This is a genomic window from Kitasatospora sp. NPDC059795, from assembly GCF_042732175.1.
Taxonomy (GTDB): Bacteria; Actinomycetota; Actinomycetes; order Streptomycetales; family Streptomycetaceae; genus Kitasatospora.
Genome location: NZ_JBHWID010000013.1, coordinates 161,215 through 216,075, shown reverse-complemented (window position 1 = coordinate 216,075; position 54,861 = coordinate 161,215). Strand labels below are relative to the sequence as shown.

Here is a 54,861-nt window from a genome sequence, read left to right as displayed (position 1 = left end):
CGTGATCACCGGCGGCCGCAGCCGGGCCAGCCGCAACGTGCTGGAGTTCGAGAGCCTGGTGCGGACCCTGCCGGGGGCCGCGGTCGACCGTACGGCCTTGAACCGTGAGCAGCAGTCGATCCTGGCGCTGTGCCGGGAACTGCTGTCGATAGCCGAGGTGGCCGCCCACCTCGGCCTGCCGATCAGTGTGGTGAAGGTGCTGCTCGGCGATCTCTTGGACCTCGGGGCCGTACAGGTCCTGCCGCCGGTGCGGCAGGCCGAGCAGGTCTCGCTCTCGCTGCTCGAGGAGGTGCTGGTTGGCCTCCGACAGCTCCGTTGAGCCGACCTATCTGCCGTCCACCGTCCAGGGGGCGGTCAAGATCCTGGTCACCGGCCCGTTCGGGGTCGGCAAGACCACGCTGGTCGGTGCGCTGAGCGAGATCACTCCGCTGCGCACCGAGGAGACGATGACCACGGCCGGCGCCGACGTGGACGACCTGACGGGCCGTCCGCAGAAGACCACCACCACGGTGGCGCTGGACTTCGGCCGGATCACCCTGAACCAGCACCTGGCGCTGTACCTGTTCGGCACGCCCGGTCAGCAGCGGTTCTGGCCGCTGTGGGAGGACCTGTCGCACGGCGCGCTGGGCGCGATCGCACTGGTGGACTCCCGCCGGATCGAGGAGTCCTTCGACATCCTCGGCCTGTTGGAGGAACACCGCATCCCGTTCGCGGTGGCCGTCAACGTCTTCCCCGACACCCCCGACTACCCGGACGAGGAACTGCGGGCCGCCCTCGACCTGCTGCCCGAGGTGCCGATCCTGGCCTGCGACGTCCGCGACGAGGACGCCGCGCGCCGGCTGCTGATCGACTTCGTGGACCACCTGCGGTCCGCCGCCCTGGAGCTGCCATGACCGTCCCCGACCACCGGGCGGCCGCTGCCGGCTGCCCGTACACCAGCGACCGGGGCAACCCGCTGTACGGGGCGGCGGTCGCCGAGAACCCGCACAGCCTGTACGCCCGGCTGCGCGCCCAGCACGGCCCGGTCGCGCCGATCGAGCTGGAGCCGGGGGTCGAGGCCTGGCTGGTGCTCGGCTACCAGGAGATGCTCGAACTGACCCGCAACGAGGCGCTGTTCTCCAAGGACTCGCGGCGCTGGCGGGTGCAGCAGGAGGGCCGGCTGCGGGCCGACTCGCACCTGATCCCGATGACCATGTGGCGCCCCACCCTGCAGAGCATGGACGGCGCCGCGCACCACCGGCTGTCCAGCGCGGTCGCCGACACGCTGGGGATGGTCGACCATCACCAGCTGCGGGAGACCACCGAGGAGGCCGCGCTCGCGCTGATCGAGAGCTGGGGCCCGGACGGCACCGCCGACCTGGTCGCCCAGTTCACCCGACGGCTGCCGCTGCTGGTGTTCACCCGGCAGCTCGGCCTGCCCCCGGAGGACGGCCCGCGCCTGGTCGGGCTGATCACCGACCTGGTCGACAGCAGCAAGGACTCGCAGCGCGCCGCCGCCGAGTTCTTCGGCCTGCTGATGGACCTGGTGGTCAGCCGGCGCGCGCAGCCCGGCGCCGACCTGGTGTCCTGGCTGCTGGCCCACCCGGCCGGGCTCAGCGACGAGGAGATGGTGCACAACCTGATGGTGATGCTGGTGGCCGGCAACGAGTCGTCCATCAACTGGATCGGCAACACCGTCCGGCTGCTGCTCACCGACCGCCGCTTCCGCACCACCCTGACCGGCGGCCGGGCGACCGTCTCGGACGCCCTCGACGAGGTGCTGTGGCGCGACCCGCCGGTGCAGAACTTCCCCGGCCGGTGGGCGGTCTCCGACACCGTGCTGGGCGGCCAGTACATCAGCGCCGGCGACATGCTGGTGCTCGGCCTGGCCGGCGCCAACGACGACCCCGCCGCGCACGGCCCGGACGGCATCTCCGGCAACCGGGCCCACCTCGCCTGGGGCGCCGGCCGGCACGTCTGCCCCGCGCAGGACCCGGCCCGGCTCATCGTCGAGACCGCGATCGAGACCCTGCTTCACTGCCTTCCGGACCTCCAACTCGCCATCCCGGCCCACGAGTTGAAGTGGCGCCCGTCGCCCTGGTCGCGCGCCCTGGTCAGCCTGCCGGTGCTGTACAGCGCCTTCGTCCCGCCCCGCCCCGCCCCACCCGAGAGGACCGAATGGACACCGCAGAGCAGCTCCAGCCCGTCAGACTCGACCCCGTCGGGGCCGACCAGCACGCCGAGAACGAGCGCCTCCGCGCCAACGGACCGGCCACGCTGGTGGAGCTACCTGGTGGAGTGGTGGTCTGGGCGATAACCCACCACGACACCCTCCAGGAGCTGCTCGCGGACCCGCGGGTCGGCAAGAACGCCAAGCACTGGAACCTGTACCGGGAAGGCCGGCTCCCCGAGGGCTGGCCGCTGATGACCTTCATCACCGTGCCCGGCATGACCACCTCCGACGGCACCGACCACCGCCGCCTGCGCGGCCTGGTCACCCAGGCGCTCACCCCGCGCCGGATCGCCGCCCTGGCCCCCGCCATCGAACAGCGCGTCGCCCGCCTGCTGGACGGCGTCGCCGCCCTCGACGGCGACTTCGACCTGCGCACCCACTTCGCCTACCCGCTGCCCATGCAGGTCATCGGCGAACTCCTCGGCCTCGCCGAGGACCAGCAGGACCGGCTGCACGAGTTCTCCAACACCCTGGTCAGCTCCTCCGCCGAACCCGGCTCCGGCGCGGCCGCCGCGATGGCCCTCGGCGGGCTGCTGGCCCAGGTCGCCGCCGCGAAGCGGGCCGAGCCCGCGGACGACCTCACCACCGCGCTGATCGCCGCCCGCGAGGAGCAGGACCGGCTCAGCGAGGACGAGCTCATCGGCATCCTGATGCAGCTCGTCGTGGCCGGCCACGAGACCACCCTCAACCTGATCTGCAACGCGGTGCGCGCCCTGCTCGCCCACCCCGACCAGCTGGCGCTGGTCCTGGACGGCACCGTCACCTGGTCCGCGGTCGTCGAGGAGACGCTGCGCTACGACGGCCCGGTCGGCCAGTTCCCGATGCGCTACGCCATCGAGGACATCCAGGTCGGCGACGTCCTGATCCGGCAGGGCGAGGCCATGCTCGCCTCGTACGCCGCGGTCGGCCGCGACTCCGGCCACTACCAGGACGCCGACCGCTTCGACCTGACCCGCACCAACAACCGCCACCTGGCGCTCGGGCACGGGCCGCACTTCTGCATCGGCTCCGCGCTGGCCCGACTGGAGGCCGAGACGGCGCTGCGCGAGCTCTTCGCCCGCTTCCCCGGCCTCCGCATGGCCGACGGCGCGGACCCGCGACCGATCGCCTCCTTCGTCAGCAACAGCGTCAGCACCCTGCTGGTCCGCACCTCCTGACCCTCCCCGTCGCCGCCCCCGCCGGGTCACCACACGTGACCGGGCGGGGGCGGCTCTCGTTGCACCGGCATGAAGAAGCTCACCGCGCTCGCCGCCCTCACCCTCTCCGGCCTCGCCCTCGGCGCGACGCCGGCTGCCGCCGCCGCCCCGATCCTCCAGGTCAGCGGCCTCGACGAGATCCACGGGATGGAGAACGGCTACCTCGACGGCATGCCCCCCGCGTCCGAACTCTGCCACCGCGACCTCGCCAACTACCCGATCGTCGGCGAGACGGTCGACCGCACGACGGGGGTGTGCGAGGCGCTGGGCGCGAGCCTCGACCGGCACTGACCACCCGGGGCGCGAAACCAGGTGGTGGTGCTCTCCCTGAATTCGCGCCCCGCCATGTCCTGCTTCGACCGTTATCGTCGGCTTCGTCCGAAAGTTCCCGTGGCGTGAAGGTGGTCCCCGTGGGCAGCGTGGCCGAGCAGATGGTGGAAGTGCTTCAGCAGGCGGGGGTGGAGCGGGTCTACGGGGTGGTGGGGGACAGCCTGAATCCGGTGGTGGATGCGATTCGGCGGGCGGAGGGGATTGCCTGGGTGCACGTCAGGAACGAGGAGGCGGGGGCGTTCGCGGCTGCGGCGGAGGCCGAGCTGACGGGGCGGCTGGCGGTGTGCGCGGGCAGTTGCGGGCCGGGGAACACGCATCTGATCCAGGGGCTGTACGACGCGCATCGCAGCGGGGTGCCGGTGCTGGCGTTGGCGTCGCACATTCCGTCGGCGCAGATCGGGACGGGGTTCTTCCAGGAGACCCATCCGGAGCGGGTGTTCACCGACTGCAGTGCCTGGTGCGAGCTGCTGTCGAACCCGGCGCAGCTGCCGCGGCTGCTGCGGGTGGGTGTCCAGCACGCGCTGGGCGCCCGCGGCGTCTCGGTGCTGGCGTTCCCGGGCGACATCGCGGCGTTGCCCGCCCCGTCCCCGACCGGCCGTTCGACGTTCCTGACCGAGCAGGCGGTGGCCGCGCCGCCGTGGTCGCAGGTGCAGGCGCTCGCGGAGGCGCTGAACGCGGCGGCGACGGTGGCGGTGTTCGCGGGGGCGGGGGTGCGGGGCGCGCACGAGGAGGTGATGAAGCTCGCGGGCGTGCTGCAGGCACCGGTGGGGCATTCGTTGCGCGGCAAGGAGTGGGTGCAGTTCGACAGTCCGTACGACGTCGGGATGAGCGGGCTGCTCGGCTACGGCGCATGCCACGAGGCGTTGCACGAGGCCGAGTTGGTGCTGCTGCTGGGCACCGACTTCCCGTACGACTCGTTCCTGCCGCAGGCCCGCACCGTGCAGGTGGACCACGACGCGACCCGGCTGGGCCGGCGGACGGCGTTGGAGCTGGCGGTGCACGGGGATGTCGCGGCGACGCTGCGGGCGGTGCTGCCGCTGCTGGAGCAGAAGGCCGACCGGTCCTTCCTGGACGGCATGTTGACGCGGCACTGCCGGGCGCTGGAGACGGTGGTCGGGGCGTACACCAAGGGCATCGAGAAGCACCGGCCGATCCACCCGGAGTTCGTGGCGTCGGTGCTGGACGAGGTGGCGGCGGACGACGCGGTGTTCACCGTGGACACCGGCATGTGCAACGTCTGGGCGGCCCGCTACCTGACGCCGAACGGGCGGCGGCGGGTGATCGGTTCGTTCCTGCACGGCTCGATGGCGAACGCGCTGCCGCACGCGATCGGGGCCCAACTGGCGTTCCCGGGGCGGCAGGTGGTGTCGATGTCGGGCGACGGCGGGCTCGGCATGCTGCTGGGCGAGCTGCTGACGGTGGCCAAGCACCGGCTGCCGGTGAAGACCGTGGTGTTCAACAACGGGGCGCTCGGGATGATCAAGCTGGAGATGCTGGTCTCCGGCTACCCGGAGTGGGAGATCGACAACGGCGACGTGGACTACGCGGCGATCGCCCGGGCCTGCGGCATCCCGGCGAAGCGGGTGACCGACCCGGCGAAGGTCCGCGAGGTGCTGGTCGACGCGCTGGAGCGGCCCGGCCCCGCGCTGGTGGACGTGGTCACCGACCCGAACGCGCTGTCCATCCCGCCGCGGATCACGGCCGCCCAGGTCAAGGGCTTCGCGCTGGCCGCCGGACGGACGGTGCTGAGCGGCGGCGTCGGCAAGATGGTCGACCTGGCCCGGTCCAACCTGCGCAATGTGCCGCGCCCCTGACCTGCGGCTGCGGGCCGGATAAGGGCCGAGGAGACTGGGGAACGAAGGGGGAAGTCACCCGGTTTGCCTGTGGGGCAAGTTTGTTGCCTGTGAGGCACGGAGGGTGTGGACTGGAGTCATGACAGACAGTCCACCGGTCGACGAGCACGAGGTCGCGGGCCTCGGCGCGCGACTCCGGGAGCAGCGGGTCTCCAGCCGGCTCACGCTGGAGGCGGCGGCGGCCCGGGTCGGCCTCTCGCCAGCCTACTTGTCGCGCCTGGAGACCGGGAGGCGTCAGCCGTCGCTGCCGGTGCTGCTCGGCCTCGCCCGGGCGTACGGGACCAGCGTGTCCGGGCTGCTCGGCGAGCAGGTGGCCGAGCCCGATCCGGTGATCCGCGGCGGCGTCGTCGAGCCCGGCCGGGCCGGCGGCTGGGGGTACCGGCGCGCCGGCGCCCCGGGCCGGGCCATGCAGGCGCTGCGGGTGCACGTCCCGCCGAGCTCGCAGGACGCCGTGGTGCGGGTGCACCCCGGCGAGGAGTGGCTGTACGTCACCAAGGGCCGGATGAAGCTCACCCTGGGCGACCGGGTGCACCTGCTCGGCGAGGGCGACTCGGCGCACTTCGACTCGCTCACCCCGCACTGCATCGCGGCCGACTCCGACACCGGACTCGACCTGATCTTCGTCCACACCCTGCTGCAGAGCCCCGCCGGCGACCTGTGCCTCGGCGACGCACCGCGCCTGTAGCCCCCGAACCCGTCCGCCACACCGTCAGGAGACCGCCATGGCCGACACCAAGCCCGCCGTTCCGCAGTACAAGGAGACCGTCGACGCGGGCTACCGCGCCTCCAACCGGGTGTGGATCCGGGTGTGGATCTACATCGTGTCGGGCCACGGCTTCGTGGGCTTCCTGTTCCTGCTGTTCTACGTCGGCCGCCACGGCAAGTGATCGCTCAGGGGCCGAGCACCGCGCACAGCGCGTCCAGCGCGGCCTCGAAGGCGTGGTCGGGCGGCGTGCCGTAGCCGATCACCAGCGCCGGGGGCCGCTCCGGCGGCCGGTTCGCGCCCTCGGCCCGGCTCCACCCCAGGGTGTGCACCCGCAGGCCGGCCCGGAACGCGCGGGCCTGGAGCTCGTCCTCGCCCGGGGAGTCCTCGGGCAGTTCCAGGACGGCGTGCAGGCCCGCACTGATCCCCGTCACCCGCACCCGCGGGGCGCGCCCGGCGAGCACCTCGACCAGCCGGTCGCGGCGCCGGCGCAGCAGGTGGCGGCTGCGCCGGATGTGCCGGTCGTAGCCGCCGGAGTCGATCAGCTCCGCGAGCGTCAGCTGCTCCAGGGTGCCGCTCTGCCCGTCCGCCAGCCGCTTGTGCCGCATCACCGGTTCCACCAGCGCGGCCGGCAGCGCCAGCCAGGCCAGCCGGACGCCCGGCGCCAGCGACTTGGACGCGGTGCCCGCGTACACCACCCGTTCCGGGTCCAGGGCCTGCATCGCCCCGATCGCGTGCCGGTCGTAGCGGAACTCGCCGTCGTAGTCGTCCTCCAGCAGGTACCCGCCGACCTGCCGCGCCCAGTCCACCGCCCCGGCCCGCCGGCCCGCCCGCAGCGGCATCCCGAGCGGGAACTGGTGGGCGGGCGTCAGCAGCGCCAACCCGGCGTCCGTACGGGCGAGTTCGCCGGTGACCGCGCCGCCGTCGTCCAGCCGCAGCGGGCGCATCGGGAGCCCCTGCGCGGCGATCACCGCGTGCTGCGGCGGCAGCCCGTACGCCTCCACCGCGACGGCCCGCAGGCCCTGCTCGCGCAGCGCCGCGCACACCAGGGCCAGCCCCTGCTGCACGCCCGAGCAGATCAGCAGCCGCTCCGGGTCGGTGCGCACCCCGCGGGCCCGGGCCAGGTACCCGGCGAGCGCCCGGCGCAGCTCGATCAGCCCGCGCGGGTCGCCGTACCCGAACACGTCGTGCGGGGCCTTGGCCATCGCCCGCCGCGCGGCGGCCAGCCACGCCCCGCGCGGGAACCGGCTCAGGTCCGGCGAGCCCGGCTTCAGGTCGTACCGGACGGCCGGCGGCGGCCGGAGCCCCGGCGGCGGGACCGCCGGCGTGGACTGCGGGCCGCGCTCGGCGACCACCGTGCCCGACCCCTGACGGGACATCAGCCAGCCCTCGGCGACGAGTTGGGCGTACGCCTCGGCGACGGTGTTGCGGGCGATCCCGAGGTCGGTCGCCAGCGCCCGGGAGGACGGCAGCCGGGTCGCCGGGGCGAGGCGCCCGTCGCGCACGGCCGTCCGCAGCGCGTCCTCCAGGGCGGCGCGCAGACCGAGACCGCGGGCGCGGCCGGCGGTCAGGTCGAGGTGCAGGTCGCCACCGAAAGTGGCCCAGGAACTCATCCTTCAAATGAACCACACCACCGGGACACGTCCCGCCTAGCGTGGGGGCCATGACCGACCACGAGACCGTTCCCGCCCCTGCCCAGCGCATCGCCTTCGCCCGCGTCGTCCCCGAGTTCCACCGCAACCTGATCGCTCTCGACCGCCTCGCCCAGGCCGGCCTCGGCGACCCGGTCATCGCCGACCTGGTCAACCTGCGCGCCTCCCAGCTCAACGGCTGCGCGTTCTGCCTCGACATCCACTCCCGCGACGCCCTCAAGCACGGCGAGGGCGAGCACCGCCTCCACACGCTGGCCGCGTGGCGGGAGACGCCGTTCTTCACCGCCCGCGAGCGCGCTGCGCTGGCCCTCACCGAGGCCGTCACGCTGGTCGCCTCCACGCATGTGCCGGACGACGTGTACGACGAGGCCGCGAAGCACTTCTCCGAGACGGAGCTGGCGAACCTGCTCGGCATGATCATCACCATCAACGCCCTCAACCGCGTCGGCGTCGGCACCCGGATGTCGCCCGCACCGAGGTAGCTCGCAGCGCGAAACCCGCGAGGGCGCGAACCCAGGGGCGCGGGGAACTGCGCGACAAGCGCACACCACGTCCGCAAGGTCGCGACCAACGGCAAGTCATGGCCCACATCGCGATCTTGCCGTCGGATGCGTTCCCCTTCGCGCAGTTCCCCGCGCCCCTGGTTGTTCTGTCCCTGGTGGTGGTTGCCCCCGGCTGGGGTGATTGTGGGGGTGAGGTGAGTGCGATGGCCGAGATCGCTCTGCAGGTCGATGTGGCGGCGTCGCGGGAGCGGTTGCTGGCGGCGTTGGACACCCGGGAGGGGTTGACGTCGTGGTGGAGCACCGCGGTGGAGCGGGAGGGCGAGGATCTGCTGGTGACGGTGCCGGATGCGCCGGAGGCGTTGCGGTTGCGGCGTGAGCGGGCGGACCTGGACCGGGTGGGGTGGCGGAGTGTGGGGATGTATCCGCCGAGTTGGCAGGGGACCACGGTGACGTGGGACCTGTTCGATCATCCGGACGGCTCGCGGCGGACGCTGTTGCTGCTGCGCCATCTCGGGTGGGCGCCGGAGGCCACGGCGTCGGTGCCGGCCGCGGCGGGCGGCTGGGCGGAGGCGATCGTCCGGTTGAAGGACTATGCGCAGAGCGGGCGTCCGCAGCCGTTGTTCGTGCCGACGGGGCACCTGCGGGCGGAGGCGGAGTGAGCGCGACGCGCCGTTTCGGGCGATGACCGGCATGGAGTGGCGGCTGCGGGTGAGACTGGCCTCATGTTGGGACTTCCGGACGGCATCAAGGCTTTCCTGTTCGACCTCGACGGGGTGCTGACCCAGACCGCGAAGGTGCACGCGGCCGCGTGGAAGGACATGTTCGACGCGTTCCTGCGGTCGGAGTCGGAGCGCACCGGCGCGCCGTTCGTCGCGTTCGATCCGGTCGGCGAGTACGACCGGTACGTCGACGGCCGGCCGCGGTTGGACGGCACCCGGCAGTTCCTGGCCTCGCGCGGCATCGAGTTGCCGGAGGGCACGCCGGAGGATCCGCCGGGGTCGCGGACGGTGAACGGGCTGTCGGCGGCGAAGAACGACACGGTGCTGCGGATGATCCGTGAGCAGGGCGTGCAGCCGTACCGGGGGTCGGTGGCGTACCTGGAGCGGTTGCGGGAGCTGGGGTTGCCGCGTGCGGTGGTCTCGTCCAGTGCGAACTGCCGGGACGTGCTGAAGGCGGCCGGGATCGACGGGATGTTCGACGTGGTGGTCGACGGGATCACCGCGGCCCGCGACCACCTGGCGGGCAAGCCCGCGCCGGACACCTTCCTGGCGGCGGCGAAGCAGTTGGACACGGCCCCGGAGCACGCGGCGGTGTTCGAGGACGCGTTGGCGGGCGTCGCGGCGGGCCGGGCCGGCGGGTTCGGCACGGTGGTGGGGGTGAACCGGACCGGGCAGGCGGAGGCGTTGCGGGAGCACGGCGCGGACGTGGTGGTGGACGACCTGGCAGAGCTGCTCGGGGAGCGCGGATGAGTCCGTCGGAGTCGTTCACGGTCGATCCGTGGGGGATCAACGAACACGGTCTCGACCTGCCGGGGCAGGCCCGCGCGGAGTCGGTGTTCGCGCTGTCCAACGGGCACATCGGCCTGCGCGGCAACCTCGACGAGGGCGAGCCGCACGGCCTGCCCGGCACGTACCTGAACGGCGTGTTCGAGCTGCGTCCGCTGCCGTACGCGGAGAGCGGCTACGGGTTCCCGGAGTCCGGGCAGAGCGTCATCAACGTCACCAACGGCAAGCTGATCCGGCTGCTGGTCGACGACGAGCCGTTCGACCTGCGGTACGGCGAACTGCGCAGCCACCGGCGCAGTTTGGACTTCCGGGACGGCATCCTGCACCGGGAGGCCGAGTGGACCTCGCCGGCCGGGCGGACGGTGCGGGTCTCCTCGCGGCGGATGGTGTCGCTGACCCAGCGGGCGGTGTGCGCGATCGACTACACAGTCGAGGCGGTGGACGGCCCGGTGCGGATCGTGCTGCAGTCCGAGCTGGTGGCCAACGAGCAGCTGCCCGGCGGCGGGGACGGCGATCCGCGGGCGGCGGCGGTGCTGGAGGCCCCGCTGGCGGCGGAGTCGCGGCACGCGGACGGGACGAAGGGCGTGCTGGTGCACCGCACCCGGTTCTCCGGGCTGCGGGTCGCCGCCGGGATCGACCACATGATCGACGGCCCGGAGCGGATCGACACCGCCGCCGAGGCCTCGGAGGACCAGGCGCGGATCACCGTCACCACGGTGCTGAACACCGGGCAGAAGCTGCGGCTGGTGAAGTTCGTGGCGTACGGCTGGTCGGCGACCCGTTCGCTGCCCGCCGTCCGCGACCAGGTGGAGGCGGCGCTGACCGCGGCCCGGTACACCGGCTGGGACGGCCTGGTGGCCGAGCAGAAGGAGTTCCTGGGCAAGTTCTGGAGCGACAACGACGTCGAGATCGAGGGCGACGTCGAACTCCAGCAGGCCGTCCGGTTCGCGCTGTTCCACGTGTTGCAGGCGGGTGCCCGCAGTGAGGAACGGGCCATCCCGGCAAAGGGGTTGACCGGTCCGGGCTACGACGGGCACTCGTTCTGGGACACCGAGACCTTCGTGCTGCCGGTGCTGACGTACTGCCTGCCGGAGGCCGTCAAGCAGGCGCTGCGCTGGCGGCACACCACGCTGCCGATGGCGCGCGAGCGGGCGGCCCAACTGGGCCTGGCCGGTGCGGTGTTCCCGTGGCGGACGATCCGCGGCGAGGAGTGCTCCGGGTACTGGCCGGCCGGCACCGCCGCGTTCCACATCGGCGCGGACATCGCGGCCGCCGTGGTGCGGTACGTGCGGGCCAGTGGCGACACCGAGTTCGAGCGGACGCACGGTCTGGAGCTGCTGGTGGAGACCGCCCGGATGTGGCGCTCGCTGGGCCACCACGACGCCAAGGGGAACTTCCGGATCGAGGGCGTCACCGGCCCCGACGAGTACAGCGCGGTCGCCGACAACAACGTGTTCACCAACCTGATGGCGCAGTCCAACCTGTGGAACGCCGCCGACACCGCGCTGAAGCACCTGCGCGAGGCCACGGCGCTCGGCGTGGACACCGAGGAGGCCGCCGCCTGGCGCGACGCCGCCGACAAGATGTTCATCCCGTACGACGAGCAGCTCGGCGTCCACCCGCAGGCGGACGGCTTCACCGACCACCAGCTGTGGGACTTCGACACCACCCCGCCCGAGAAGTACCCGCTGCTGCTGCACTACCCGTACTTCGACCTGTACCGGAAGCAGGTCGTCAAGCAGGCCGACCTGGTGCTCGCCATGCAGGTCCGCGGCGACGCCTTCACGCCCGAGCAGAAGGCCCGCAACTTCGCCTACTACGAGAGCCTGACGGTCCGCGACTCCTCGCTGTCCGCCTGCACCCAGGCCGTCATCGCCGCCGAGGTGGGCCAGCTCGACCTGGCCTACGACTACACCGCCGAAGCCGCCCTGATGGACCTGCACGACCTCGGCGGCAACACCCGCGACGGCCTGCACATGGCCTCGCTGGCCGGCGCCTTCATCGCCCTGGTGGCCGGCTTCGGCGGCCTGCGCGACCGCGACGAACAGCTCTCCTTCCGGCCCCGGCTGCCCGCCGGACTGCAACGCCTGTGCTTCGCCATGAACGTGCGCGAGCACCTGCTGCGGGTCGACATCACCCACGCCACCACCACCTACACCCTGTGCCGCGGCAGCGTGCTGACCGTCCTGCACGACGACGAGCCGGTGCGGATCGACACCGGGAAGCCCGTCAGCCGCCCCACCGCGAAGGTCGGCGCGCCCGGCGAACGGCCCACCCAGCCTCCCGGGCGCGAACCGGCCCGGCGGCACAGCCAGGCCGGCGTCCAGATCGGCGGCGTCGACCATCTACCGGCCGAGTGACACACGCATAAAACACTGACGGAGCGTCAACACTCCCTGCACGAACCGTGACCGGCCGTGCAGGGATGTCCAGGCGCGCCACCGGTCCGCAGCCCCGACCGGAGGCCCGTCCGTGCACACCCTCGCCCTCACCGCCGCCGCCCTGCTCACCACCCTCGCCGCCGCCACCCCCGCCGACGCCGACCCCCACCACGCCGGCGCCACCCGTTGGACGCACACCTGCACCCGACCCGCCCACCCCGACATCGCCACCTGCCACGCCCTGCGCGTCCTCGGCACCGCCGCCACCGCCGACCAGCAGGGCTACGGCCCCGCCGACCTGCTCGCCGCCTACGGACTGCCCGCGGACGGCGGCGCCGGCACCACCGTCGCCATCGTCGACGCCTACGACGACCCCAACGCCGAGGCCGACCTCGGCGTCTACCGCAGCCACTACGGCCTGCCGGCCTGCACCACCGCCGCCGGCTGCTTCCACAGGACCGACCAGCGCGGCGGCACCCGCATCCCGCGCGCGGACAGCGCGTGGGCCGGCGAGACGGCGCTCGACCTCGCCATGGTCTCCGCGATCGCCCCGCGCGCCCACATCCTCCTCGTCGAGGCCGACAGCGCGAGCGTCTCCGACCTCGGGACGGCCGTGAACACCGCGGTCTCGCTCGGCGCGAAGTACGTCTCGATCAGCTGGGGTGCGGCGGAGAGCGTCAACTCGGCGACGTACGACAGCCGTTACTTCGACCACCCGGGCGTGGCCATCGCCGTGGCCTCCGGCGACGGCGGCTACGGCGTGATCTTCCCGGCCTCCTCGCCGCACGTCACCGCCGTCGGCGGGACGTCCCTCCGGCAGGACCCCTCGGCGCGGGGCTGGACCGAAAGCGTCTGGTCCACCAGCACCACGGAGGGCGCCGGCAGCGGGTGCTCCACGAGGCTCCCCAAGCCCACCTGGCAGACCGACACCGGCTGCACCCGCCGCACCGTCGCCGACGTCGCCGCGGTCGCCGACCCGCAGACCGGCGTCGCCGTCTACCAGACCTACGGCGGCTCCGGCTGGTACACCTACGGCGGAACGTCGGCGGCCGCGCCGATCATCGCCGCGACGTACGCGCTGGCCGGCGCGCCGACGGCGGGGAGCCGGCCGGCGAGCTTCCCGTACGCGCACCCGGCGGCGCTCAACGACGTGGTCACCGGCGCGACGGCCACGTGCCGGCCGGCGTACCTGTGCACGGCGGGCAAGGGGTACGACGGGCCGACGGGCCTGGGGACGCCGCAGGGGGTCGGGGCGTTCCAGGGCTGAGCGACCGGGGGCGCGGGGTACCTCCTCGCGCCCCTCCTCGTGCGCTCCCTTACAGCTGGTCGCGCCATTCGGTGCTGAGGACGCCCATCTGGACCTGGTCGTGCCGGCTGCCTGCCCGGAAGACCGCTTCGCGGCGGCGGCCCTCCTCGGTGAAGCCGGCACGGCGGTAGGCGGCGAGGGCGCGGGTGTTGTAGCTGTTGACGGTGAGTTCTATGCGGTGGAGGCCGAGCTCCTCGAAGCCGTAGCGGATGGTGGTGCGCAGGACGTCGGTGCCGAGGCCGCGGTCCTGGTGGGGCGGGCCGATGATGATGGCGAGGGTGGCGCAGCGGTCCTTGGGGGTGGCGCCGTAGAGGGTGACGTGGCCGGCCAGGTCCTCGGTGTCGAGGGTTTCGACGGAGAGGCCGAGGTCGGTGCCGTTGTTCTGGCTCCAGGAGCGGAACATGTCGGCGAGGCGGCCGTCGGGCTGGGGGTGGACGGGGCCGGTGAGCTGCTGGATGGCGAGGCCGGGTTCGCGCCACCAGGCGGTGAGCCGGGGGAGGTCGCTGTCGCGGAGTTCTCTGAGCCGGACGAGTCTGCCGGTGAGTGGATCGTGATCGGGGGTCATGGCGAACTCCTGTGCGGGGGACGAACGGTGGGGCTGTTCCATCCTTCCAGCGGGCGGGGCCTCCGGGGTGGCCGCTACCGGACAGGACCGGCGGTCGGGAAAATTCTTCCGGCCGGGGATGAAACATCGTGGCCGGGCCGGATCGTCATAGGGCGGATTCGGCGAGGGGAGAGGAAACGTGGCCACAGCTCGACGGCGGGCGGCCCTGGAGGAGGAGTTCGTCGCGTTCGCGGCGGCCCGGTCCGGGCAGCTCTACCGCTCGGCGTACTTCCTCACCGGCGGGGACGCCCATCTGTCCGAGGACCTGGTGCAGGAGACCCTCGGGCAGATGTACGTCCAGTGGCACCGGCTGCACCGGCCGAGCTGGGCGGGGCGGATCGACAATCCGGCCGGGTACGCACAGACCGTGCTGGTGCGGGCCTACCTGACGCATCAGCGGCGGCGCAGCAGCAGTGAGCGGCCGAGCGAGGCGTTGCCGGAGGTGGTGACGCAGGAGCCGGACTCGGACCTGCGGTTGGCGCTGGTCGACGCGTTGAGCCAACTGCCGCCGCGGGACCGGGCGGTGGTGGTGCTGCGGTACTGGGAGGACCGCAGCGTGGAGGAGACCGCGGCGATGGTGAAGGACAGTTCGGCCGCGGTGCGCACCCGCTGTTCGCGGGCGTTGGCGAAATTGCGGGCGTTGTTGGGCGCGGAGCTGGCGGAGCTGGTGACGCGGTGAGCGGGTACCTGGGGCGAGGGAGAGCCGAAGTGACGGGCGGGGAAGAGGAGTTCGAGGTGCGGTTGGGGGAGGCCTTCGGGCAGTCGGGCGGTGGTCCGGGGCCGGAGGTGACGGCGCGGTTGGTGGACGGCGGGCTGGAGGTCGGGCGGCGGCGCAAGCGGGCCCGGCGGCGGGTGGCGCTGCTGGCGAGTGCGCTGGCGGCGGTCGCGGTGGTCACGGCGGGGGCGTTGACGGTGCCGCACGGGATTCCGGGGCAGCGGACGGACGCGCTGCTGGTGGCCGATTCGCCGCCCCCGTCCCCGCCGCCGTTGACGAGCGACGTGACGATCCTGCTGGTGGGGCTGGACTCCACCGTGGACGGGCAGGGCCGGCCGGCGCCCGCGGAGCTGGTGCACGGCGATCTGCACGCCGGGCTGCCGGACCGGGACACCGCCGACACGGTGATGCTGGTACGGATCCCGGCGGGGGGTGGGGAGGTGCGGCAGTTGTCGTTGCCGCGCGACCTGCTGGCAACGGACCCGCAGAACCAGAAGGTGCTGCTCAACTCGGTGTTCTCGACGGCGGTGGCGGCCGAACGGAAGCGGCTGAGCGGCCAGGGCCTGTCCGCGGAGGAGCTGAACCGGCGCGCCCGGGAGGCCGGTCGGGGCGCGCTGTACCGGGCCGTGGAGCACCTCACGGGGGTGCGGGTCGACCACTACATGGAGCTCTCGATGATCGGCTTCTACCGGGCGGCGCAGGCGCTCGGCGGAGTGCCGGTCTGTCTGAACCACGCCGTGGAGGACAGCTGGAGCGGCATCGATCTGCCCGCCGGCCGGCAGGAGTTGAACCCGGCGCAGGCGTTGGCGTTCGTCCGGCAGCGGCACGGCGTCGGCGACGGCTCGGACCTGGGGCGGACGGTGCGGGCGCAGGCGTTCCTGGCCGGGGTGGTGGCGAAGCTGCGCGACGGCGGGGCGCTGGCGGATCCGGCGAAGCTCAAGGCGCTGTACGACGCGTTGGCGGACGAGCTGGTGACGGATCAGGGGTGGAGTCCGGCCGACTTCGCCCGGCAGGTGCCGGCGTTGGCGAGCGGGCGCGGCACCGCTTCGACGCTGCCGACCACGTCCGAGGGGAACAGGCTGCGGGCGGTGCCGGATGCGGCGCGGCAGATCCTGGACGGGACGGGGCCGTCGTCCTCGCCCGCCGTGAGCAGTGCTCCGCGGTCGTCGGCGCCGGTGCGGCTGGGCGGGGTGCCCTGCGTGGACTGACCGTCAGTCGACGGCGGTCCACTGCCAGGGCCGGGGGCCGTGCTCGCCGCGCAGGCAGGCGAGGCGGTGGCGGGCCTGGGCACGGTGGCGGGGGTCGGCGGTGGCCTGCTGCAGGGCGTAGCAGGTGAGCCGGAGTTCGCGGACGGCGCGGAACACGGGGTAGCCGGGCCACTCGGTGACGTCGGCGCCGTACGCGGTGCAGAAGGCCGCGTAGCCGGGGGCGGCGAGGCTGCCGAAGGAGTCGTGGGCGACGGCGGTGGAAGTCAGGTCCCAGGCGGGTGGGCCGAGGGCGGTGCGTTCGAAGTCGAGCAGGTGGGCGGCGGTGGCGGTGACCGCGAGGTTGCCGCCCCAGGCGTCGCCGTGCACGACGGTCGTCGGCCGGGCGGCGGGGTTGAGTTCGGCCCAGGCGGTGCGCAGGTCGGCGAGTCGGCCGTGCAGCCAGTCGCGTTCCGGGGCGTCGAGGGTGGCGGCGTCGTCGATCCGGGTGGCGAGGCGGACGAACGGGTCGAGGGTGCCCAGGTCGGTGTCGGGCGGGGGCAGTCGGTGGAGCCGGCGGAGGGCGGTGGCCAGTTCGGGGGCGGTGGCGTGCCGGTGCGGGGGGAGTTCGTGCCAGAAGGTGACGGGGCGGCCGCGGACCACGACCGGACCGGCCGGCCGGTCGAGCGGGCGGACGGCCGGGACGCGGTGGCCGCGCAGCCATCGGGCGACCGTCAACTCGCGGGCAGCGACGGCCGTTTGGCCGGTGCGGGCGATCCGGACGACGACCTTGCCGGGCAGTCGCCACAGGGTGTTCTCGCCGGCCCGGATCAGCTCCGCGCCGGCGCTCGGGCGACCGGCGGCGGCGCAGGCCTCGGCCAGCAGTCCGGCGGGGTTTCGGCAGTCCACGTCCAGGCCCTCTCTTCCGAATGGTGCCGGGTGCGCGACGCCGGAAGGGCGCACCCGGCCAGTGTCCACCCTGCTTACGGCGCAGGGGAATTCGGGGCCGCTCGCCCCCGCCGACCGGCTCTCCCTCGCCGATGGTCCAGACCACCCTTGCCTTTGGTCCAGACCTATTGACGGGCTCTGCCAGCGCTTTTACGATCCGGTCGGCACAGCCCCACATGTACCCACCTCACCCAGAGCCGGGCGTCACGCCCCCACGCACATGCTCGGCGGGAAGGGAGCACCAGATGTTCCGTCGGAGCTCGCGCACGTCACGCCCGCAAGGGGCGGGCGTGGAACGCGCAGTGCAGGTGATGCGGCCCGAACCCGGGCCGACCGTTCTCAAGCGTTCCCTCGCCGGGGTGTGCGCCGCCGCCGTGGTCGGCGCCGGCCTCGCGGTGGCCGGCTCGGTCACGGCCGCCGCCGACACCACCAACCTGGTGGCCAACTCCGGCTTCGAGAACGGGCTTTCCGGCTGGACGTGTTCCGGCGCCGCGGTCGTCGGCAGCCCCGTCCACTCCGGCAGCTCCGCGCTCCAGGCCACCCCCGGCGGCCAGGACACCGCCCAGTGCAGCCAGACCATCAGCGTGCAGCCCAACTCGCAGTACACGCTGAGCGCGTTCGTCCAGGGCAGCTACGTCTACCTGGGCGCCACCGGCAACGGCCTGACCACCTCGCCGACCACCTGGACCGCCAACAACGCCACGTACGGGCAGCTCAGCGTCGGCTTCACCACCGGCGCGAGCACCACCTCGGTGACGGTCTTCGTGCACGGCTGGTACGGGCAGCCCGCGTACTACGCGGACGACATCTCGCTGACCGGCCCCGGCGGCAGCAGCCCGTCGCCGAGCGGAAGCCCGAGCGGGAGCCCTTCGAGCAGCCCTTCGAGCAGCCCGTCGTCGAGCCCTTCCAGCAGCCCGTCGAGCAGCCCGTCGTCGAGCCCTTCCAGCAGCCCGTCCAGCAGCCCGTCGTCCAGCCCGAGTTCGGGTGACGCCACCTGCCCGACCAAGCCGAAGCCGGCCGGGAAGGTGTTGCAGGGGTACTGGGAGAACTGGGACGGCGCGTCCAACGGCGTGCACCCCGGGATGGGGTGGACGCCGATCACGGACAGCCGGATGGCGCAGCACGGCTACAACGTCATCAACGCCGCGTTCCCGGTGATCCTCTCGGACGGCACCGTGCTGTGGCAGGACGGCATGGACAGTGGCGTGAAGGTCTCCACGCCGGCCGAGATGTGCCAGGCCAAGGCGGCCGGCGCGACCATCCTGATGTCGATCGGCGGCGCGGCCGCGGGCATCGACCTGAGCTCCAGCGCCGTCGCGGACCGGTTCGTGGCGACCGTGGTGCCGATCCTGAAGAAGTACAACTTCGACGGCATCGACATCGACATCGAGACCGGCCTGTCCGGCAGCGGCAGCATCGGCACGCTGTCCCCCTCGCAGTCCAACCTGATCCGCATCATCGACGGCGTGCTCTCCCAGATGCCGGCCGGCTTCGGCCTGACCATGGCCCCGGAGACCGCGTACGTCACCGGCGGCAGCGTCACCTACGGCTCGATCTGGGGCTCGTACCTGCCGATCATCAAGAAGTACGTGGACAACGGCCGGCTGTGGTGGCTGAACATGCAGTACTACAACGGCTCCATGTACGGCTGCTCCGGCGACTCGTACTCGGCCGGTACCGTCCAGGGCTTCACCGCGCAGACCACCTGCCTGAACAACGGCCTGACCATCCAGGGCACCACCATCAAGGTCCCGTACGACAAGCAGGTCCCCGGCCTGCCGGCCCAGCCGGGTGCGGGCGGCGGCTACATGGCTCCCGGCCTGGTCAGCCAGTCGTGGAGCGCCTTCAACGGGCAGCTGAAGGGCCTGATGGACTGGTCGATCAACTGGGACGGCTCGAAGGGCTGGACCTTCGGCGACAACGTCAAGGCGCTCCAGGGCCGCTGACGTCCGAGCCGTAGCGGCTGTCCACAGGCCTGTGGACACGTGACACCGGGCAGGGCCCCGGGAGCGGAGGATCGCTCCCGGGGCCCTGCCGCCGTTTCCGCCCGATATCGCCGGATACCCCGCCTGGTCGTTTTATGCCATGTCATAAATCGACCAGGACGATGTCGTTCGGGCACCTAGTGGCGGAGCCGAAGATGGGAGTATGCATCTGGTTCACGCACGACTTCGCGCGCCGGTCGGTCGAGGCACTCCTCCCGACCTGGCGAAATTAATCCGTTCCCATGCCGAGGACCTGGACGCACTGGAGCACGTGAGCGTGCACCGCACCGTGTCCGCCGAGGTCACGGTGGGTGTGTTCACGCTGGCGCCGTCCCTGCTGGAGGCCGAGCGCCGGACCGGCGCGCTGGTGCGGCGGGCCGTCGAAGGGGAGCCCGCGCTGGCCGGTTTCGCCGTGCTGTCGGTGGGCGCGGCCCTCGTTCCGGGACCCTGGTGGGGCTTCGAGTAGCGGTGGGCGTGGACGGCTTAGGACAGTGCATGTTCCGTCCAGTCGACTCCTGTTCCCTCCGGGGCACGGAGGCAGCAGAGTAGTGGTGTCGGCGGGAGCAGCCGCCGACAAAAACTCCGGAGAAATCACCCGGAGAAACTCACCACACTTTCCGAGGAGAATTCCCGTGCTGGTCACCCGTGTCTCCAAGCTGGTCGCTTTCTCGGTCGCCGCAATTGCCGCCGTGGCCATTTCGGCGACGTCGGTCGAATACTCCGGGAATGTCGCCGGCGACGTCACCTGGGGCCAGGTCGGCAGCAACACCGACCTCCCGCCGCTGACCCCGACGGACGGCCCGACCGCGGTCGTCGGCCCGAACGGCGACGTCACCTGGGGCGGCTGAGCACCACCGAGCACACCGACGAGCACATCCGACCGATCGCACTCACGGGGGTGAAGACGATGGAATTCCTGGTCCTGGGCGCGCTGGAGACGCGCCAGGGCGGCGTCCTGGTGGACGTCCGAGGCATGCGGCAGCAGAGACTCCTGGCGCTGCTGCTCCTGAACGCCGGCCGGGTGGTGCCGATGGACTTCCTGGTGGACGAGCTGTGGGAGGACCCGCCGCCGTCGGCCAGACCGCAGGTGCACAACGCGATCCGCGACCTGAGACGGGTGCTGGCCGCCGGCGAGCACCGGCTGGTGACGGTGGACGTCGGGTACCGGCTGGTGGCGCCCGAGGACGCGGTGGACTCGCACCGCTTCACCCGCCAGGTGCGGGAGGCCCGGGCCGCCGAACGCGACGGGCGGTTCCCGGAGGCGATCCGGCTGCTGCAGTCCGCGGTCGACCTGTGGCGCGGCGAGGCCTTCGCGGGCATCCACTGCCCGGCGGTGACCAGTGCGGCGGTCAAGCTGCACGAGCAGCGGCTGACCGCGATCGAGGACCTGATGGCGCTGCGCCTGAAGGTCGGTGAGACCTCCTCGTTGGTGGGCGAGTTGACGGCGCTGCTGGCGGAGTACCCGCTGCGCGACTCGCTGCGGCGGAGCCTGATGACGGCGCTGTGCCGCAGCGGACGGCAGGCGCACGCGCTGGCGGTGTACGACGAGGGCCGCCGCTTCCTGGCGGACGAACTCGGCCTGGAGCCGAGCCCCCAACTGCGGGCCCTGCAGGCGGAGATCCTCGCCGACGCGCCCGGCGTGCACGATACGCCCGAGCCGGTCGCCGAGCCGGCGGCGCGGCCGTCCGCCGGGACGGCCCCGGCGCCCGGGCAGCGGCCGAACTGCCTGCCGCACGACCTCGCGGACTTCGTCGGCCGCACCGGCGAACTGGCGCTGCTCCAGGAGGCGGTGGCCCGGCGGGCGGCGGGCGCGCCGTTGATGCTGGCGATCGACGGCATGGGCGGCGTCGGCAAGACCACCCTGGCGGTGCGCCTCGCGCACCGGGTGACCGCCGACTTCCCGGACGGCCAGTTCTTCGCCGCGCTGGACGGCTTCGACGAGACCCGGCCGCCGGTGCCGCCGGCCCAGGCGCTGGCCGCGCTGCTGCACGCGGACGGGGTGCCGCCGGACCGGATTCCCGCGTCGCTGGAGGAGCGGTCCGCGCTGTGGCGCTCCCGGCTGGCGGGCCGGCGCTGCCTGCTGGTGCTGGACGACGCGTCCACCAGTGCGCAGGTGCGCCCGCTGCTGCCGGGCGCCGGCGAGACCCTGGTGCTGGTGACCAGCCGCCGGAAGCTGAGCGCGCTGGACGGGTCGGTGGCGCTGCCGTTGGACGTGCTGCCGCCGGGTGACGCGGTGGAACTGCTCGCCCGGGTGGCCGGGGAGCGCCGGGTGGCGCGGGAGCCGGTCCGGGCGGCGGAGGCGGCGGCGCTGTGCGGCTACCTGCCGCTGGCGGTGCGGATCGCCGCGACCCGGCTGCGGGACCGTCCGGCGTGGTCGGTCGCGGACCTGGTGGAGCGGCTGGCCGACCCGGCGCGGCGGGCGCGCTGCCTGCGCACCTCGGACCGCGACCTGATGGCGCTGCTGCGCGCGTCCTACCAGTACCTGGACCGGGTGCAGCAGCGGTTCAGCTGCCTGATGAGTCGTCAGCCGGTCGACGCGTTCGACGTGGACCGGGCGGCGGCGGTGACCGGGTTGAGCGCGGACGAGGTGGAGTGCTGCCTCGACGCGCTGTTCGAGAACAACCTGATCCGGCAGGAGGGTTCTGCGCTGTTCTCGTTCCACAGCCTGGTGCGGGACTGCTCGCGGCTGCTGCCCGATCCGCCCGACGCGGCCGGGTCCGCAACGGTTCTGACGGTCGGTCGGCCGGTGGTCGCCGCGGCGCTCTGAGCGGATTCGGAGAAGGTTTCCCCGGTTGTGTCCGCACCGCCGTTGTTCGGACATGTTTCCGGAATGTTCGGGTCAGGGTGTGGTTGCCGTGTGTCAGTAAGCTCAGGAAAAGATGTAGTTCTTACTGGCGCTGATCGAAACGGGGACCGATCCATGCTGGATGTTCTGGGGCTCGATGCGGAGGCCGAGTCCATATACCGCCGGATGCTGGCCGATCCGCGGGCCGGTGTCGGCGCCCTCGCGGCGGCCCTGGGCCTCACCGAGGAGAGAGTGCGCACCGGCCTGGACCGGTTGAGCGAACTCGCCCTGATCCAGCCGTCCGGCCGGGAGGGCATCGGGTTCCGGGCAGTGGGGCCGGAGACCGCGATGGAAGTGCTGTTGGCGCGTCAGCAGGCCGAACTGGCCGCCCAGCAGTTGCGGGTGGAGGCGTCGCGGGCCGCGGCGGCCCAACTGATCGCGGAGTGCTCGGCGTTCCGGCCGACCGCCACCGACGCGGCGTCAGAGCAGCTGAACGGGCCGGAGATGATCCGCGAGCGGCTGGCCGAACTGGCCGGGTCGGTGCGCCACGAGGTGGCGACCTTCGCCCCCGGCGGCGCCCACACCGAGGAGGACCTGCGGGCCAGCCGGCAGCCGAACACGGCGCTGCTGGAACGCGGCGTCCAGATGCGCACCGTCTACCTGGACAGCGTCCGCAACCACCGGCCGACCCTGGACCACGTGAACTGGCTGAACCTGCGCGGCGGCCAGGTCCGCACGGTGCCCGAACTCCCCATCCGCATGATCATCTTCGACCGGCAGCAGGCCGTCCTCCCGATCGACACCGAGGACGCCCGGGCCGGCGCGGTGGTGCTGCGCGGCGCCGGCACGGTGGCCGCGCTGTGCGCGCTGTTCGAGGGCGTGTGGGCGAGCGCGATCCCGGTCGGCGACGCGCCCCGGTGCTGCGACACCGACGAGATGGCCCCGCACGAGCTCGCCGTGCTGAAGATGCTCGCCCAGGGCCACACCGACGAGGCCATCGCCAAGCGCATGGGCGTCTCCCCGCGCACCGCCCGCCGGTTCGCCGCCAACCTGATGGAACGCCTGGACGCCCGCAGCCGGTTCGAGGCCGGGGTGCACGCCGTCCAGGACGGCTGGCTCCCCGCCACGCGCTGACCGCGGGCGTCGTGCCGATGGCCGATCAGGCCTGCTGCGCCGCCAGTTGGCGCTTCTCCATCCGGTCCGCGAGGAGGAGCGCCACCGCGGGCAGCAGCGTCGCCCCGTAGACCCAGAGCAGCCAGCCGAAGGAGTGCGCGAACGCGGCCGGCACCATGCCGTGGTGGCTGCGGGCCGAGTCCGTCAGCACCACGGTGACCACCGCGATGGCCAGCGCGCCGCCGATCCGCTGGGTCAGGTTGAGCTGCGCGGAGGCGTCCGGGATGGACTCCTGACGGATCGACTGGAACGCCCGGGTCATCGTCGGGACGATGGTCAGGCCGGTGCCCAGGCCGCGGATCACCAGGCTGCCGCAGATCAGCGGGTACGCGGTGGTGCCGGTCAGGCCGGTCATCGGAATGGTCGCGAGGATCGTCATGCTGATGCCGATCAGCACCGTCGCACCGCCGCCGATCTTCCGCAGCAGCACCCGGGACAGCCACGCCGCGGTCACCACGCCCAGGCCGCCGGTGGACATCAGCAGACCGGTGGTCACCGCGGACTCGCCGCGGGCGTCCTCGAAGTACAGCGGGATCAGCATCATCGGCGAGTACAGGACGAAGCCCAGGCAGAAGATGTTCACCACGGCCGTCGCGTACACCGGGATGCGGAACAGCCGCAGGTCCAGCAGCGGGAACTTCGCCTTCAGCTCGCGCACCACGAACACCGCCGCACCGACCACGGCCAGGCCCAGCGGCAGCAGCAGCGAGACGCTCGCCTTCGCGCCCTGGTCGGCGTACTCGTGGATGGCCAGCACCAGCGAGACGGTGGCGGTCGCCGAGGAGACCAGGCCCACCAGGTCCAGCGGCTTCGCGCTGCCGGCCGGCGGGGCGTCCTTGCGGACCCAGCGCACGGCGGCGAACAGCAGCGCCGCGCAGAACGGGATGTTCACCACGTACACCGCCGACCAGCCGCCCAGGGCGACCAGCAGACCGCCGATGGTCGGGCCGAGCAGCGGACTGATCAGCATCACCGAGCCGTTCAGGCCCTGCACCCGGCCCAGGTGCTCGCGCGGCACGCCGCGGGTCAGCAGGATCGTCGACGCCGGGGTCAGGATGCCGGCGGCCGCGCCGGACACGCCGCGGAACACGATCAGCTGGTCCAGCGACTGGGCGGCGGCGCAGCCCAGCGAACCCAGCGCGAACAGGGTGGTCGCCGCGACGAACACCCGCTTGGTGCCGAACCGGGTGGACAGCCAGCCGGTCGCTGGCATGGTCGCCGCGAGCGCCAGCAGGTAGGCCGTCACCACCCACTGCACCTGGTTGATGCCGCCGAATCGGGCGGTGGTCTCCTGCATGGAGACGTTGACGATGGTGGTGTCCAGCATCGCGATGAACCCGCCGCCGATGGCGACGGCCATGGTGATCAGCGCGGACTTGGACGGGCCTCCGCCGTCCTGGCCGGACTGGCCGGACTGGCCGGCCGGGGCGTCGGCCTTCGCGTCGGCCTTCGCGTCGGCCTCGGGCGTTCCGGGAGCTTCGGGGGCCTCCGGCTCGGCGACGGCGACGGCGACGGCCTGTTCGACCACGGCTGCGGGCTCGGTGGTCTTCGGGGCGGCGGGCTTCTTCTTCGCGGCGGCGGCGGGCTTGGCGGTGGCAGTGGGCTTGGCGGTGGGCTTGGCGGCGGCGGTGGGCTTCGCGGCGGGCTTGCGCGCCGGGCCCGGATTGCGGCGGGCCTTGCCCTTGGCCGCGTTCACCGTGGTGCGGGCGGGCTGCTTGGTGGGCATCTTCGCGGGTCCTTCATCAGCGGGAGGAGGGGTGTCCGGGTCACTCGGCGGCGAGCAGGGCGCGTTCGACCTCGTCCAGGACGGCCTCGGCGGCCGGGCGGGCGTCGGGCCGGTTGCGGCAGGACAGCGTGAGTTCGGTGCGGCCGTCGATCTGGCAGGTGCTCAGGAACATCTCGGCGTACGGGACGAGCATCGGCAGGGTGCAGTACTCGGTGGGGCGGAACTGCGCGGTGCGGTACAGCTCGGTGTCGATCCGGCCGTGGTCGGTGAGGATCGCGGTGCACGGGAAGCGGGTGCCGTCCAGCTCCTGGGCTTCCCGCAGCGAGTTCGCGAACGGGTTGTTGCGCAGGAAGTCCCTTTCCAGGGCGGCGACTTCGCGCTTGCGGAGCATGGCGGCGAGCAGCTGGCTGTGCAGCCGGTTCCAGCGGTCCTCGCGGTGCAGGTCGAGGACCAGCTGGGACGTCAGGTTGGCGGTGGAGCGCACCTCGCGGTCGTGGCGGCGGAGGTCCACCGGGATGATCAGGCGGCCGGCGTCGACGGTCAGCAGCCGGGAGACGGCCGCACCGATCCGGGCGGTGACGGCGGACGGCGTCGCGGCGATCGAGCGGCGCAGCCAGAGCGCCGTCCCGTCGGCGGGGCCCTGCCCGAGGATCGCGGGTCCGCCTTCCACCCGGGCCGGGACGGGGGCGGCCGGGACGGGGGCGGCGGCGGCGCGGAAGTGCGTGTCGTCGACGGTGGAGTCGGCGCCGATCAGGGCCTCGCCGCGCAGCGCGCGGAACAGGTCCTCGATCCAGTACCGCAGGCCGCGACCGTCGGTGACGATGTGGCTGGCCCGCACCACCAGCCGGCTGATCACCGGCCCGTTGGCGAGGCCCAGCTCGCAGACCGGCCCGGCCACCACGTCCAGGTCCCGGTGGAAGAACGGGTGCTCGAACCCGGCGTCGGCGGGCAGCTCGGTGATCGGCGGCAGCGCGTCCTCGGCCCGCCAGTTGGGGCCCTTGCGGCGGACCGCGAGCCCCGGGTTGGCGGCGGTCGACTGCCGTACCGCGTCCGCGAGTTGCTCCGGGTCGATGCGGCCCTCGCCCTCGATCACCATCTGGATCAGCTGCGGGGTGCCGGTGGCGTTGGCGTTCAGGTAGCCGCGCTCGATCTGGGAGATCCGCCGGGAGTAGGCCCGGGCGGGCGTGGCAACGGCGGTGGCGGTCATGCGGCGAGCTCCAGGGTCGGGGCGGCGAAGTCCTCGGTCGGGGCGGCGAGTTCGGACGTCGAGGCGGGGGCGGGGGCGGGCGCCGGCTCCGGGCGGGCGTCGGTCGCGGTGGCGGTCATGCGACGAGCTCCAGGGCCGGGGCGACGGAGTCCTCGGTCGGGGCGGCGGGTGCGGGCAGGCAGTCCCACCGCGCGCAGGTGCGCGCCACGACCTGGCGCTGCGCGCGGCCGGGTCCGGCCGGTGGCATCGGGGCCGAACCGGAGTCCGCCTGCGGGCCGACGGGTTCGGCCGAGCAGTCCCACCGCGTACAGGTGCGGGCCGCGGCGGCGGTGGCGGTCATGCGGTGGGCTCCAGGGTGAGGGCTTCGGTGCGGGTGGCGGGGGTGCTGGGGGCGGGTTGCCACCACCAGCGGACGGTGGCGGGGGCGTCGGTGGCGAGGGCCAGCTGGAGGCCTCGGCCGAGGTCGGTGGAGCGGACCAGGTGGCCGGTGTTGGTGGGGCGCCAGCCGGCCCGCCAGTCGGGGAGCCGGACGCCCGCGAAGGTCTCCTTGCGCAGCTGGGAGGCCTTGATGAGGGCCTCGCACTCGGCGAAGTCCCGCATGGTGGCGGGTTCGCCGTCGGGGCGGCCGAGCAGCGCGCCCAGCCACTGCATCGCGTACGGGCGGTCCCGGTGGTCCTGGAGGTCCACGCCGACGGTCTGGCCGGAGACCAGCGCCACCGTCGAGTACGCGTCGCAGTGCGCGACCGAGGCGGTGAGGCCGAGCGCCGGGACGCTCCACCGCCGGTGTTCGTCGCGGGCCAGCTCGCGGGGGCTCAACCGCACCCCGTACAGGCTCGCCACGGCCTCGGTGATCAGCCACCGGCCGGCGTCGTTGAGCCGGTGGCCCATCCGGTCGCGCGGCAGGTGCGGGTGCCGGGTGACGAGGCAGTCGATGGCTGCCTCCTCGTCCGAACCGCCGTGCTGCGCACCGGTGGTGAGCGGCCCGGGGCGGGCGGGCGTCCGGAGGTCCGTGGTCGCCCGGGCGGGCCGGCGGGGGGTCTGGGTGGGTGCCGGGCCGCCGCCCGGCACCCGGCCGGAGTGCGGTGCCCCGCCGGGCAGCGCCTCCGGCGTCCGGGACGGCGCGAGCGCCGTCGTGCCCCCGCCGACCAGGTCGGTCTCCGGGCGCTGCTCCTCCAGCCAGTCCCCGGCCCGTCCGGCCCGTCCGGTCCGTTCGGTCCGTTCGACCGTCGCCGGGTCCGTGCCGACCGGGCCCGCCGCGGCCAGCACCGGGCCCATCCGGCCGGCCCAGCCGAGCATCACCAGGTCGGTCTCCGGGCGCTGCTCCTCCAGCCAGTCCCCGGCGGCCCGCAGGACGCTTCGCACGGCGCCCATCACGGCCTCGCGTCGAACACCGCGGCAGCGTAGGAGCCGCCGTAGGCGAAGCTGGAGAGCAGCAGGCGTCCGGCGGGGGCGTCGCCGGCGAGGGCGGCGACCAGGCCGAGGGCGCCGGCCGAACCGTAGGTCTCGCCGAGCAGGGCCTTGGGGGTGACCGCGGGGCGGTCGGCGAGGCCGGCCAGCGCCAGGGCGCGGGACTGGGCGACGTCCACCAGGCGGTAGCCGGAGGCGGCGGAGACGACCGTGTCGATCTGCTCGGGCGTGGAGTCGGCCTCGGCGAGGGCGGAGCGCAGGGCGCGGGCCCAGGCCTCGCCGTCGCGGCCGATCCGTCCGATGCCGGCCGGTTCGCCGGAGGCGCCGAAGCCGCGCACGTCCGCCAGGACGCTCGCGCCGCGGGCGGCGGCGGAGGCCTCGGACTCCAGCAGGATGGCGGCCGCGCCCTCGGAGAGCACGGTGCCGGTGCCGCCGCCGGGGACCACGTGCGGGGTCTTGGCGTATCCGGGCAGCCGGGCCTGGGTGGCCAGGGCCTGCTCGGGGAACTCGTCGGCGACCACGACCATGATCCGGTCGGCCATGCCGCGGGCGATGACCCGGGCGGCCAGCTGGAGCGCGAGGACGGAGGAGGTGCCGCCGTTGGCGATGGTGGCGGTGTAGCCGCGGTAGCGGTGCAGCATGCCGACGTGTCCGGCGGCGGCGTTGACGACCGTGTTGGCGAAGGTCGCCGGGTTGGCGCCGGTGATGCCCTTGGTGAGGACGCCGTGGTGGAAGTCCAGCACCGAGGTGACCGGGCCGTAGCCGGTGGCGAACACGATGCCGGTGCCCTCGGCCTCGGCGCGGGACGGCTTGCCGTGCCGCTCGTACAGGTCGCCGACGGCGCCGGCGGCGAGCACGCCCAGCGGGTCCATCCGGCGGGCCTTGCTGGGGTTGAGGCGCTTGGCGACGGCCTTGACGTCGATCCGGCCGATCGGGCGCTCGCCGATGCCGGCGACCTGCTCCAGGGTGTCGAAGCCGACCCGGCCGGCGGCGAGCGCGGCGGTCAGTTCGGCGGTGGAGGCGGACGAGCCGGCCAGGCCGGCCACGCCGGTGACCACCACGTGGTGCACGGGCTGCGTGCGCCGGGCCGAACGGGCGGGCCGGCCGGGCTTGTTGAGGACGACGGTGGCGTTGTTGCCGCCGAACGCGAAGGAGTTGGAGGCGACCACTTCCAGCGCCGCGGGACGCCCGGCGTTCGGGACGATGTCCAGTCCGAACGGGGAGTCGACGCCGCGGGTGCTGAGCGTCGGCGGGATGACGCCCCGGTCGATCGCCATGGTGGAGACGATCGCCTCGACCGCGCCGGCCGCGCCCAGGGTGTGGCCGAGCATCGACTTGGTGGAGCTGGCGGGCGGCACCTCGGCGCCGAACAGCAGCTTCACGGCCTTGGGCTCGGACACGTCGTTGGCGGGGGTGCCGGTGCCGTGCAGGTTGACGTAGTCGACGTCCTCGGGGGCGAGGCCGGCGGTCTGCAGGGCCTGGGCCATCGCGGCGGCCGCGCCCTTGCCGCTCGGGTCGGGGGCGGTCTGGTGGTAGCCGTCGCAGGAGAGGCCGTAGCCGCCGAGTTCGGCGAGCGGGGCGGCGCCGCGTTCGGCGGCCCGCTCGGCGGACTCCAGGACCATGAAGCCCGCGCCCTCGCCGAGGGTGAGCCCGGTGGAGGCGGACATCGGCGCGCACGGCTCGGGGTCGAGCGCGCCGAGGGCGGAGAACCCGTACGCGGAGAGCTGGGCCAGCGGGTCGACGCCGCCGCAGATGACGTAGTCGACCTCGCCCTTCCAGAGCAGTTCGGCGGCGTAGCCGAGGGCGACGGCGCTGGCCGCGCAGGCGTTGGAGAGCACCACGCGGGGGCCGCGCAGGTCGAACTCGGCGGCGATGAAGTCGCCCACGCACGGGAGTTGGGAGCCGGCGGCCTGGACGGCGTCCAGCACGCCGTCCTTCACCAGGCCGCGGTGCACGTTCTCCAGGGTGGGCATCGCGCCGAGGCTGGAGCCGACCACGACGGCGACCCGGTCGCGGTCCACGGTGTCCAGGTCGAGGCCCGAGTTGCGCAGCGCCTCGCGGATCGCGGTGGCCGCCAGCGCGTAGCAGCGGTCCAGGTCGTCCGGCTGCTCGGCGGTGACCATGCCGGCCCAGTCGGTGAGCAGCTGGGTGGTGTCGAACAGGGTGTTGGTGCGGATGCCGGAGACGCCCTGGGAGATGGACGTCCAGCTCTTCTCGACGTCGTCGCCGGCGCCGGTGATCAGGCCCAGGCCGGTGAGGGCGATGCGTTCGGTGGTCTTGGTCATCAGTGGATCCGGGTGGTCAGCGAGGCGGCGATGACGCGGGGCTGGGTGACGGTGCGGACCGGGGTGCCGGCGCCGTCGGTGTCGGCGGCGGAGAGCTCCAGGCCGGGGACCCAGAACGGGGCGTCCAGCAGGGCGACGATCAGTTCCTCGTCGGCGTTGGCGGACGGGGCCTGCCAGATGACGGTGCCGACCTGCTGCCCGCCGGCGGTGACCGGGGTGCCGGCCGTGAAGGCGGCGCCGGCCGGGGCGGCCAGGGCCGTGATCTTCGCGTTCTCGGAGGTGGGCTTGACCAGCTCCTCGGAGCCGAGGAACTCGCCGATCCGGTTCCAGTCGACCATCCAGGCCAGGTCGGCCTCGTGCACCGGCAGGCCGGCGAAGCCCGCGGCGTAGACCGCCATGCCGGCCTCGGCCTGGACCCGGGCCAGGCCCTCGGCGCCGACCTCGGCACCGCCCTCGGCGGCCACCGCGTCGACGGCGGCGGTGTGGCCGGCCTCGGGGGCGTTGGAGAGCAGCAGGTAGCCGTACTCGCCGGTGGTGCCGACGCGGGCCAGGTGGGCCAGCGCGGCGGGCTCGCCGGGGACGTTGGCCTCGGTGACGCCGTGCAGGGTCAGGCCGGAGATGTCGAACTCGACGAACGCGGCGGCCGCGGCCCAGGCCTTCGGGCCCTCGAACGCGGTGGCGCCCCAGCCCTCGGGGGCGACCTCGACGGTGACGTCGGACGGAGCGTCCAGCGCCTCCAGGTAGCCGGTCAGGGCGTCGATCGAGACCGGGGTGCGGGGCAGCAGCCAGGAGTCGTCGCCGATCTCGAAGTGCAGCAGGATCGCGAACGGCGAGCCGTCCTGGTTCAGCGCCAGCGCCTCGCGGACGGAGTCCGGCTCGACGTACTCGCTGGACTTGGCCAGGAACAGGTCGAGGAACTCGTAGCGGTCGCCGCCGGAGATCCGGACCAGCGGGGCGGTGATCGGGTAGACGCCGATGGCGGTGCGGACGGTGGTGTAGTCGTCCTGCGCGGTGCGCACGGCAACGGTGGTGGTCATGGCTTCGGTGGTCCTTTCGAGGGTGTTCACGGGGTGTCAGATCGCAGGTGCGGGGTGGACGGACAGCTGCCAGGCGGCCTCGGTGGCGGCCGTCGCGCAGCCGATCAGCAGTCCGGAGGAGGTGGTGCGCAGGACGATCTCCGGCGCGCCGGGCCCGTCGGTGGCGGGCGCGAGGTGCAGCCACCGGCCGCTGGTGAGCCGGACGGCCGCGGCGGACGCCCAGACCTGCCGGAAGGCGGTGGCGTCGAGCTCGTGGCGCTTGCCGGCGGAGTGCAGCACCACGGCGGTGCCCGCCGGGGTGTCGGGGGTGAGCCAGAGCACCGTCTCCTCGTCCGCGCCGGGGGCGTGGACGTCGATCCGGACCGGCTCGGCGGCCTGCTCGGGGGCGGTGACCTCCCAGCTGATCCGCTCCTGCGGGGCGGCCAGGCCGAGCGGGTGCTTCTGCTCCCACTCGTGGACGGTCGGGACGCCCCAGCCGAGGCCGGTGGCGAGCGAGTGCCGGTGGTGCTCCAGGGTGACCCAGGCGCCTGCGCTCCAGCGCGGGTTGCAGCCGAAGGCGCGGGTGCGGGGGGCGGGGCTGCGCAGCACCTTGGTGCCGTTCTCGGTCCAGGAGGTGATCCCGCCGGCGTTCGCCTTGACGGTCACCTTCCGTTCGCCGGTGGCGGGTTCGGCCGCTGCGGTGGTGCGGGGGGTGGTGGTGCGGGGGGTGGTGGCGTGGTCGGCGCCGGTGCGGAAGTCGGTGCGCAGCCGGGCGGTGCCGTCGGCGTCGGGCTCCAGGTGGCGTTCGACCAGGGTGGTGTGGATCAGCCGGACCGGCCCGGCGGCCGGGAGGGAGATCCGGGTGGCGCCGTCGGTCCAGGCCAGGGTGGATCCGGCCGGCGCGTCCTGGGCGGCGGCGACGACCTCGGAGGTGTCGCGGACGCCGATGCCGGTGCCGATCGGGTGCTGGACGGTGACGGTGTCGGGGCCGGTCAGGGCGAAGTCGCCCTGGCGGAGTCCGACGGTCTGGAAGATCCGGCCGGGCCGGGTGGTGTACGTGAACTCCTGCTCCAGCACGCCCCGGTGGAGCGTGAGGGTGCCGGTGACCCGGTTGCCGCCGGTGGTCTCGCGGACCTGGACGCCGTGTTCGACGGGGTGGATCTCCAGCTCGCGGGCCTGGCCTTCGCGCCAGCCGGCCGAGCGGTCGGCCTCGGCGCTGGGCCAGGTGGAGACGAAGACCGGTCCGTGGTGGCCCTCGGCGTGCACGGTGAGGGTGCCTTCGGCGGTGTCCAGTTCGGCGGTGAGGCCGCTGTCGCCGAAGCGGTGCGGCTCGGCCGGCGCCTGGATCCGGACCTCGTACGGCGGTTCGGCGATCTTCAGCGGGCGGGTGGCGCCGTCGGGGGTGGTGAGCGCCGCGTCCAGCATCAGGCCGCGGTCCACGTCGATGGTGGCGTCGAGCTTGAACTCGCCGAGGGCCAGAGCGTAGGCGACGGTGCGGATTCCGTCCACCACCCGTACGTCGGAACGGAGTTCGTCGTCGCGGCCGCCGGCGACGTTGCCGAAGCTGCTGAGCTGGCCGAGCGCCGCCAGTGCCTCGGGGTCGAGGTCGTGGAAGACGCTGCGCAGGATCAGCGGGATGTAGTTGTGCAGCTCGACGTTGCCGTCCTCGCCGGGGACGGTCTCGCCGACCGACACGCAGCCGACCCGCCGGTACAGCTTGAAGGCGACGGTGTTGGCCGGGTTGACGGTCAGGCGGAGCACCAGGCAGCCGCAGCGCATCATCCATTCGACGGCTTCGGTGAACAGCCGTCCGGTGATGACGCCGTTCCGGTAGGCCGGGGCGACGAAGAACATGTCGGCGATGAGCTCGCCGGCCCGGGCGGAGCGGCGTCCGGTGCTGTGGAACAGCCCGAAGGTGCCCACCACCCGGCCTTCGTCGACGGCGATCAGGAACGTCGCGGTGTCGCGTTCGGCGAGCTCCCGTTCGAGTTCGTCGCCGGTGATTCCGCCCGCCACCGGGTTGGGGTTGTCGCGGTGACGGTTGTACAGCTCGGCGATGTCATGCGCGTCGCCCTCCTGGTACGGGCGGATCGTGATGGACATTCCACACCTCCTTGTCTGCTCTGGTCCGAGGGGCGACCGGGGTCAGCCCTTGCGTTCGGTGGTGACGATCAGCGAGCCGGCGGCGGCGAGTTCGGTGCCGACGGAGGCCCGGACGGAGACGGAGCGCAGGCCGCCGAGCTTCTGGCCGAGCTTGGCGTCCAGGGTGAGCTGGTCGCCGGGGACGACCAGCCGGGAGAACTTCATCGAGCTGATCGAGCCGAGGTAGCCGACGCTCGACGACGGGTCGCCCTCCGCCGACGCCGGAGCCTCCAGCAGCTCGGCGACGTAGACCACGGCGACCAGCTGGGCCATCGCCTCGACGATCATCACGCCGGGCATGATCGAGTGGTCGGGGTAGTGGCCGGCGAAGAACGGCTCGTTCACCGAGACGCTCTTGATGCCGCGTCCGGAGACGCCGGGGACCACGTCGTACGCGCGGTCGATCATCAGCATCGGCCAGCGGTGCGGCAGCATCCGCTTGATGTCGTCGGAGGAGTAGGCGAAGGTCTTCGGCTTCTCCTTGGCGACCGGCCGGGTGGGTGCGACGGCAGTGGCCACGGTCAGACCTCGCGGGCTTCGATGAAGTCGACCAGGGCGTTGATGGAGCCGAAGGCCTCGAAGTCGTCGTCGCTGATCAGCACGTCGTACTCGTTGTTGATCATGACGACGATCTCCAGGGTGTCCAGCGAGTCCATCTCCAGGCCGCGGCCGAACAGCGGCTGGTTGTCGGAGACGACCTCGGCCTCGGCGTCCAGGCCCAGGCGGTCGATGATCATCGACTTGATCTTGAGGTTCTTCTCCAGGCGCTGCTCGGCCTGGGTCCGGACGTCCTCGAAGGTGGCGGTGGACATGATGTGCCTTTCCGTTGGGAGTTGATGGAACGTCAGTTCGATGCGGGGGTCAGCTGTAGAGCATCCCGCCGTCGACGGTGAGCACCTTGGCGGTGATGTACGAGGCCGCCGGGCTGGCCAGGAAGACCGCCGCCTGCGCGACCTCCTCCGGGGTGCCCATCCGTCCCAGCGGGATCGCCGCCGCGGCCTCCTTCAGCTGGGCGCGGGGCACCTTCTTCACCATGTCGGTGTCGATGAAGCCCGGGGCGACCACGTTGACCCGGATGCCCTTGGGGGCGCCCTCGTAGGCCAGGGTCTTCGCCATCGCGATCACCCCGCCCTTGGAGGCGGCGTAGTTGGCCTGGCCGACCCGGCCGGCGATGCCCGAGGTGGAGGCGATGAAGACGATCGACCCGCCGCTCGCGTACATCTGCTTGGTGGCCTCACGGGCGGTCAGGAAGGCGCCCGTCAGGTTGGTGGAGATCACCTCCTGCCACTTGGCGGCGCTCATCGCCGCGAAGTGGCCGTCGGCGGTGATGCCCGAGTTGAGGACCGCGACGTCCACGCCGCCCCAGGCGGTGCGGATCTCCTTGTACATCGCGGTGACCTGCGCCTCGTCGGACACGTCGGCCTGCACCAGCAGCGCCTTGCGGCCGAGGCCCTCGATCTTCTCCGCCAACTGCTCGGCCTTGCCGGCGCTGGAGCGGTAGTTGAGCGCGACGTCGCAGCCGTGCTCGGCCAGGTGCAGCGCGATCGCCGCGCCGATGCCCCGGGAGGCCCCGGTGACGACGGCCCTGGTGCCTTCGGTGAACAGCTGCTGACTCATGCCGCGCTCCCGGCGAGGTTGGAGGTGACCTTGTGGCTGCCCGGGTCGAAGCCGTCGACCTCGGTGCCCAGCCCGCGCTTCTCGGCGAGGTTCAGCACCGCCTCGGCGACCGCCAGGTCGAGCACGCCCAGGCCGAACGGGGCGAACACCACGGTGCGGGCGGCGGGCAGTTCGGCGGTGCCGTCGAGCAGCGCGCCGATCTCGGCGGTGACGAAGCGGCGGTGGCCGGCCTGCTGTTCGGCCTTGTGCAGCGAGGTCTGCTCGCGGATCGCGTGGTCCGCGTCGTCGGTGACGTTGACGGCGCCCAGCACCGAGGCGACCGACAGGTCGCGCAGCGACAGGTGCAGGATCACCTGCCCGTCCGGGCGGCTCGGGTAGTCCGCCAGGTCCAGCCAGTACGAGGAGTCGGTGGTGGCGATCGACACGGTGTCGGCGGTCAGCGCCTGGCCGAGCGTCACGGCCTTGAACTCGACGTCCGGGTACTCGGCGGCGAGCTCCGCGGCGAACACCTTGGCCCGCTCCGGGAAGGCGTCCTGGAGCAGCACGGTCTCCAGGCCCTCGTGCACCTGGGCGAGGAAGTGCACCACCTGGTTGTTGATGGTGCCGCAGCCGACCAGGCCGACGGTGCGGACCTCGCGGCCGGCGTTCAGCAGCCCGGAGGCGAGCGCCGCGCCGGCCGCGGTGCGGACCGCGGAGATCTGGCTGCCCTCCATCAGGGCGAGCGGGTAGCCGGACTCCAGGTCGTTCAGGATGCACAGCGAACTGGCGCGCTGCATACCGCGCTTGACGTTCTCCGGGAAGGACGAGATCCACTTCAGGCCCATCACCGGGGCCGGTCCGCCGAGGTAGGCGGGCAGCGCGATGATCCGCGACTCGGAGCGGTGCAGCGGCCGCAGGAAGGTGGAGAACGGGAGGTCGGACTTGCCCTGGCTGTGCAGGACGTAGGCGTTGCGCACCAGGTCGATGACGGTGGAGTCGAGGTCCGCGAGCGCGGCCCGGACGTCCTCCCGGCCGAGGATTCTCATGACTGGCTCTCTCCGTGGTCGGTCTGCGGCAGGTACTGCCGGAGGTAGAACTCGACCCACTGGTCGTCGTAGATGGTGTCGAGGTAGCGGTCGCCGCCGTCCGGGAGCACGGCGACGCAGGTGACGCCCGGCTCGATCCAGTCGGTGGACTGCTGGAGGGCGGCGATCACCGCGCCGGACGAGCCGCCGGCCAGCACGGACTCCTCGGCCAGCAGGCTGCGGCAGCCCCGGATGCACTCCGAGTCGGTCACCTTGACCACCCGGTCGGCGAGGCCCGGGCGCAGCAGGGCGGGGACGACCGCCGCGCCGTGGCCGGGGATGGTGCGCCGGTGCGAGGACTCCCAGGGCTCCGGCGGGCCGAAGATCACGCTGCCCACGGCGTCCACGGCGACCACCCGGGTGGGCAGTCCCTGGTCCTGGATGAACTCGGCGCAGCCGCGCAGGGTGCCGGTGGTGCCGGCCGCCAGGAACAGGTAGTCGGGGGCGGCGGGGAGCGCCTCCACGATCTCCCGCATGGTGGTGTGGTGGGCCCGCGAGTTGTCCTCGTTGGCGTACTGGTTGGGCCACCAGGCGTCGGGGACGGTGGCCAGCAGGTGCCTGACCCGGCCGATCCGGGCGGGCAGGTACTCGCCGGTGGCGGGGTCGCGGTGTTCGACCACCTCCACCCGGGCGCCGTAGGCCCGCATGATGGCGAGGTTCTGCGGGGTGGTGCGCGGGTCGACCACGATGATCAGGCCGAGCCGGTAGAAGTTGCAGAGCTGGGCGAGCGCGATGCCCAGGTTCCCGGAGGAGGACTCCACCACGGTGGAGACCCCGGGCACGATCCGTCCGGTGGCGATGGCCTGCTCGACCATCGACTTGGCGGCGCGGTCCTTGATGGAGCCGCCGGGGTTGAACCGCTCGCACTTGGCGAAGACCTGGAAGCGGCTCGGCGGGAAGAGTCGGTCCAGCGCCACCAGCGGCGTGCCGCCGATCGTGGCGACGATGTCGGGGTCCGACGGACGGTGCGGGCGGACCCGCAGCCCGGCGCCGTCGGGGACGAGCACGGTCATTCCGGCACCTTTCGGCTGATCTGGAGCCGAAGCTCACTGACGTACTGCTCGCCGTCGGCGTCGGGCAGCCAGGACTCCTCGGGGGCCGGCAGCGGTTCGCTGACGGTCACCCTGGCGTCGGGGTCCGACTGCACCGCCCGGCGGACGAGGTTGGCGAAGGAGAGCACCAGCGTCGGGCTGGTGAAGTCGACCAGGGAGGGCTTCGTCTCCTCGGGGAACTTGACGAAGGCCCGGTCGGGCAGCGCGTTGTCGGTGACCCAGCGGCGCACCGCCAGGTAGTCGCGGCTCCGGTCGGCCTTGGGCGCGAGGGCCACGCCGGTGGCGGGCAGCCGCCAGGTCTCGCGGAACAGCACCAGGTCGTCGAGGGTGACCCGGGGGGCGTGCGGGCGGTCCAGGCCGATCTTGAACGCGTCGCAGGCGATGATCGAGATCAGTACCGCGAGCAGTTCGGAGAGGGTCCGGGTGCGGCCGTCGGAGGTGGTCGCGGTGAGCGTGCCGTCCTGCTCGGTGAGGGTGACGGCGACGGCGGGCTCGATCCGGTCCCGCTGGTCGAACGGGGCGCGGGTGAAGCCGATCAGCCGGTCGCCCGCGCCGATCGGGGCGGGCACCATGCGGCCGCTGTTGCGCTTCCAGCCGACCGGCAGCAGCGGCACCAGCCGCTCGCCGCCGATCGCCCGGTTGACCTTGTCGCGCAGCGAGCCGGCGTCGGCCGTCCAGTCCAGGAACGGCAGGTCGAGGGTGGCCAGGCAGGCGTGCAACTCGCCGAGCACGACCAGGTGTCGGCCACTGTTGACGGCGTCCACCGAGCGGGCGACGATCTGCAGGTCGGGGCTGTGCACGGCGAGGTGCGGGGAGCGCACCGGGCCGGTGGCGAACACCTCCCGGGTCTTCGCGGCGATCTTCTCGACGCTCAGGTCGATCCGGGTGGCGCCCTCGGGCACCTCGCCGATGACCTCGCGCCACTTCAGCGCGAGCTCCCGGACGGCCTGCTGCACGGGGTGGTTGTGCTCGCCCCAGAACAGCGCCAGGGTCTGCGGCCAGACGTCGGCGAGGGTGACGGCGGTGCCGGGGCGCTGCCGGGCGGCGGCCTTGCGGACCAGCTCGACCACCTCGGCCTCGACCAGTTCGGCGAGCCGGTTGCCGAACCAGTCGGCGGCGTCGGCGACCAGGGCGAGCGGGCGGGCGATGCCGTCCAGGAAGTCCCGGCCGAGCTCCATCCGGCAGTCCCGCAGGGTGTCCTGGTAGACCAGGGTGCGGCCGGCGTAGGCCTTGCCCTCCTCGCGGGAGGCGGCCTGGCCGGTGGTCCCCACGAAGTACGCGTCCAGCGCGTCCAGCGCCTCGACCAGCTGCTCGGCGGTCTCCGCCCGGTCGATCTCGCCCTTGTGGCGGGCGAGTTCGGCGAGCACCGCGTCGTAGCGGACGAACAGTTCGGGGTCGCCGATCGCCGAGACGCGGCGGCGCAGCACCTCCTCGGCGCGGACGTCGACCGGGATGTTGGCGTCCCAGCCGAGCACCCGCTGCCGGAGCAGCCGGTTCAGCGCCTTGTCGACGGCCGTGCGGGCGCCGGCGGCGTCCCAGCCGTGGTCGGCGATCAGCAGGTCGGTGATCTGCTCGGCGTTGCGGTCGCCGTCGGCGAGCCGCAGCACCTGCCCCTCCTCGGGGCGGAGCCGGACGGTCTTGCGGTTGGAGAGCACCAACTGCTCGCCGTCCAGGTGGACGTCGGGGCGCAGCATCGGCGGGAACCACCAGCGGGCGCCGGGCTGTTCGGCCATCCAGTCGGCGATTGCGGCGACCGTCCAGCGTTCCAGCGAGGTGCGGGCGGCGGCGACCAGGGCGGGGCCGTGCTCGATGCCGATGGCCTGCTCGGTGCGGCCGACGCCGATCCACGCGCCGGGGCCGAAGAAGCCGATGGTCTCGGCCTTGGCGCAGTAGCGCAGCCAGTACATGGCGAGGGTGCGTTCGCGCTGGCGGCGCTTGGTCTCCTTGCCGCCGGGGGCGGCGAGCGAGTCGAGGATGCGGAAGACGGTGCGGTTCTGCCAGGCGATCGCCAGCCGGAGCTTGGGGTCGGTGGCGAGGGCGGCGAGGCGGGCGGCCTCGGCGTCGACATCGGCGCGGTAGGCGGTGTCGAACTCCTCGGCGGTGGCCTCGCCGGCGGCGAGCCGGGCGGCGGCGGCCGGGGCAAAGGCGCCGCCGATCAGGTCGAGGCCGGAGACCGGGAAGCCGGCGTTGCGGAGCAGTCCGACGCCCCAGACCTGCCAGTCGGAGCCGGCCAGCGGGTGGAGCGGGGCGAAGTCCGCCCAGTCCACGGCGCGGGCGGCCTCGACGGCGGGGGCGGTCATCCCGACACCTCCGCCGACTGTCGTGCCCCGGCGGGGGTTTCGGTCAGCACGGCGGCGAGCCGGGCGATGCCTTCGGTGATCTTCTTGCGGGGCACGTTGCTGAAGCACAGCCGGATGCCGTCGTTGTGCTCGCCGTCGATGGAGAAGTGTCCGCCGGGGACGAAGGAGATGCCGTGGGCGGCGGCGGCCTGCGCGTAGCGGGTGGCGTCGGCGCCGTCGCGGTGGCGCAGCCAGAGGTAGAAGCCGCCGTCGGGGCGCTGCCAGGTCCACGGGCTGTCGGCGCCGAGCTCGGCGTCCAGCGCGTCGGCCATCAGCGTGCAGCGCTCGCGGTAGCTCTCCCGGTAGCGGTCGATCAGCTCGGTCCAGCCGTTGCGGGAGTAGTAGGCGGCCAGGGTGCCCTGGGCGAGGGCGGACGGCGAGAGCGAGATGATCTCGGCGACCCGGGCGAGGTCGTGGCGCAGGTGCTCGGGGGCGGCGATCCAGCCGGAGCGCAGGCCGGGGGCGAAGATCTTGGAGAAGGTGCCGAGGTAGACCACCTGCTGCGGGTCGAGGGCCTGGAACAGCGTGGTGGTGGCGCCGTCGAAGCCGAGCAGGCCGTACGGGTTGTCCTCGATCAGCAGCAGGTCGAGCTCGCGGCAGGCGGTGAGGATCTCGGCGCGGCGCGGCACGGAGAGGGTGGCGCCGGTCGGGTTCTGGAAGGTCGGGTTGACGTACAGCAGCCGGACGGTGCCGCCGGCTTCGCGCAACTCCCGGACGGTGGTGCGCAGTTGCTGCGGGCAGAGGCCTTCGGAGTCCTCCGCCGCGGCGTGCAGTTCGAGGCCGGCGGTGCGGAAGGCGGCGGTGGCGCCGGGGTAGGCGGGGGTCTGCACCAGGATGGTGTCGCCGGGGGCGCCGAGGGCGAGGGCGACGGCGGTGAGGCCCATCTGGGAGCCGCTGGTCGGGATCAGGTTGTCGGCGCTCGCATGGCCGTCCTCACGGGCCATCAGGTCGGCGACGGCGGGCACGAGGGCCTTGGCGACGTGCGGGGTGGTGTACTGCAGGGCGAGCTTGCCGCCGAGGCGGACGAGCCGGGCGAGCTGCTGGGAGATGTCTCCCAGCGGGAGGACGTCCAGGTCGGGCAGTCCGCCCGCCAGGGAGATGACGTCCCCGCCCTTCTCGAACAGCCGGGGCATTTCGGCCGCGGGTCTGGTGTCGGTCCACATGGTTCGGCGGTCCCTCAGACTCGGGCCGGGGCGGCGTCGGCGGCCCAGGTCTGCACGTAGCGGAAGAGTCCGGCCGGGGAGGCCAGCGCCGGGTCGGCGAGGGCGTCGGGGTCGACCTCGATGCCGAACTCCTCCTCGACGGCCATCACCAGGGCGATGGTGTGCAGCGAGTCGACGCCCAGGTCCACGAGCGGGGTCTCGGAGTCGGTGACCTGCACGGAGCAGATCCGCTCGACGAGCTGATCAAACTGCGACTGGTTCATGGCTGCCCCTCGGAGATGCGGTGACGGTCTGGTGGATTCGGTGGTGCTCGGCCGCGACGGCGGCTGCGGTGGCGGCGGCCGTCTCCGCGGCTGCGGCGGCCTCGGCTGTGGCGGCCTCGACCAGGCGCTTGGCGGCGGCCCGGTCCGGCTTGCCGTTGGCGGTCAGCGGGACGGTGTCCAGCGGGACGACCCGGTCGGGCATCCGGCTGGGGTCGAGCCGGCCGACCAGCGCGGCCCGGACCTGCTCCGGCGGGAGGGTGCCGTGCACGGCCAGCAGCAGCTGCCCGCCCTCCTCCTCGGGGCGCAGTGCGACGGCGGCGGTGACGCCGGGGAGGCGTTCGGCGGCGTCCTCGATCTCGGTGAGGGCGATCCGCATGCCGCGGCGCTTGATCACGTCGTCGTCGCGGCCGACGAAGTAGAGCCGGCCGTCCTCGTCGACCCAGCCGCGGTCGCCGGTGTGGAGCTCCAGCGAGCCGTCCGGACGGCGGATGAAACGGTTCTGCGCTTCGAGCGGGATCCGCCAGTAGCCGGCCATCACGGTCGGTCCCCAGACCACGATCTCGCCGGTCTCGCGGGGGCCGAGCCCGGTGCCGTCGGCGGCCACGATCCGGACCCGGTCGCCGGGGATCGGCGGGCCGACCGAGTCGGGGTGCTCGGCGTACTCGTCCGGGTCGAGGATGGAGATCCGCTTGCACTCGGTCATGCCGTACATCGAGGCGAACTCGGAGCCGGGAAAGACCTCCAGCAGCTCGGCCATCACGGCCCGGCCGGGGCGGGCACCGGTGTTGGTGAACAGCCGCACCTTGGTGGGCCGGCGCAGCTTGGACTGCAGCAGGTGGAGCATCTGGGCCAGCGAGGGCACCAGCGGGACGACGGTGACGCCGGTGCGTTCGACCAGGCGGAGCAGGCCGACGTCCTCGCTGCGGCGGGCCAGCACCAGGGTGCCGCCGACCAGGGCGGACAGCAGGGCCTGGTAGAGGCCGTAGTCGAAGGAGAGCGGGAGCCGGCACAGCACCACGTCGTCCTGGTGGTAGCCGAGGCAGGCGTTGATCGCGTCGAGGGCGGCGAGCATCTGGCGGTGCGGGCAGACCACGCCCTTGGGGCGGCCGGTGGTGCCGGAGGTGTAGATCAGCATCGCGACCGCGTCCTCGTCGACGTCGGCGCGGTGGCCGTCCTCGACGGAGGCGAGCACCTGCTGCCAGGCCTCCTCGACCTCGACGGTGCGGGCGGCGGAGCGGCCGGCCTCGGGGCGGCAGACGGCCAGCGCGGCCTCGGAGTCGGCGACGATGTGGTCGATCTGCTGGTCGGTCAGCTCCGGGTGGACGGGGACGAAGATCGCCCCGATCCTCAGGGTGGCCCAGAACAGGGCCAGGAAGGAGCGGTCGTTGCCGCCCGCGTACACCACCCGCTCGCCGGCGGTGAGGCCCTGGCCGCGCAGCCAGCCGACCGCGCGGTCCACGTCGCCGCCCAGCTCGCGGTAGGTCAGGGCGCCGTCGGCGTCGATCACGGCGGGGTGGTCGGCCCGCTCCAGGAGCGGGTATTCGAGCAGGTCAGACACCGGCATGGACGGCCACTCCCTCGCTGAGCTCGGCGGCGGCGAGCCGCTCCTGGGCCCGGACGACGTCCCGGGCGGTGTTGACGGACAGCACGTCCAGCCCGGGGTGCCGGCGCTTGAGCAGGTTGGCGAGGGTCTTGGCGGGCGGCAGCGAGACCGTCACCTCCGGTGCGAGTTCGCCCAGCCGGTCCAGGCAGAGGTCCCAGCGGACCGGGCTGACCACCTGGTGGACCAGGCGGCGGCGGATCTCCGCCGGGTCCTCGACCGGTGCGCCGTCCGCGTTGGACAGCAGCAGCCGGTTCGGCGGGGCGAACGGCACCGCTTCGGCGGCGGCGGCGAAGGTCTGCCGGGCCGACTCCATGAACGGGGTGTGGAAGGCGCCGGCCACGCTGAGCGGCTTGACGGTGGCCCCGGCGGGCGGGGCGGCGACGAGCTCCGCGAGGGACTCTTCGAGACCGGCCGCGACGATCTGGCCGGGGCCGTTGAAGGTCGCTGCGGTCAGGTCCAACTCGGCGATGCGGAGCAGGACTTCGTCCTGTTCGCCGCCGACCACGGCGGCCATCGAGGTGGACGCCTCGGCGCAGGCCGCGGCCATCGCCCGGCCGCGGATCGCGGCCAGTCGGACCGCGTCGGCGGGCTCCAGCACCCCGGCGTACACCGCGGCGGTGAGTTCGCCGACCGAGTGGCCGGCCGCCACCGCCGCGCCCGGCCGGACGGTGCCGGCCAGGGCGTGGTGGGCGAGCAGTCCGGCGGCGACCAGCAGCGGCTGGGTGTGCTCGGTGCGGGCGATCTCGGCGGCCGGGGCCTTGGTGCCGAGGTGGACCAGGTCCAGGTCGGCGGCCTCCGACCAGGCCCGCACCCGCTCGGCGGTGGCCGGGTCGCGCAGCCAGGCGGCCAGCATGCCCGGGGTCTGGGAGCCCTGACCCGGCGCAATGAATGCGAACATTTGTTCGAACCTCCTTTCGAGTGGGGCCTGCGCCGGGCGCGGGAACGCCCGGCGTTGTGCGGCGTGCCTACGGGCGGCCGGTGGACTTGCGGAAGCGGCGGATCGCCAGGAACGAGAAGCCGGCGAACCAGGCCAGCAGGTTGAACACCGCGCCGGCCACGCTGGAGTGCTCCCCGTGGAACGAGAAGCCGTCGTTCAGCGGGTACCGGGCCAGCGTCGCCACCCCGTACATCGGGGTGTAGCGGGAGACCTCCAGCATCACGCCGCTGAGCGGGATGAACAGGTTGCCCAGGAAGGCGAGCGCGGTCATGGTCAGGCCCGGCATGTGCATCACCACGTCGGGCTTCATCGCCAGGCCCATGCCGATGCCGAGCGCGGCGAACACCGCGGCGCCGATCCAGGCCACCAGCAGCGAGATCACCCACACACCGGCGTCGGCGTGAGCGCCCGTCAGCGCACCCAGCGCTCCCACGATGGCGACCGGCACGCCGGCCATCAGCACCGAGCAGAGCACCTTGACCAGCAGGTAGCCGGGCGGGGTGAGCGGACTCATCGCGATGGTCCGCATCCAGCCGACGGACTTCTCCACCGAGATGGTGGCGGCCGAGCTGACCGCCGCGGTGGCCGCGCCGTACACCGCCTGGCCGATCATCATCCAGGCCGCGAAGTTGCCGTGCGGCAGGTCGGCCCCGCCGGACGGGGCGGTGCGGAACAGCGCCAGGTACAGCACGGCGGGGAGCAGCACCGTGAAGATCGTGGTCTGCCGGTTGAACCGGCGGCGCAGCTCGTGGCGGACGAAGGTCGGGTTCACCCCGTTGAACATCGAGGTGCGGGCGGCGGCGGGCGCCGTGACGGCGGCCATCAGACGGTCTCCTTCTGGGCGTTGGCGGCGCTGTCGGCGCGGCCGGCGTTCTCGGTGATGGCCATGAAGGCCTCCTCCAGGCTGCGCGGCGCCACCTCGATGTCCCGCGCCTGCGTCTCGGCGACCAGCACCCGCAGCAGCGCGTCCGAGTCGGTGCAGGTGAAGTAGGTGCGCTCACCGCGGACGGCGCTGGAGCGCACGCCCGGCGTCCGGGAGACCACGCCGGCCTCGTACGGGCTGAGCACCGCCGAGACGGTGCGGCCGCTGGTCGCCGCGCGGATCGAGGAGGCCGAGCCGTCGGCCACCACCGCACCCTTGTTGATCAGGACCACCCGGTCGGCGAACTGGTCCGCCTCCTCCATGTAGTGGGTGGCGAACATGACCGTCATGCCGCGCGCCGCGTCCTCCCGGACGGCCGCCCAGAAGTCCCGCCGCGCCACCACGTCCATGCCGGCGGTCGGCTCGTCCAGCACCAGGAAGTCCGGCTTGGACAGCAGCGCCAGCGCGAAACGCAGCCGCTGCTGCTCACCGCCCGAACAGGCCGCCACCCGGCGGGCCCGCAGCTCGGTGATGTTCGCCCGCGCCATGCACCGCTCCGGGTCGGCGCCCGGGTGCAGCGAGGCCAGCATGTGCACGGTCGCCTCGACCGTCAGGTCGGGCAGCAGACCGCCGGACTGCAGCACCGCCGCCACCCGCCCGGCCCGCACCGCCTCTTCGGGGCTCACCCCGAACAGCCGCACCTCGCCCTCGTCCGGCCGGGTCAGCCCCAGCAGCATGTCGATCGAGGTGGTCTTGCCCGCGCCGTTCGGCCCGAGGAACGCCACCACCTCGCCCCGCCGAATCCGCAGATCCAGCCCGTTGACGGCGGTGAACACCTCGCCCTTGGCGTTGGTGAACCGCTTGACGACGCTGGAGAGTTCAGCCGCCAGGGGGGACGCCGTCCCCCTCGACGCCGTACGGTTCTGGTAATCGATCATCATCCGAGTCCTCACGGTTCGGCGGAGGTTCGCCTCTTGTGAGCACTACTCTCCCGGCCTCCCCTATCCCCCCGAACCGGCCCGCCTATCGGCCCCCTATCTGCCCCACCCGCCCCACCGATACCGCCCCGCCCACGCCGAGAGGCGGCCCCGCGGGACACCCCGCGGAACCGCCTCCGGTCGGTCAGGAAGGCAGCTGGTCGGCTCTGTCGACGATCGCGAACGTCCGCACCGCGCTGTTGGACTTCACCCTGCCCTCGCTCTCCGACCCGGCCTCTCCGACGACGCGTTCACCGAGGAAGGCGTGGGTGTTCCGGTCCAGGATGAGCTGGACGGTCCCCACCCTGGGGACGAGCGCACCCACCGCCTCACCGCTGCGGCCGAGCGCGTCGGTGACCTCCTCGCTGTAGGAGATGATCGGCAACTTCGCCGCGGCCCGGAACAGCGCGGCCTGCTGGGGAGCGGGGCAGCCGTTGTCCATGATCGTGCGAATCAGGTCCCAGATCGCCACCTCGCGGCTCACCTGCTGCTGGATCTGGCTCTCGTGCACCGCCGGGTCCGCCTCCAGGCGCCGCAGCAGTTCGTCGGGATCGGTCGGCAGCGCGGCCAGGACGCTGTAGGGAGCCAGCCGGAGGCCGGGACCGGTCTCCCGGGGGGGCAGCGTGAGGGAGTTCTCGGAGGTCGTCCTGACCAGGCCCTGCTCCGATCCGCCGACGGAGAACCACCACTGGACGGCGCCGCTCTTCTCGCCACTGGAGGTGTGCAGGACGTCCATGTACACGAACTGGTCCGGCCGCGGCTGCGGGGCGTCGGCGAGCGCGTCGGCAGCGAGGTTCAGCGCCGAGATCGCCCGGGCGCTGGACTCGGTCGCGCCCGGCCCGGCGATCTGGGTGCCGACCACACCCGCGGTGAGCGCCGCCGTCAGGGCCGCGGCGACCAGCACTCGGCGCGTGGTCGGTCGTCGGCCCCCTCGCGCAGGGGGCGTTCCGGCGATGGCGTCGGCCAGTTGCAGGCGGCCGCGGAGCCGGGCGTGGGCGGTCATCGGTTCGGTGTCGGCTCGGAACTCGGCGAGCCGGGTGATCTCGTCCATGGGACTCCTCAGTGGTTCGGGCGGTCGAGTGCGGTGTGCAGGCGTCGTCGGGCGCGGTTGAGCCGGGAGCGGACCGTGCCGAGCGGGATCCGCAGCGCCTCGGCGATCTCGTGGTACGTCAACTCGGCCCAGGCGAACAGCAGCAGGACATCGCGCTCCTTGGCCGTCAGCCGGGCCAGTACGCCGGCGATCTCCTCGGCCCGGGCGCCGGCCGTCACCCTGGCGGCCACCGAGTCGGCGTGGTCGTCGGTGGCCAGTGGGTCGACGCCGCTGCGGGCCAGGGCCCGGTAGCCGGAGCGTTCGGTGCGCTGGTGGCGGTGCAGCAGGTTGGTGGCGATCCCGTACAGCCAGGGCCGGGCGTCGGTGCGCTCGCGGTCGTAGCGGCCGCGGATCCGGAACGCCGACAGAAAGGTCTCGGAGGTCAGATCGTCGGCCACCGCGGCGCCGACCCGGCGGGCCAGGTAGCGGTGCACCGCGACGGCGTGCCGGTCGTATATCTCGCCGAACCGGTCCGGCGCGGACAGCGACGCCCCGATGACCGCCGCGTCGTCGTCCGTCCCCTCCCGCACGGGGGCGTCCGCCCGGAGGAGGGCCGTCACCGGCCCGCCCGGCGGCCCGTCGCTGTCTGGTCGGTCATGCACATCGGTTCTCCCTCGCGGTGGCGTGCCGGGTGTGTCTTCACCCTCTATTGCCACCTCGGACGGAACCGGTTCGGCGGATTCGGCGGAAAGTTTCCGGCACGGCGCGAACGCCCGTTGCGGGCACCGCAGTTCTGCGCGGCTGCCGCGCAACGTGGGGGAACGGGGGAAGGGGCGACGGAGCCTCGACGCCTGCCCGGCGGCCGGTACCGGCCGCTGCGGGCGCTCGGCGGGTTCGAGAGCGGGTGGCCGGCCCGCGACGAGGCGCACCGGGCCGGATTCCGGCATGCTCCTCGGCCCGGTGGAGCGCGTCGTGCCGAAGGGCGGCGGCCGTTCCACCGGGGCACCCCGGCGGGCGCCCTCACCGCCGTCCCGTTCGAGCCGTCACCGCCCTGCGCACAGGCCGGGCCGCTCGCCCGCTGCTCGCCGCTCCGGTGGTGCTGCGGGCACGGGCGTCGCGCCACCGGAGCCGTGCTTGACGCCTCGTCAGGGCGCGGAGACCGGGATCTCCGGGCTGCGGTCGAACGCCTTGATCGGGGTCATGCCGCCGTAGTGGGGCAGGCTCACGGTGTTCTCGTGGCTGACCTGCACGCAGGTGTCGTCCTTGTCGGCGGTGGTGGCCTCGGCGCCCTTGAGCGCGGCGGCCGGGTCGCCGGGGGCGGCCGGGCCGCCGGCCGGGAAGCTGGCGCCTTCCTTCCAGTCGGCGCCGATCAGCAGCTCGATCGAACTGCCGCTGCCCGCCTCGACGGCGCCCGCGGGCAGTCCGAGCGCGGCGGCCACCTGCTGGGCGTCGCCCTCCTTGCCGGCCGGGTAGCGGACGGTGGTGTGCTCCGCCGGGGTGCTCTTGCCGGTGGTGGTCTCGCGGGAGAACCCGGCGCCCTTCAGCACGTCGACGAGGGCGGTGGCCCGGCCCTCGGCGCCGCTGCCGTTCTTCACCACGACGGCGATGTTCCTGCGGGGTGTGCCGTTGGCGGGCGGGGACGGCGGCTGGCTCGCGGGGTCGGCGGGCGGCGGCGAGGAGGGAGCGCTGTTCGCGCCGTTCTGGTCGCCGCTGAGCGACTGGTCGTTCTTGATCGTCGCGAACAGCTTGGCCGCGTCGGGGCCGGCCACCAGTCGGTTGTCGTCCCGCGGGTCGGCGCCGGTCTGCATGGTGGTGAAGGTGACCCGGGACGGCGGCACCTTGTTCAGGTCGTCGGCCAGGCCGACCAGCTTGGTGATCCCGTCCAGGCCGGGGTCGACGGTGAGCGCCTTGGTGGCGGCGTCGGCCAGCGACAGCACCTTGGTCGGGTCGGTGAGCGTCCCGGCGCTCTTCAGCTGGCGGATCATCGACCCGAGGAAGGCGTGCTGGGCGCTCGCCCGTCCGAGGTCGCCGCCGTCGCCGAAGCCGTGCCGGGTGCGGACGAACTGCAGCGCCGCCATGCCCTTCAGGGTGTGCTTGCCCTGGCTCAACTTGAGGTGCGAGTACGGGTCGTAGACGTTGTCGCTGACGCACACCGGGACGCCGCCCACCGCGTCCGACATCTTGATCACGCCGACGAAGTCGACCTTGACGAAGTGGTCGATCGGGATGTCGGTGAGCTTGTGCACGGCGGCCACCGTGCAGCCGGGGCCGTACGCCAGGGTGGAGTTGATCTGGCCGCGGCCGCCCTTGGACTTGTTGTTGTTCTCGTCCTTGCAGACCGGGAGGTCGGTCATCAGGTCACGCGGGATGCTCATCACGGTGGCGTTGGAGCGGTCCGCCGAGATGTGCATCAGCAGCTGGACGTCGGCGTTGGCGCCGGGGCCGCAGTCGCCGCCGATCGCGCAGTCCTCCGGGTTGTCGCGCGAGTCCGAGCCGATCACCAGCACGTTGATCGGGGTGCGTCCGAACTCGTCCGGCACCTCGTGCCCCGCGTCGCCGCTCTCGCCCGCGAACAGCGGTGCGGACTTGATGTTGCCGTTGTACCGCATGTACAGGTACCCGCCGGTGCCGACGGTCAGCACCACCAGCCCCGCCACGCTCCAGGCGACGATCTTCAGCCCCCGGTGCCGCCGGCCCCGCTCCTTCCGCGCCGCCCGCCGGCCCCCGTCCTGCCCCCTGCCCCCCGAGCGTTGCCGGGGCACCTTCCCCTCGCCCTCGCCCGCCACCGGCTCGACGGTCCCGGACTGTCCGCGTATCACAACACACCCCCGCCGCCCGGCCCTTCCGAGCTTTTCTCCCCTAATAGATGCACAAGAGCCCTCAGATGTTGCACGCGGGGGGTGCAATGACCCGACAGCGCACCCCTGTTGCTCACCCCACCAGGCGTTCCGCCAACCGCGCCGCGCCGTGGAGCACCTGCCGCACGCCGTGGCCGTCAGGGTGGCTCCCGATGCCGTCACCGATGCGGGAGCAGGGGTAGGTGGGGACAGACGGAATTGCGGGGTGCCATTTGTACACAGATGTGCACAGGATCCCCACGCCGGAGCCACCGCATCCGCGAAGGGGGCGGATGAAATTCAGACATTGCCGAGGGAAGTCAATATCTATTGACCTCTGCATGACAGGAACATAGGATCACCGACTAGTTTCGGGCAGGAAAGGACCATCACGAACTGGGGGAATGACTGCCGACTGTCGGCACATCCGCCACTCCGCCCGACCCTCGCGGAGCCCGGCGTTCTTGCGGGTTCTCCGCCGACGCGGCGCGCTGCCTCCAGAGGACGGAGTACGCATGCGCAAGATGGCCCAGTGCAGCGAGGCCCCGCGAGTGAGGAACATCCAGGCAGGACGTGAAATCGACCGATCCGATCAACCACAAGATCAATTCGTGTACGACTGTCCGGGTTTTGTCGTGCACGAGCAGCTACGCCGGACAACCGCTCCGTATGCCCGCCTGGTGGCGGATTTCCCGGTTCGGTGGGTCTATGCGGCGGATGTCGGGGCGGCATTGTCCATCGGCGGCAAGGTCGCCGTCGTTCCGGCGTTGAACGACCTGCAGATCGATCAGTTGCGGGAGCTGGTCGAGGCCCATCCGCTGGTGACCCATCTCGGGGTGGTCGCGGACCTGGTCGGCCAGGGGACCCAGCGCGCGATCCAGGCCGGCGCGGCCTCGGTGCTGAACGTCCTGATCCCTCCCCAGGAGTACCGGGCGGTGCTGCGGGCGATGGCCGATCGCCTCGCCCGCCCCACCTCCGACTCCGACCAGGTGCCGGCCCTGACCGGCTGGTCCGCGCCCGCGGCCGCCGTGCCGACCCCGGCCGCCGGCGGCGGCGGCGAGGACGCCGCACTGTTCCGTCTGCTCTGCGGCCCGCTGCCGATCGCCCGGATCGCCGACGAGCTGTTCTGCTCCGAGCGTTCGCTGTACCGCAGAGTCCGCAGACTGTACGTGGCGCACGGCGTGTCCGGCCGTCAGGAGCTGCGCGCGGTCTCCGCCCGCCACCGGACGCCCGGCCCGCTCGCCTCCTGACGGCGGGGTCCCCGGCGGCGGGCCCGCGCGGCGCCCGGCGCCCGCCGCCTCACCCCGACGTCGGTTGCCTCACCCCGACTTCGGGTCGCACAGCCGCAGCGCCTGGCTGCGGACCGCGCCCAGGCTGACGTCGTCGTCGTGCACCGGCCCGACGTCGCCGAAGCCGTCGTTCTTGGCCTGGTCGTTGAGCGCGTACTCCTTGCCGTCGGGCGCGATGAACAGCACGTCCTTGCCGTTGCGGCACTCCAGGGCGCCCTTGTCGACCTTGAACGGCCACAGGTGGACGAAGTTCTCCTCGGCGACGTCCTGCCGGCTGCCGGTGGGCGCCGGCAGCGGGACGGCGGTCTTGCCGGACTTGGGGTCGCCGCCCACGGCCCCGCACCCGGTCAGCACGGCGATCGGGAACAGCAGGGCGGCGACGGCCGTCACGGTGCGACGCGTGGCGTTCTTCATCAGGCCACCCCCTGGGCGGAGCGCCCGCGGCGCATCAGCGCGACGTAGCCGTCCTCCAGCGTGGGTTCCACCGGCACCGCGCCGGCCGGCGGGACTTCGGTGACCACCCGGTAGACCGTTCCGCCGGGCGTGGCCTGGGCGTTGACCACCGCGTGGTCGCCGACCGGCGGCGGTCCGGCGGTCGTCACGGCGTAGGTGTAGCCGTGCGCGGCCGCCACCACGCCCTCGGTGGAGCCGTGGTAGACGAGCCGGCCCTTGGTCAGCACCGCGACCTCGGGGCAGGTCTGGGCGACGTCGTCGAGGATGTGGGTGGAGAGGATCACCGTGCGGTCGCCGCCGAGTCCGGCCAGCAGGGCCCGGAACCGCATCCGCTCCTCGGGGTCGAGGCCCGCGGTGGGCTCGTCCACGATGATCAGCCCGGGGTCGCCGAGCAGGGCCTGGGCGATGCCGAGGCGGCGCTTCATGCCGCCCGAGTAGCCGCCGACCCGGCGGCCGGCCGCCTCGGTGAGCGCGACCCGTTCCAGCAGTTCGGAGATCTGCGCGCGGCGCGCGGACTTGCTGTCGATGCCCTTCAACAGGGCGATGTAGTCGAGGAATTCGCGGGCCGTGAGGTCCGGGTACATGTCGATTTCCTGCGGCAGGTAGCCGAGCGTCCGCTTGACGGCGGTGCGTCCGGCGGTGGTGCCGAGGTCGTGTCCGCCGACCACGACGCGGCCGGAGGTGGCCTGCACGGTGCCGGTGAGGATCCGCATCAGCGTGGTCTTGCCCGCGCCGTTGGCACCGAGCAGGCCGACCATCCCGCCGCGCAGTTCGAGGTCCAGGTGGTCCAGGGCGCGGAACGAGCCCTTGAACTCCTTGGTCAGGCCTTGGAGGGAGATTTCCATCAGAGGTGGCTCCTGGGAGAGGACGGTCGTGAGCAGGTGCGGGCGGTCATCGACGGATCCGCTGGGTGGCGCGGGCGATCCCGAACAGGACGGCCGTGAGCAGCAGCACGACCACGAGGTTGGCGAGCGCCGAGGCGGCGCTCGGGTGCGGGCTGATCGCCTCCGGGTGGCCGTGGCCGGCCCAGATCCGGGTGGATCCCATCCAGCCGGTCGCGACGTAGTCGCCGAGCGGCGAGAGCAGGGTGCCGGTCGGGGACGGGGTCGGCACCACGTTGCTGCTGAACGCCGTCATCCAGAACCAGATCAGCGCGGACAGCACCCGGGCCACCGGCAGCGGCACCCACAGCGCGGCGGTGGAGGCGAAGGTCGAGAGCAGCAGCGCGCCCGGAACGATGACCGTCAGGAACGCCACCACCGCCCAGCCCAACGCGGCCGGCGAGCCGTCGGCCACCGTGAAGTAGCCGCCGACCACGACCATCAGCAGCGCGACCGGCGCCAGCGCGGCGGCCAGCGAGCCGACCAGGGTGCCGGCCATCCGCCCGGCGGTGCTCGCCGGGGTGGACTCCAGCAGTTCGGTCAGGCCCATCCCGCGGATCCGCACGAAGCGGTCGGCCAGCGCCACGCCCAGGCCCACGGTGGTGATCAGGTTGATCACCACGGCCCAGCCGCCGACCTTGGCCGCGGCCGAGTCCTCGGCCCCGATCCGCGGCGAGGTGGCCAGCACGACGGTCGCGATCGCCAGCAGCGGCAGGACGGCGAACCACAGCACCTTGGCCCGGGTCGCCATCCGGAACTCGTAGGCCGCGGTGACGGCCACCGCGGTGGTGACCGTCCCGCCCCTGCGGCTGCGGGCGGTACGGCGGTGGGCTGCGTCGAAGGCGGTGCGCGTGGTCACTGTGCGGCCCCGGGAGCGATTCGGGCGAGCTGGCGCTCGCTGTCGGAGAGCCGGCGCGTCCCGAGGTAGGCCAGGACGGCGCCGAGCGCGGTCAGCAGGAGCTTGTTCGCCAGCCAGGCGGTCACGTAGGTGTCGAACAGCATCACCTGGAACAGCCAGGCGGCGATCACCACGGTGGAGGCGGCGGACGTGGACCGCAGCACCGCCTGGGCGAACAGCGCCGCGCCGATCAGGAAGAACGCCGGGCCCATCGGCACCAGCAGCGCGACCGGCCCCCACGCCGGGTTGGCCCACTGCCCGGCCAGCGCCAGCCGGACGACCACCACCGTGGCCGAGGCGATCACCAGCGCGGTGACCATGGTGATCCGGCGGCGGACCACCGTCGGGTACTGGGTGGGCAGCGTCAGCAGGACCTCGATCAGCCGGTCCCGGGCGGCGGCGGTGGCCGCGGCGAGCCCGGCGGCCACCGGGAAGACATTGGCCAGCAGCCGGACCATTCCGATCCCGGTGCTCCTGGCGTCGGCGTGGTCCCCGCCACCGACCGCGACGGAGACCGCCAGCACTCCGATCGCGGCCGCCAATGGCAGCGCCAGGGCCGCGAGCCCGCAACGGCGGGCTTCGTGCATCCAGAGCTTTCGTTCCGTCATGCCCAGTACGTAGCGGGCGGCGACGGATCGGTTCACGGGTCGTCAGAAGTTTTTTCCGGCCGCCGCCGGGGCCGGCCCTCGAACTCCGCGTCGGCCCACGGGCGTTGCGGGGTTCGACGACAGGCGCGGCGGCCTCAGCCCTCGCGCACCGACCGGCCCGGGAGCGCGACCAGGCGGACCGCGCAGCCGACCAGCAGCAGGCCGGCCGCGACCGTCAGCGGCCCGGTGGTCCACAGGTCGATCAGCAGGGCGCCGAGGCCGACCGGGCGGCGGCCGGTGTGCGGGAGCGTGACGAAGGTGCCGGTCAGCCAGAGCCCGCCGCCGGCGGCGAGGCCGAGCCAGGGCGCCTTCCAGACCGCCACCACCATGGCGAGTCCGGCGGAGAGCAGCGCGGGGCCCAGCCAGCCGGCGATCACCTCCCCGACGGCCGGCCCGCCCAGCAGGCCGGACGCCACCGAGACCAGCAGCCCGCCGACCAGGTCCGCGGCCAGCACCAGCGTCACCCGGGCCAGGAAGACCGTGACCGGGGGCACCGGCAGGGCCTGCAGCAGTTCCTTGCGGGGGTCGCGCCGGCTCGACACCACCCCCAGCGACCCGAGCAGCACCACCAGACTGATCGCGGCGGCGCCGAGCCGGTCCGCGTACCCGGGCGGGCTGAGCAGCGCGACGGCCCCGGCGAGCAGCAGCCCGGCGAACGTGATCGGACCCAACGAGCGTGGCAGCATGCCCACTTGGCGCACCGTCAGCTGTCGGGCGATCCGCCACGCCCGGCTGCGACTCCAGACCGTCCCGGCCACCGGGCGGGGGGCCGCAGCGGCCACCGGTGCACGCACCGGCTCCGCCGCCGGTCGACGCACCGGCTCCGCCGCCGCCGCCCGGGCCGGCAGCCGCCCGCCGAGCAGTGCGTCGAAGGACGGCGGGGCCGTCGCCTCCCGGGTCAGCAGCAGGTCCGCGTCGGCCGCGGCCTCGGCGAGCCGCGTCCAGGACGCCGCCTGCTCCTGGCAGGGTTCGCAGCCCGCCAGGTGGAGCCCGGCGGTCGGGCCGGTCCCGGCGCCGGACAGCCGGACGAACTGCTCCTCGGTCAGATGGTCGGTCCGGTTCACGGGCGCACCCGCTCGTCCGACAGCGCGCGGGCCAGTGCCGCTCGCGCATGTGCCATTCTGCTCTTCACCGTTCCCACCGGAATGTCGAGTGCCGCCGCCACGTCTCGGTACGGTAGTTCGTCGACCAGCGCGAGGATGACCACCTCCCGGTGGTGCTCGGGCAGCGCCGCGATGGCCGCCGCGATCCGCTCGCGGGAGGCCCGGGCGAGCACCTGTTCCGCGACGTCGACGCAGGGGTCCGCCACGTCCCGGGCCTCGTCGATCTCCACCGTCACCGCCTCCACCCGCCGCAACCGGTTGTGCGCCTGCCGGCGCGCGACCCCGAGCAGCCAGCCGACCGCCGAGGAGTCGCCGCGGAAGCTGCCTGCCGACTGCCAGACGGCGAGCCAGGCCTCCTGGAGGATCTCCTCGGCACTCGACCGGGTCGGTGCCAGCCGTCCGAGCAGGCGGAACATCGCCGCGGCGTGACGCTCGTACAGCTGCCGCAGCGCGCCCTCGTCACCGCGGGCCACCTCGGCCAACAGCATCTCGTCGGTCAACACCATGAGGTACGTAGCAGCCTTTCGCCGTGCGGTTCACCACCGCCCGGAACGCGTTCGCCCCGGTCGCCTGCCGTGGTCGGGAGCGTACCGGCAGTGACGCCGGACCGTACTGCCGGAGCTGCCAGATCGGCGGCAGTCCCTTGTGCGGATCTCCCCGCACCCCGTTCCATCGAACCACCGACGCCGCGACGAATCCCCGAAACCGGCCGGATTCACCGCAAGTCGGTAACTGTCCGATCAGTCCGCGTATTTGACGAGGAGGAATCATGGGCATCCAGGCCATGGACCAGGGCATCAAGGACTTCTTCGAGCTCGACGCCCAGATCGAGGTCGAGACCGAGATCGCCGGCCCGAACGTCACCAGCCTGTCGCTGTGCACCCCGGGCTGCACCAGCCCGAACGGCGGCAGCGCCTGCTCCTACTGCTGCTGACGGAACGGCACGTCCGGCGTGGGGGGGGGGGGGGGGCGCAGCCCCGGCGGTCCCGGCGCGCGGACCCGCAGCGGGCGGGGTTCTTGCGCTCTGG

The 54,861-nt window shown here is 73.1% G+C and carries 54 protein-coding genes; 22 read left to right on the top strand and 32 right to left on the bottom strand.

The features are described 5' to 3' along the window. The first annotated feature begins 1 nt into the window (after position 1). From ACFV4P_RS25710 to ACFV4P_RS25675, 8 genes are all read left to right on the top strand, one after another. A complete protein-coding gene (locus ACFV4P_RS25710) occupies positions 2-319 on the top strand; it encodes a DUF742 domain-containing protein (protein WP_380474892.1) in 318 nt (105 codons plus the stop codon). Then, positions 297-893: an ATP/GTP-binding protein gene (locus ACFV4P_RS25705; RefSeq protein WP_380474890.1), complete on the top strand. Its 597-nt coding sequence runs from the start codon at positions 297-299 to the stop codon at positions 891-893. Before ACFV4P_RS25710 ends, ACFV4P_RS25705 begins: the two co-directional genes overlap by 23 nt. Then, positions 890-2,296, top strand: a complete 1,407-nt coding sequence (locus ACFV4P_RS25700; RefSeq protein WP_380474888.1) for a cytochrome P450 — start codon at positions 890-892, stop codon at positions 2,294-2,296. Before ACFV4P_RS25705 ends, ACFV4P_RS25700 begins: the two co-directional genes overlap by 4 nt. Beyond that, complete coding sequence (locus tag ACFV4P_RS25695; RefSeq protein WP_380474886.1) at positions 2,281-3,369, top strand: cytochrome P450; 1,089 nt, start codon at positions 2,281-2,283, stop codon at positions 3,367-3,369. Before ACFV4P_RS25700 ends, ACFV4P_RS25695 begins: the two co-directional genes overlap by 16 nt. A 69-nt stretch (positions 3,370-3,438) precedes the next feature. Next, positions 3,439-3,699 (top strand): hypothetical protein, encoded by a 261-nt coding sequence (locus tag ACFV4P_RS25690; RefSeq protein ID WP_380474884.1) that lies wholly within the window; start codon positions 3,439-3,441, stop codon positions 3,697-3,699. 140 nt (positions 3,700-3,839) lie between these two features. Then, positions 3,840-5,552, top strand: coding sequence for a pyruvate dehydrogenase (locus ACFV4P_RS25685; protein ID WP_380474952.1), 1,713 nt, complete (start codon positions 3,840-3,842; stop codon positions 5,550-5,552). 118 nt (positions 5,553-5,670) lie between these two features. Further along, positions 5,671-6,276 (top strand): helix-turn-helix domain-containing protein, encoded by a 606-nt coding sequence (locus ACFV4P_RS25680; RefSeq protein ID WP_380474882.1) that lies wholly within the window; start codon positions 5,671-5,673, stop codon positions 6,274-6,276. 37 nt (positions 6,277-6,313) lie between these two features. Continuing rightward, on the top strand, positions 6,314-6,478 hold the full coding sequence (locus ACFV4P_RS25675; protein WP_157815763.1) for a DUF6126 family protein: 165 nt from the start codon (positions 6,314-6,316) through the stop codon (positions 6,476-6,478). Between the two features lie 4 nt (positions 6,479-6,482). On the opposite strand, the gene ACFV4P_RS25670 is transcribed toward ACFV4P_RS25675, so the two are convergent. Further along, entirely contained in the window at positions 6,483-7,907 is a 1,425-nt protein-coding gene (locus ACFV4P_RS25670) for a PLP-dependent aminotransferase family protein (RefSeq protein ID WP_380474880.1), read from the bottom strand. A gap of 50 nt (positions 7,908-7,957) precedes the next feature. Here ACFV4P_RS25670 and ACFV4P_RS25665 point away from each other — a divergent pair, with 50 nt between their 5' ends. From ACFV4P_RS25665 to ACFV4P_RS25645, 5 genes are all read left to right on the top strand, one after another. Continuing rightward, positions 7,958-8,428, top strand: a complete 471-nt coding sequence (locus tag ACFV4P_RS25665) for a carboxymuconolactone decarboxylase family protein (protein WP_380474878.1) — start codon at positions 7,958-7,960, stop codon at positions 8,426-8,428. 98 nt (positions 8,429-8,526) lie between these two features. Further along, entirely contained in the window at positions 8,527-9,108 is a 582-nt protein-coding gene (locus ACFV4P_RS25660) for an SRPBCC domain-containing protein (RefSeq protein WP_380474876.1), read from the top strand. Between the two features lie 63 nt (positions 9,109-9,171). After that, positions 9,172-9,918: an HAD family hydrolase gene (locus ACFV4P_RS25655; protein ID WP_380474874.1), complete on the top strand. Its 747-nt coding sequence runs from the start codon at positions 9,172-9,174 to the stop codon at positions 9,916-9,918. Continuing rightward, positions 9,915-12,314, top strand: coding sequence for a glycoside hydrolase family 65 protein (locus tag ACFV4P_RS25650; RefSeq protein WP_380474872.1), 2,400 nt, complete (start codon positions 9,915-9,917; stop codon positions 12,312-12,314). The genes ACFV4P_RS25655 and ACFV4P_RS25650 overlap by 4 nt, the downstream gene beginning before the upstream one ends. 112 nt (positions 12,315-12,426) lie before the next feature. Continuing rightward, positions 12,427-13,602 (top strand): S8 family serine peptidase, encoded by a 1,176-nt coding sequence (locus ACFV4P_RS25645; protein WP_380474870.1) that lies wholly within the window; start codon positions 12,427-12,429, stop codon positions 13,600-13,602. Between the two features lie 49 nt (positions 13,603-13,651). Here the strand turns inward: ACFV4P_RS25645 and ACFV4P_RS25640 are convergent, their stop codons facing one another. After that, complete coding sequence (locus ACFV4P_RS25640) at positions 13,652-14,206, bottom strand: GNAT family N-acetyltransferase (protein ID WP_073818443.1); 555 nt, start codon at positions 14,204-14,206, stop codon at positions 13,652-13,654. 178 nt (positions 14,207-14,384) lie between these two features. Between ACFV4P_RS25640 and ACFV4P_RS25635 the strand changes: the two genes are divergently transcribed. Both ACFV4P_RS25635 and ACFV4P_RS25630 read left to right on the top strand, forming a co-directional pair. After that, entirely contained in the window at positions 14,385-14,924 is a 540-nt protein-coding gene (locus ACFV4P_RS25635; protein WP_380474867.1) for a SigE family RNA polymerase sigma factor, read from the top strand. 29 nt (positions 14,925-14,953) lie between these two features. Beyond that, positions 14,954-16,168 (top strand): LCP family protein, encoded by a 1,215-nt coding sequence (locus ACFV4P_RS25630; RefSeq protein ID WP_380474866.1) that lies wholly within the window; start codon positions 14,954-14,956, stop codon positions 16,166-16,168. Positions 16,169-16,171: 3 nt separating this feature from the next. On the opposite strand, the gene ACFV4P_RS25625 is transcribed toward ACFV4P_RS25630, so the two are convergent. Beyond that, a complete protein-coding gene (locus tag ACFV4P_RS25625; RefSeq protein ID WP_380474864.1) occupies positions 16,172-17,053 on the bottom strand; it encodes a phosphotransferase enzyme family protein in 882 nt (293 codons plus the stop codon). Positions 17,054-17,337: 284 nt separating this feature from the next. On the opposite strand from ACFV4P_RS25625, the gene ACFV4P_RS25620 reads away from it, so the two are divergent. The 5 genes from ACFV4P_RS25620 to ACFV4P_RS25600 all read left to right on the top strand — a co-directional run bounded on the left by ACFV4P_RS25620 (position 17,338) and on the right by ACFV4P_RS25600 (position 22,996). Further along, positions 17,338-19,038, top strand: coding sequence for a carbohydrate binding domain-containing protein (locus tag ACFV4P_RS25620; protein WP_380474862.1), 1,701 nt, complete (start codon positions 17,338-17,340; stop codon positions 19,036-19,038). Between the two features lie 202 nt (positions 19,039-19,240). Next, positions 19,241-19,543, top strand: a complete 303-nt coding sequence (locus ACFV4P_RS25615; RefSeq protein ID WP_380474860.1) for a hypothetical protein — start codon at positions 19,241-19,243, stop codon at positions 19,541-19,543. A gap of 166 nt (positions 19,544-19,709) precedes the next feature. Then, complete coding sequence (locus ACFV4P_RS25610; protein ID WP_380474858.1) at positions 19,710-19,925, top strand: hypothetical protein; 216 nt, start codon at positions 19,710-19,712, stop codon at positions 19,923-19,925. A 59-nt stretch (positions 19,926-19,984) separates the two neighbouring features. Continuing rightward, complete coding sequence (locus ACFV4P_RS25605) at positions 19,985-21,844, top strand: BTAD domain-containing putative transcriptional regulator (RefSeq protein ID WP_380474950.1); 1,860 nt, start codon at positions 19,985-19,987, stop codon at positions 21,842-21,844. 153 nt (positions 21,845-21,997) lie between these two features. Continuing rightward, positions 21,998-22,996, top strand: a complete 999-nt coding sequence (locus tag ACFV4P_RS25600; protein WP_380474856.1) for a LuxR C-terminal-related transcriptional regulator — start codon at positions 21,998-22,000, stop codon at positions 22,994-22,996. A 25-nt stretch (positions 22,997-23,021) separates the two neighbouring features. Here the strand turns inward: ACFV4P_RS25600 and ACFV4P_RS25595 are convergent, their stop codons facing one another. The 23 genes from ACFV4P_RS25595 to ACFV4P_RS25485 form a co-directional block, all read right to left on the bottom strand. Further along, entirely contained in the window at positions 23,022-24,761 is a 1,740-nt protein-coding gene (locus ACFV4P_RS25595) for a DHA2 family efflux MFS transporter permease subunit (protein ID WP_380474855.1), read from the bottom strand. A 40-nt stretch (positions 24,762-24,801) separates the two neighbouring features. Beyond that, positions 24,802-25,968, bottom strand: coding sequence for a hypothetical protein (locus ACFV4P_RS25590; protein WP_380474853.1), 1,167 nt, complete (start codon positions 25,966-25,968; stop codon positions 24,802-24,804). Beyond that, entirely contained in the window at positions 25,965-26,087 is a 123-nt protein-coding gene (locus ACFV4P_RS25585) for a hypothetical protein (RefSeq protein WP_380474851.1), read from the bottom strand. Before ACFV4P_RS25585 ends, ACFV4P_RS25590 begins: the two co-directional genes overlap by 4 nt. Then, positions 26,084-26,308: a hypothetical protein gene (locus tag ACFV4P_RS25580; RefSeq protein ID WP_380474849.1), complete on the bottom strand. Its 225-nt coding sequence runs from the start codon at positions 26,306-26,308 to the stop codon at positions 26,084-26,086. The genes ACFV4P_RS25585 and ACFV4P_RS25580 overlap by 4 nt, the downstream gene beginning before the upstream one ends. Continuing rightward, a complete protein-coding gene (locus ACFV4P_RS25575; RefSeq protein ID WP_380474847.1) occupies positions 26,305-27,330 on the bottom strand; it encodes a hypothetical protein in 1,026 nt (341 codons plus the stop codon). Before ACFV4P_RS25575 ends, ACFV4P_RS25580 begins: the two co-directional genes overlap by 4 nt. 8 nt (positions 27,331-27,338) lie before the next feature. Next, positions 27,339-29,660, bottom strand: coding sequence for a beta-ketoacyl synthase N-terminal-like domain-containing protein (locus ACFV4P_RS25570; protein ID WP_380474845.1), 2,322 nt, complete (start codon positions 29,658-29,660; stop codon positions 27,339-27,341). Next, positions 29,660-30,697 (bottom strand): aminomethyl transferase family protein, encoded by a 1,038-nt coding sequence (locus ACFV4P_RS25565; protein ID WP_380474843.1) that lies wholly within the window; start codon positions 30,695-30,697, stop codon positions 29,660-29,662. The genes ACFV4P_RS25570 and ACFV4P_RS25565 overlap by 1 nt, the downstream gene beginning before the upstream one ends. A gap of 36 nt (positions 30,698-30,733) precedes the next feature. After that, entirely contained in the window at positions 30,734-32,779 is a 2,046-nt protein-coding gene (locus tag ACFV4P_RS25560; protein ID WP_380474841.1) for a GNAT family N-acetyltransferase, read from the bottom strand. 42 nt (positions 32,780-32,821) lie between these two features. After that, complete coding sequence (gene fabZ / locus ACFV4P_RS25555) at positions 32,822-33,337, bottom strand: 3-hydroxyacyl-ACP dehydratase FabZ (RefSeq protein ID WP_380474839.1); 516 nt, start codon at positions 33,335-33,337, stop codon at positions 32,822-32,824. Between the two features lie 2 nt (positions 33,338-33,339). Beyond that, the gene (locus ACFV4P_RS25550; RefSeq protein WP_035864774.1) at positions 33,340-33,630 is read right to left on the bottom strand and encodes an acyl carrier protein; all 291 of its coding nucleotides are present in this window, start codon (positions 33,628-33,630) and stop codon (positions 33,340-33,342) included. 49 nt (positions 33,631-33,679) lie between these two features. Then, positions 33,680-34,435: a 3-oxoacyl-ACP reductase FabG gene (gene fabG, locus ACFV4P_RS25545; RefSeq protein ID WP_073818476.1), complete on the bottom strand. Its 756-nt coding sequence runs from the start codon at positions 34,433-34,435 to the stop codon at positions 33,680-33,682. Beyond that, on the bottom strand, positions 34,432-35,460 hold the full coding sequence (sbnB, locus tag ACFV4P_RS25540) for a 2,3-diaminopropionate biosynthesis protein SbnB (protein ID WP_380474837.1): 1,029 nt from the start codon (positions 35,458-35,460) through the stop codon (positions 34,432-34,434). Before sbnB ends, fabG begins: the two co-directional genes overlap by 4 nt. After that, positions 35,457-36,512, bottom strand: a complete 1,056-nt coding sequence (gene sbnA / locus ACFV4P_RS25535; protein ID WP_380474835.1) for a 2,3-diaminopropionate biosynthesis protein SbnA — start codon at positions 36,510-36,512, stop codon at positions 35,457-35,459. Before sbnA ends, sbnB begins: the two co-directional genes overlap by 4 nt. Next, on the bottom strand, positions 36,509-38,851 hold the full coding sequence (locus ACFV4P_RS25530; RefSeq protein ID WP_380474833.1) for a lantibiotic dehydratase: 2,343 nt from the start codon (positions 38,849-38,851) through the stop codon (positions 36,509-36,511). Before ACFV4P_RS25530 ends, sbnA begins: the two co-directional genes overlap by 4 nt. Continuing rightward, complete coding sequence (locus ACFV4P_RS25525) at positions 38,848-40,053, bottom strand: PLP-dependent aminotransferase family protein (RefSeq protein WP_380474831.1); 1,206 nt, start codon at positions 40,051-40,053, stop codon at positions 38,848-38,850. The genes ACFV4P_RS25530 and ACFV4P_RS25525 overlap by 4 nt, the downstream gene beginning before the upstream one ends. Positions 40,054-40,067: 14 nt before the next feature. Then, the gene (locus tag ACFV4P_RS25520) at positions 40,068-40,316 is read right to left on the bottom strand and encodes an acyl carrier protein (protein ID WP_073818489.1); all 249 of its coding nucleotides are present in this window, start codon (positions 40,314-40,316) and stop codon (positions 40,068-40,070) included. Then, the gene (locus tag ACFV4P_RS25515; RefSeq protein ID WP_380474829.1) at positions 40,297-41,880 is read right to left on the bottom strand and encodes a class I adenylate-forming enzyme family protein; all 1,584 of its coding nucleotides are present in this window, start codon (positions 41,878-41,880) and stop codon (positions 40,297-40,299) included. The genes ACFV4P_RS25520 and ACFV4P_RS25515 overlap by 20 nt, the downstream gene beginning before the upstream one ends. Then, entirely contained in the window at positions 41,867-42,817 is a 951-nt protein-coding gene (locus ACFV4P_RS25510; protein ID WP_380474827.1) for an ACP S-malonyltransferase, read from the bottom strand. Before ACFV4P_RS25510 ends, ACFV4P_RS25515 begins: the two co-directional genes overlap by 14 nt. A gap of 67 nt (positions 42,818-42,884) precedes the next feature. Continuing rightward, a complete protein-coding gene (locus tag ACFV4P_RS25505; protein WP_380474825.1) occupies positions 42,885-43,679 on the bottom strand; it encodes an ABC transporter permease in 795 nt (264 codons plus the stop codon). Further along, positions 43,679-44,656, bottom strand: coding sequence for an ABC transporter ATP-binding protein (locus ACFV4P_RS25500; RefSeq protein ID WP_073818586.1), 978 nt, complete (start codon positions 44,654-44,656; stop codon positions 43,679-43,681). Before ACFV4P_RS25500 ends, ACFV4P_RS25505 begins: the two co-directional genes overlap by 1 nt. A gap of 184 nt (positions 44,657-44,840) precedes the next feature. Beyond that, the gene (locus tag ACFV4P_RS25495) at positions 44,841-45,746 is read right to left on the bottom strand and encodes a CU044_5270 family protein (protein ID WP_380474823.1); all 906 of its coding nucleotides are present in this window, start codon (positions 45,744-45,746) and stop codon (positions 44,841-44,843) included. 8 nt (positions 45,747-45,754) lie between these two features. Then, positions 45,755-46,315, bottom strand: coding sequence for an RNA polymerase sigma factor (locus tag ACFV4P_RS25490; RefSeq protein WP_380474948.1), 561 nt, complete (start codon positions 46,313-46,315; stop codon positions 45,755-45,757). Positions 46,316-46,870: 555 nt separating this feature from the next. Next, a complete protein-coding gene (locus tag ACFV4P_RS25485) occupies positions 46,871-48,382 on the bottom strand; it encodes an LCP family protein (protein ID WP_380474821.1) in 1,512 nt (503 codons plus the stop codon). 911 nt (positions 48,383-49,293) lie between these two features. Between ACFV4P_RS25485 and ACFV4P_RS25480 the strand changes: the two genes are divergently transcribed. Then, a complete protein-coding gene (locus ACFV4P_RS25480) occupies positions 49,294-49,812 on the top strand; it encodes a hypothetical protein (RefSeq protein WP_380474819.1) in 519 nt (172 codons plus the stop codon). Positions 49,813-49,881: 69 nt separating this feature from the next. On the opposite strand, the gene ACFV4P_RS25475 is transcribed toward ACFV4P_RS25480, so the two are convergent. The 6 genes from ACFV4P_RS25475 to ACFV4P_RS25450 form a co-directional block, all read right to left on the bottom strand. Further along, positions 49,882-50,265, bottom strand: coding sequence for a DUF2511 domain-containing protein (locus ACFV4P_RS25475; RefSeq protein WP_380474817.1), 384 nt, complete (start codon positions 50,263-50,265; stop codon positions 49,882-49,884). Then, positions 50,265-51,149: an ABC transporter ATP-binding protein gene (locus tag ACFV4P_RS25470; protein ID WP_380474815.1), complete on the bottom strand. Its 885-nt coding sequence runs from the start codon at positions 51,147-51,149 to the stop codon at positions 50,265-50,267. Before ACFV4P_RS25470 ends, ACFV4P_RS25475 begins: the two co-directional genes overlap by 1 nt. Before the next feature lie 46 nt (positions 51,150-51,195). Next, a complete protein-coding gene (locus ACFV4P_RS25465) occupies positions 51,196-52,044 on the bottom strand; it encodes a hypothetical protein (RefSeq protein ID WP_380474813.1) in 849 nt (282 codons plus the stop codon). Then, complete coding sequence (locus ACFV4P_RS25460; protein WP_380474811.1) at positions 52,041-52,691, bottom strand: hypothetical protein; 651 nt, start codon at positions 52,689-52,691, stop codon at positions 52,041-52,043. Before ACFV4P_RS25460 ends, ACFV4P_RS25465 begins: the two co-directional genes overlap by 4 nt. Before the next feature lie 134 nt (positions 52,692-52,825). After that, a complete protein-coding gene (locus tag ACFV4P_RS25455) occupies positions 52,826-53,794 on the bottom strand; it encodes a hypothetical protein (RefSeq protein WP_380474809.1) in 969 nt (322 codons plus the stop codon). Continuing rightward, entirely contained in the window at positions 53,791-54,339 is a 549-nt protein-coding gene (locus ACFV4P_RS25450) for an RNA polymerase sigma factor (protein WP_380474807.1), read from the bottom strand. Before ACFV4P_RS25450 ends, ACFV4P_RS25455 begins: the two co-directional genes overlap by 4 nt. A 263-nt stretch (positions 54,340-54,602) precedes the next feature. Here ACFV4P_RS25450 and ACFV4P_RS25445 point away from each other — a divergent pair, with 263 nt between their 5' ends. Next, positions 54,603-54,767: a gallidermin/nisin family lantibiotic gene (locus tag ACFV4P_RS25445; protein ID WP_380474805.1), complete on the top strand. Its 165-nt coding sequence runs from the start codon at positions 54,603-54,605 to the stop codon at positions 54,765-54,767. Positions 54,768-54,861 lie beyond the last annotated feature (94 nt).

Bases quoted from the DNA above. Each gene is read 5' to 3' on its own strand.
- ACFV4P_RS25495 (WP_380474823.1), bottom strand. From the start codon at position 45,746: ATGGACGAGATCACCCGGCTCGCCGAGTTCCGAGCCGACACCGAACCG.
- ACFV4P_RS25585 (WP_380474851.1), bottom strand. From the start codon at position 26,087: ATGACCGCCACCGCGACCGACGCCCGCCCGGAGCCGGCGCCCGCCCCC.
- ACFV4P_RS25515 (WP_380474829.1), bottom strand. From the start codon at position 41,880: ATGCCGGTGTCTGACCTGCTCGAATACCCGCTCCTGGAGCGGGCCGAC.
- ACFV4P_RS25565 (WP_380474843.1), bottom strand. From the start codon at position 30,697: ATGACCACCACCGTTGCCGTGCGCACCGCGCAGGACGACTACACCACC.
- sbnA (WP_380474835.1), bottom strand. From the start codon at position 36,512: ATGACCGTGCTCGTCCCCGACGGCGCCGGGCTGCGGGTCCGCCCGCAC.
- ACFV4P_RS25475 (WP_380474817.1), bottom strand. From the start codon at position 50,265: ATGAAGAACGCCACGCGTCGCACCGTGACGGCCGTCGCCGCCCTGCTG.
- ACFV4P_RS25445 (WP_380474805.1), top strand. From the start codon at position 54,603: ATGGGCATCCAGGCCATGGACCAGGGCATCAAGGACTTCTTCGAGCTC.
- ACFV4P_RS25615 (WP_380474860.1), top strand. From the start codon at position 19,241: ATGCATCTGGTTCACGCACGACTTCGCGCGCCGGTCGGTCGAGGCACT.
- ACFV4P_RS25690 (WP_380474884.1), top strand. From the start codon at position 3,439: ATGAAGAAGCTCACCGCGCTCGCCGCCCTCACCCTCTCCGGCCTCGCC.
- sbnB (WP_380474837.1), bottom strand. From the start codon at position 35,460: ATGAGAATCCTCGGCCGGGAGGACGTCCGGGCCGCGCTCGCGGACCTC.
- ACFV4P_RS25500 (WP_073818586.1), bottom strand. From the start codon at position 44,656: ATGATCGATTACCAGAACCGTACGGCGTCGAGGGGGACGGCGTCCCCC.
- ACFV4P_RS25560 (WP_380474841.1), bottom strand. From the start codon at position 32,779: ATGTCCATCACGATCCGCCCGTACCAGGAGGGCGACGCGCATGACATC.
- ACFV4P_RS25620 (WP_380474862.1), top strand. From the start codon at position 17,338: ATGTTCCGTCGGAGCTCGCGCACGTCACGCCCGCAAGGGGCGGGCGTG.
- ACFV4P_RS25510 (WP_380474827.1), bottom strand. From the start codon at position 42,817: ATGTTCGCATTCATTGCGCCGGGTCAGGGCTCCCAGACCCCGGGCATG.
- ACFV4P_RS25670 (WP_380474880.1), bottom strand. From the start codon at position 7,907: ATGAGTTCCTGGGCCACTTTCGGTGGCGACCTGCACCTCGACCTGACC.
- ACFV4P_RS25590 (WP_380474853.1), bottom strand. From the start codon at position 25,968: ATGACCGCCACCGCCGTTGCCACGCCCGCCCGGGCCTACTCCCGGCGG.
- ACFV4P_RS25680 (WP_380474882.1), top strand. From the start codon at position 5,671: ATGACAGACAGTCCACCGGTCGACGAGCACGAGGTCGCGGGCCTCGGC.
- ACFV4P_RS25650 (WP_380474872.1), top strand. From the start codon at position 9,915: ATGAGTCCGTCGGAGTCGTTCACGGTCGATCCGTGGGGGATCAACGAA.
- ACFV4P_RS25570 (WP_380474845.1), bottom strand. From the start codon at position 29,660: ATGACCAAGACCACCGAACGCATCGCCCTCACCGGCCTGGGCCTGATC.
- ACFV4P_RS25685 (WP_380474952.1), top strand. From the start codon at position 3,840: ATGGTGGAAGTGCTTCAGCAGGCGGGGGTGGAGCGGGTCTACGGGGTG.
- ACFV4P_RS25580 (WP_380474849.1), bottom strand. From the start codon at position 26,308: ATGACCGCCACCGCCGCCGCGGCCCGCACCTGTACGCGGTGGGACTGC.
- ACFV4P_RS25655 (WP_380474874.1), top strand. From the start codon at position 9,172: ATGTTGGGACTTCCGGACGGCATCAAGGCTTTCCTGTTCGACCTCGAC.
- ACFV4P_RS25660 (WP_380474876.1), top strand. From the start codon at position 8,527: ATGGCCCACATCGCGATCTTGCCGTCGGATGCGTTCCCCTTCGCGCAG.
- ACFV4P_RS25450 (WP_380474807.1), bottom strand. From the start codon at position 54,339: ATGGTGTTGACCGACGAGATGCTGTTGGCCGAGGTGGCCCGCGGTGAC.
- ACFV4P_RS25460 (WP_380474811.1), bottom strand. From the start codon at position 52,691: ATGACGGAACGAAAGCTCTGGATGCACGAAGCCCGCCGTTGCGGGCTC.
- ACFV4P_RS25700 (WP_380474888.1), top strand. From the start codon at position 890: ATGACCGTCCCCGACCACCGGGCGGCCGCTGCCGGCTGCCCGTACACC.
- ACFV4P_RS25665 (WP_380474878.1), top strand. From the start codon at position 7,958: ATGACCGACCACGAGACCGTTCCCGCCCCTGCCCAGCGCATCGCCTTC.
- ACFV4P_RS25675 (WP_157815763.1), top strand. From the start codon at position 6,314: ATGGCCGACACCAAGCCCGCCGTTCCGCAGTACAAGGAGACCGTCGAC.
- ACFV4P_RS25530 (WP_380474833.1), bottom strand. From the start codon at position 38,851: ATGACCGCCCCCGCCGTCGAGGCCGCCCGCGCCGTGGACTGGGCGGAC.
- ACFV4P_RS25505 (WP_380474825.1), bottom strand. From the start codon at position 43,679: ATGGCCGCCGTCACGGCGCCCGCCGCCGCCCGCACCTCGATGTTCAAC.
- ACFV4P_RS25525 (WP_380474831.1), bottom strand. From the start codon at position 40,053: ATGTGGACCGACACCAGACCCGCGGCCGAAATGCCCCGGCTGTTCGAG.
- ACFV4P_RS25520 (WP_073818489.1), bottom strand. From the start codon at position 40,316: ATGAACCAGTCGCAGTTTGATCAGCTCGTCGAGCGGATCTGCTCCGTG.
- fabG (WP_073818476.1), bottom strand. From the start codon at position 34,435: ATGAGTCAGCAGCTGTTCACCGAAGGCACCAGGGCCGTCGTCACCGGG.
- ACFV4P_RS25595 (WP_380474855.1), bottom strand. From the start codon at position 24,761: ATGCCCACCAAGCAGCCCGCCCGCACCACGGTGAACGCGGCCAAGGGC.
- ACFV4P_RS25550 (WP_035864774.1), bottom strand. From the start codon at position 33,630: ATGTCCACCGCCACCTTCGAGGACGTCCGGACCCAGGCCGAGCAGCGC.
- ACFV4P_RS25640 (WP_073818443.1), bottom strand. From the start codon at position 14,206: ATGACCCCCGATCACGATCCACTCACCGGCAGACTCGTCCGGCTCAGA.
- ACFV4P_RS25600 (WP_380474856.1), top strand. From the start codon at position 21,998: ATGCTGGATGTTCTGGGGCTCGATGCGGAGGCCGAGTCCATATACCGC.
- ACFV4P_RS25605 (WP_380474950.1), top strand. From the start codon at position 19,985: ATGGAATTCCTGGTCCTGGGCGCGCTGGAGACGCGCCAGGGCGGCGTC.
- ACFV4P_RS25470 (WP_380474815.1), bottom strand. From the start codon at position 51,149: ATGGAAATCTCCCTCCAAGGCCTGACCAAGGAGTTCAAGGGCTCGTTC.